The following is a 55727-nucleotide window of genomic DNA, read 5'->3' on the forward strand; positions in this document are numbered from 1 at the left end:
GATGGGCGGCATCGTCGTGAACAACGCCATCCTTGTGGTCTACCACATCGGCGAAGTGCGCAAACGCATGCCGACGGCGGCGGCGATCGTGCAGGGGACACTGGAGCGCGTGCGCCCCATCCTCATGACGACGCTCACGACGGTGTTCGGACTCCTGCCTCTCGTCCTCTTCGCCCCCTCTCAGGATGAGAACATCTGGAACGCGCTCGCGCTGGCGACCATCGGCGGGCTGATTTCGAGCACGTTGTTCGTCCTCGTCGCAATTCCGGTCGCATATCGTTACATCGTGGCACGCCGTATCTGACGGCACGCCCGCCTGCAGGCCGCGGCAACGGTTCCGGCGGGCGCACGGGAACACGAAAGCTGACGGGGGTCGAGAATGGCACGGTCGCGTCTGTCCAGGTCCGGTTTCAGGCCGGGTTGGCTGCTCCTCGGGTGTCTGCTGGCCGGGGTTGCCTGTGAACCGGGCGGAGGACCGAGCGAATTCCTTCGGGACCCGGGTTCGGCAGAGGTGAACATGACGGCTCCGGCGACTTTTCAGGCTCGGTTCGAGACTTCGAAGGGAACGTTCGTGGTGGAGGCGCACCGGGAGTGGGCCCCGAACGGCGTGGACCGCTTCTACAACCTGGTGGAGAACGGGTTCTTCGACGACGTGAGGTTCTTCCGCGTGATCGCCGGGTTCATGGCACAGTTCGGGATCAACGGAGACCCGGAGATCCAGTCCGGGTGGCGGGACGCGAACATCCAGGACGATCCGGTGGTCATGGGGAATACGCGCGGGCGGATAAGCTTCGCTCAGACATCCATGCCGAACAGCCGGAGCACCCAGCTCTTCATCAACTTCGGCGACAACTCGCGGCTCGACGGCATGGGCTTCGCGGCCATCGGCGAAGTCATCGAAGGCATGGACGTCGTGGACGCGCTCTACTCCGGATACGGCGAGGGCGCGCCCGGCGGGAACGGGCCGAGCCAGGGGCGTATCCAGCAGGAGGGGAACGCCTACCTGGAGGCGGAGTTCGTCGAACTGGATTACATCCAGCGCGCGACGATCAGCGGTGGAAACTAGAGGGACGGCCAGCCGGGCAGGGTCGGCGGCGGCGCTCGTCCTCGCGGCGATGGCGGTGTTGCCGCCCGCGGATGCCATGGGCCAGGAGGCTCGGCCGGCCGGCGGGGAGCGGTCGCGCGCGCGGGAAGCGGGCGTCCTCATCGGGCGGCTGCCGACGGGGCCGCTGAATGCGATCACGGACGTGCCCGGCGTGCGGGTCGGCCACCGCACGGTGTGGGAGGGTGACTCGATCCGCACGGGGGTCACGGCGATTCTCCCCCACGGCGACAACGTGTTCGAGCGGCGGGTGCGGGCGGCGATCGCGGTCGGGAACGGCTTCGGGAAGCTGGTGGGACTGAGTCAGGTCAACGAGCTCGGCGAACTCGAGACGCCGATCCTACTCACCGGGACGCTGAGCGTGTTCCGCGCGGCCGACGCGCTCCTCGATACGCTCCTGTCGCTCCCCGCGAACCGCGACGTGCGGTCGATGAACCCGGTCGTCGGCGAGACGAACGACGGGTACCTGAGCGACATCCGCGTCCGCCCGATCCGGCCCGAGCACGTGCGCGAAGCGCTGCGGACCGCGGCGAGCGGCCCGGTGGAGGAGGGGACGGTCGGGGCGGGGACGGGGACGACCGCCTTCGGCTGGAAGGGCGGCATCGGGACCTCGTCCCGGCGGGTCGAGATCGGCGGGCGGATCGTGACCGTCGGCGTGCTCGTGCAGAGCAACTTCGGCGGCTCGCTGCGGATCGACGGCGTGAGGGTTGGAGAGAAGCTCGCCGCGGCCGGCCTGCGTGGGGCGCGCGCCGAGGGGGATGGCGACGGTTCCGTGATGATCGTGATCGCGACGAACCTGCCGCTGGCCCACCGCGAACTCGACCGGGTGGCCGACCGCTCGTTCATGGGGCTCGCCCGCACCGGGTCGTACATGTCGCACGGTTCCGGCGACTACGCGATCGCCTTCTCGACGGGCGAGGGGCCCGCGGTCAGGGACGGGCGTGCCCTGTCGCGCGTCTTCGAGGCGGTGGTCGAAGCGACGGATGAAGCCGTCATCAACTCGCTGTTCAAGGCGATGTCCGTGACGGGCCACGGGGGACGGACGGTCGAATCGCTCCCGCTCGAACCCACGCTGGACTTGCTCCGCGAGGCGGGCGTTCTCGGGACCTCGCGGTGAAATCGCTGATTCCCGCGTCCGCGCAGCTACCGCTGCCCCGGGCGCGCTTCATCATCGAAGAGGATCCCGACCCGGAGGCAGTGCCGCTCGATGTCCTGTTCGTGGGCGGAGGCCCGGCCGGGCTCGCGGGAGCGATCCGGCTGGCGCAACTGGTGGCGCGCGATCGCGCGGAAGGAGGGCCGCTAGCCGACCTCGAGATCGGCGTTCTCGAGAAGTCGGGTGAACTCGGGGAGCACTGCCTCTCCGGGGCGGTCGTGAACCCGGAGGCTTTTCGTACGCTCTTCCCGGACCTCGACGAGGCGGAGCTTCCCCTCCGGGGCCGCGTGGCCGGCGACCGGGTGCGGCTCCTCACGGAGCGCGGAAGCGTCCGGCTCCCGACCCCGCCCTCGATGCGGAACCACGGCTATCACGTGGCCTCGATCTGCGAGATCGTGCGCTGGCTGGGGGCGCAGGCGGAGGGGCTGGGGGTGAACGTGTTCACGGGGTTCCCGGCCGATGCCCTCCTCATGCGCGAAGGGCAGGTCACCGGCGTCCGCACGACCCCCGCCGGTCTCGACCGCGAGGGGAATCCGGAGGGCGGCTACATGCCGGCCACGGACCTCTCCGCGCGGGTCACCGTGCTCGCCGAAGGGACCCGCGGACCCCTGAGCCAGGCCTGGCTCGAGCGGGAGGGCGTCGGTTCGGCGAACCCGCAGATCTTCGCGCTCGGCGTCAAGGAACTGTGGGAGGTCGCGCATCCGCCCGATGCGGTCACGCATACCATGGGCTGGCCGCTTCCGCGGGATGCGTTCGGGGGCAGCTTCATCTATCCCATGGGCGGGAATCTCGTGTCGCTGGGTCTCGTCGTGGGCCTCGACGCGCCCTACGTCGACCTCGACGTGCACGCGCTGCTGCAGCGTTTCAAGCAGCACCCGTTCGTGCGCGGGATCCTGGACGGGGGTGAACTCGTGGAGTGGGGGGCGAAGACGATTCCGGAGGGCGGATACCACGCCATCCCCGACCGACTGAGCGGGGACGGACTGCTCATCGCGGGAGATGCCGCGGGACTCGTCGATGTTGCCTCGCTCAAGGGCATCCACTACGCGATGCGGTCGGGAATCCTCGCGGCCGACGCCATCGGCCGGGCCCTGTCGGACGGACACGACGGCGCGGCCGGGGCGGAGAGCGCGGTCCCGGCGGCTCGACTCGCGTCCTACGACGCGGCGCTACGGGAGAGCCTCATCCAGGATCCGCTGTACCGCAACCGGAACCAGCGGCTCGCCTTCAAGGCCGGCTTCTTCTCGGGAGGCCTCAGGGCGGGGCTCATGCAGGCCACGGGCGGAACGTTTCCCGGCGCCCGGATCGCGAGCGAGCCTGACGCGGCGGGCCCTCGTCACAAGCGTTTGGGGCTCGACTCCGCGTATGACTCCGAGCACGCCGTCGCCAAGGTCGACGCGGTCTTCCGCTCCGGGAACGCGACTCGGGACGATATCCCCTCGCACCTTCTGGCGGGCGGGGAAGCGGGCACGGCAGTATCGCCGGAGATGGCGGAACTGTACGCGAGCCTCTGTCCGGCCGGCGTGTACGAGCGCGACGGCGACCGCCTGGTGGTGAACGCGCCGAACTGCATTGACTGCAAGGCGACGGACGTCCTGGGTCCGCGCTGGACGCCGCGAGAGGGCGGCAGCGGCCCGGCCTATAAGAGGATGTGAGACGGGCCGGCCGACACGGCCGCCCCGGTCAGCGTGCCCCGGTCGCGCGCGCGGCGTTCCATCCGAGGAGCGAGAATGCATCGGCGACCTGCTCGTACCCCGTCCGCATGAGGAAGGCGGAGTTCTTGCCGAAGCTCTTGGCGCCCAGGATGAAGAAATCGGGCTCCGGGTTGCGCAGTGTCTCGGGTCCGAGCGCGTCCGCCCCGATACAGCAGTCCGCCGGCGCGTCGCCCGGCGGGCCCTGAGCGGCGAGGAGCGCGGCCGAGACCCCCATGGGGCCAAGAGACGCATAGCAGGCGTGCACCTGGAGCTGGCGATACACGCGGTCGTCGGGCTCGTAGCCGACGTTCGCCACGATCCGGTCGAAGCGGTCGCGCCGAATCTCCCCGTCAATCTCCAGGTCGACCTCGAGCCCGCGCGCATCGGTCGGCCGGACGGCGAGCAGCCGACTCCGTGAGAGCCACTCGCAATCGGGGGGCGGTTCGGCCGCGATCGCGTTGGCGCGGCGCGTGAGCTTCACGCGCTCGGGGAGCGGATCATCCGCGATCCCGCGCAGCGGGACGCCGTGCGCCTCGCGGCTGGCCCAGGTGAACCGCGTCCCCGGGACGGCCCGGGCCAGCGCCGCGAGGGCGCATGCGGTGGTGGCCGCCGAATGTCCGCTTCCGAGGAGGAGCGTGCGTCGCGCCGCGTAGCGCCCGCGCTGGGCTCCGAATGCATCCGGGATGCGGTATTCGATCGCGCGGCGCGCGGATCGCTCGCCGATGGCGGGAGTGCCGCCCGGGCCCGCCCAGTTGGGGCGGCCGTAGGTCCCCGAGCAGTCGAACACGGCCCGGGCGAACACCTCGGTCTCGGCTCCGCCCTCCTCCACGAGCAGCCGGAAGGGCTCCTCGGCCCGTGCGGCCTCGCCGAGCGCTTCGCCCTTCAGCCGATCCGCCCGGGCGACGTCCCGCACGCGCGCGCTTTCGCGGACCTCCACGCGCGACCGCAGGGCCGCGGCCAGGGGCAGCAGATAGTACGTCCGCAACTCCGCGCCCGTGAGCAGCGTTCCCGCCGCCGGCAGTTCGGCCCCCCGGCCGCGCAGCACCTCCAGCCCGGCGGGTCCCGCGTTCCACACGAATGGGGAGAAGAGCCGCAGCCAGCCCCAGGCGCGGACGTGATCCGCCAACGCCCCGGCCTCGAACAGGACCGTCGCGAGGCCCGTGCGGGCCGCGCGGGCCGCGGCCTCGAGCCCGACCGGCCCTCCTCCGATGATGGCAAGGTCCATCACTCGCACGCGCGCTGGCTCCAGGTCTTCATGGTTCGCCGGCGTTTCGACCGCCCGGCCTTCCCGCCGATTCCGAGGCAACCTACTCTCAGGCGATGATGGATCGCGAGAACCCGAAGCGGGCGAGCGCATCGCCCCCGGATTGGGCCCCGGGCCCCATCACGCGGTGGCTGACGCCGGTCACGCGCTGGATCATCACGAACCTCGTGGCTCCACCCTGCGTTTTCCTCCTCTTCAGTCTCCTCAATCGAACGCGGGTCTACGGGCGGCGACGCGTCCCCCACCTTCCGAACACGCTCGTCCTCTCGAATCATCAATCGATGATCGACTCGTTTCCGATCGCCTACTACCTGTTCTTTCCCGAAAAGACATTCAGGCCCCACCTGGCGCCCTGGAATGCGGCCGCGGCGGAGAACTTCTTCAGAAACCCGTTTTTCGGCTGGGTGTTCCACCAGTTCCAGTGCATTCCGGTGCGGCGCGGCCGCCGCGACCTGAGCGCGATGATTCGCTCGGCAAACGTGCTTCGAGCGGGGATACTCACGCTCTTCCCGGAGGGTACGCGCTCGCGGAACGGGCGGGTCGGACGCGGGCGGGCCGGGGCCGGCATGGTCATTCTCCAGACGCGGCCGAAGGTGGTCCCGATCACGCTGGAAGGACTGGATCGCGTCCTTCCCATAGGCTCCCGCCTGCCGCGGATCGGGCAGCGCGTTTCCATCTACGTGGGCCGGCCCGTGCCGTACGACGATCTGGCTGCCGAGGGCCGTTCGCGGCAGAACGCTCAACAGATCGTCGATCGGGTGATGGAACGGATCGCCTTCCAGCAACGCGTCCTCCGGCGCCTGCACCGACGCCGCACGTAAGCGCCACACATACGCGCTGGACATCCGCGGTCAGATCCGACATTCTTCCCGCATGACTATCACACTGTACTACGTCCTCGTGACGATTCTGCTCGGACTGCTCGTCGGCCTTCTCATGGGAGGTGGTTTCGCGTTCGGATGCCGGCTCCCCGGACCCGATGCGCCCGATGGGGAGGTCCCGCCGGGCTGACCGAATCAGACCGCAATTCGCCGATCCTTCCGACCGCGAACCTCCTTCCCGATTTCGTGATCGTACGCTATCTTTCTTGGCTGCGAAAAGTGCGTATCGAGGCCGGAAACGTCCCGTTGTCCGTTCATGGGCGGAGCGTCCCCGGCCACCAGAGGTGGAAATGACAAAGACCTTCCAGGATGACGACGGGCGCCGGTGGAAAGCATGGCTCGCTTCGCGCGAGGTCTTCTGGCCGGACCCGAACGAAAAGGCTCCGCCCGACGATTTCGAGGCGGTCGTGTTCGTCTGCTTCTCCGACCCGTACCAGACCCAGCGACGGCTTCGGCTTCCGCAGGGTTCGTTCGAACAGCTCAGTCTCGATGATCTCAAAAAGCACTTCAAGCAGGCGAAACTCGATCCCGCCATCCGCTAGCCGTCCGCGCGGAACCTCCCGCGCCATACCGAAAGGCCTCGTGACAGAATGACCGCCGCCGCCGGCAAAGGGCTAGAAGGCGTCGTCGCCTCGCAGACTCACCTCAGCTTCATCGACGGACTAAAGGGCATCCTCGTCTATCGGGGCTACAACATCCACGAACTCGCGCCGAACGTCTCGTTCCCGGAGAGCGTCTTCCTGCTCTGGAACGGGCGGCTGCCGAAGCGGTCGGAACTCGACGAGTTCGAGGCGGCGCTGGCGGCGCAGCGCGCGCTGGATCCGAGAACGATCGAGGGACTGCAGGGTCTTCCGGCGGAGACCGTGCCGATGGCCGCCCTTCGAACCGGGGTCTCGCTGGAGGGCGTGTACGATCCGGAGGCCGAGGACAACTCGATCGAGGCGAACCGGCGCAAGGCGGAGAGGCTCGTGGCGCGGGCCCCCACGATCATTGCGGCGATACACCGCATTCGGCAGGGACTGGAGCCGCTGGACCCCGACCCATCGCTCTCCCTGTCCGCCGACTTCGTGAGGATGGCGAATGGCGAGCCCGGCACGGAGGAAGCCGTCGATGCGCTCGACCGGACGCTGCTCCTCTACCTCGACCACGGGTTCAACGCTTCGACGTTCGCCTGTCGCGTCATCGCCGCCACGCTCGGGGACATGCACTCGGCTGTGACCGGGGGAGTGGGAGCGCTGAAGGGCGAGCTGCACGGCGGGGCGAACGCGAGGGCCATGCACACGCTGCTCGAGATCGGCGACACGGAAAACGTCGGGCCGTGGCTCGACCGGGCCTTCGCCGAGAAGCGGAAGATCATGGGCTTCGGCCACCGCGTCTACAAGACGGAGGATCCCCGGGCGACGCATCTTCGCGAGATGTCCCGCGTCCTCACGCAGCAGGCGGGTCTCGGAAAGTTCTACGAGATGTCCCGGAAGCTGGAGGACCGGATGATCTCCGAGAAGGGGATCAACCCGAACGTCGACTTCTACTGCGCGACGGTCTACTACGCGCTGGGCATCCCGATCGACCTCTACACGCCGCTCTTCGCGATGGGGCGGATGGGTGGCTGGACGGCGCACGTCATGGAGCAGCACGCGGACAACCGGCTCATTCGGCCGCGTGCGGAGTATGTGGGTGAGATGGACCTGCGCTGGGTGCCGATGGACGAGCGCTGAACCGAAGTCGCGGAAGGGGCTGGGGCCCGCCGCGTCCGGCGCCGGCCATCACGCCAACGGAAGCGGGCCGCAGGCCTCCAGGGGGCTGCCGAGCCCGCTTCTTTCGTTGAGACCAGGGTCGAGACAAGGAAGGTGTCGGTGGAGATACGTTCGGGGATACCTGTCGAACGGGAACTGGATGCTCTCGTGGTCCCGTGGTTCGACGACGCGGACGCCACGGGTGAGTGGTGGGAAGGCCCGGCGACGGTGTGGCTGGAGGGCCATGGGCGCTCCGGGGAGGTGTCGGGATGGGCGCGGCTCGGGGCTGTGGACGCCCCGGACGTCTTCATCGTTCGGATCGACGCCGGAGCGAGGCCGATGGCCGAATCGTGCCGGCGGGCGGCGGGCGCCGGGGTCAGGGCGGCTCGCGCGCGCGGCCTCGGTTCCGTCGGGTTCCGCGTGCCGGAGACGGCGGACGGCGCGGCGTGGCAGGCGTCCGCCGAGGGGCTCGCGCTCGGGGACTGGCGTTACGACGGGCTCCGCGACGCGGAGGGCCGCACCGCCGCGCCGGAAGAGCGGGTCCTCATCGCGGGGGGCAAGGCCGGCCCTGAGGCCGAAGCCGCGGTGCGGCGGGGCTGCGTGCTCGCCGAGGCGCAGAACGCGACGCGCGAACTCGTGACGCTGCCGGGCAACGTGGCGACGCCGCGCTACCTCGCCGCGGAGGCGGAGCGTCTGGCGGGCGAACATGGCTTCCGGGTTGAGGTGCGCGACCGTAAGCGGCTGGAGGAGGAAGGGTTCGGGGGCCTCCTCACCGTGGCCCGCGGGTCCGTCGAGGAGCCGCGCTTCATCGAGATGGAGCACGAGGGGTCGGGCGGCGATCCCGTCGTCGTCGTCGGCAAGGGCGTGACCTTCGATGCGGGAGGGATCTCGCTCAAACCCGCCTCGGGCATGGAGGACATGAAGTACGACATGGCGGGCGCCGCCGCCGTGTTCGGGATCATGATCGCGGCCGCGCGCCTCGAGATCCCGCAGCGCGTGGTCGGCCTCGTGCCCGCGACGGAGAATCTCCCGGCGGGGGACGCCGTGAAGCCGGGGGACGTGATCCGCGGACTGTCGGGCAAGTCGATCGAGGTCATCAACACGGACGCGGAGGGCCGCCTCATCCTGTCGGACGCGCTGACCTACGCGCAGCGGCTGGATCCGGTGGCGATCGTCGACATGGCCACGCTGACCGGAGCCTGCGTCATCGCGCTCGGCCATCACGCCGTAGCGGTGCTCGCGAACGACCGCGGGATCGCGGGCGAACTGTCGGAGGCCGGCGAAGCGACGGGGGAGCGGACGTGGCCCTTGCCGCTGTGGAAGGCGTACCGGGCGCAGCTCGACTCGGATATCGCGGACATCAAGAACATCGGCGGCCGGGGCGCGGGCACGATCACCGCGGGCTGGTTCCTGCGCGAGTTCGTATCGGACGACGTGCCCTGGGCCCACCTCGACATCGCGGGCACGGCGTGGGCGAAGGAGGCGCGCGGCTGGCAGCCGAAGGGCGCCACCGGGGTCGGCGTCCGGCTCGTCCATGAATGGCTGCGCGTCCGCGAGCGAGGGTGACGAAGATCTCCGTCCGCGGCGCAGGGATTCGCCACGGGCTGCTCGGCGCGCTGCTGCTCACCGTCGGGGGCGTCTCCGCGGCGCATGCCCAGGACCCGCCCGTCCCGGACAGCCTGCCGCCGATTTCGGACAGCCTGGAGGTCGTGCCCGATTCCGTCCTCGCCGCGTTCGCCGACAGCGTGCGGCAGCGGGCGCAGAGCTTTCCGGCGCGGCTGACGGGCCTGCGCGGCCCGACGCACGAGATCTTCGATTGCGACCGGGAGTGCGTGCACGCGTCGCCCTCGTTCACTCTCCTCGAACTCCTCCTCGAGCACGTGCCGGGAATCACGGGTGTTCGCGGCGAGTTCTATCAGGGGCCGCACCACGTCTTCGACGGCGGCTTCGGGCCGGGCTTCGCGACCCTCTACATCGACGGCCGCGAAGTCCTGTCCCTCTCCCGCGCGCAGGCGGACCTCCGGCGCGTGTCGTTGAACTACGTCGACCGGGTACGGGTGTATCGCGGCGCGGACGGCCTCGTCATCGATGTGGACCTCATCCGCCACGACGGGGTCCAGGCCTACTCGCGCGTGAGCGGATTGACCGGAGACCCGCGCTCCGAGATCCTCGACGCCGTCTTCGCCAACTCGCTGGGGGGCGCGTCCAACGTGGAAGCCTCCTTCGAGCGGTACGATGTCCAGGACCGGCAGAACAACCAGGACCGATTCGCCGTACAGGGCCGCTTCTCGTGGATGCCGCGCTCGAACGATTTCGGGGTTCAGTTCGAGTATCGTTCCGAGAACATCGAACGCACCGGACTCGATACACTGCAGTTCTCGCGCCGGGAATTCGTGGCCCGGACCCGGGCGAACCTCGGGCCGCGGGCCCAGGTCGAAGCCTACGGGCAGGCCACGAGTTTCACGGATGTCGTCGAAAACCTCCCGGACAGCATTTCGCCGCCGCAGCGGGGCGCGGATGGCGTCGGCCTGCGCTTCTCGGCGCGACCCGGGTCGGGAGGCGTCTCGATGGGCCTGCGTTTCGCCGGGCGCGACGTCTACGCATCGCGCATCGCGGATCTCTCCGCTTGGCAACCCATCGGTCCCTTCACGCTCGAGGGAGGGGCGGAACTCGCGAGTTGGAACGAGTTTCCGACGGAGTCGTGGCGGGCGGGGGCGGCGTTCCGGGATACGCTCCTGTTTCCGATCGAACTGAGGGCGTTCACTGCGGAGGGAACCCGGGGCTTCGGCTTCCCGCAGCACCCCATGCTCGACACTCTCGGGACATCGGAGTTCGTGCTCGCGGACACCGTGCGGTTCGACTCCCGCGGCGCTTCGGCGGCCCTGGCGATCGGGCCGTTCAACCTCGCCGGCCGCTACTCGGAGCAGTGGATGGATCGGCAGGTCGGCTTCGGCGCCCCCTTCGACCGGCTCGTTGTGGCGGACTCCGGGGAGGTGGACATCACGTCGCTGGAAGTGCGCTTCGACGGGCCGGTCGTACCCCTCGGCGTACTGCTTCGGAACGTGTCGCCGATCCGCCTGCGCGCTTCGTGGCGAAAGTTCGATTCCCGCGGCGCGGAGACGCTCTTTCTCCCCGACCGTCTGTTCCGCACGGAGCTATACCTGTCCGACACCTTCTTCGATGAGAGCCTCCGGATCTGGGTGTCCGTGTTCATCGATCGACGCGGGGCGCGGCTGGTTCCGGTCCCCGGCTCGCCCGATCCGGTGATGCTGGATGCCGACAGCTGGATGGGGGGACACCTGATGTTCAAGATCGCCGACTTTCGGTTCTTCTGGCGTTTCGGCAACCTGGGCGCGGACCAGATCGGAGATTTTCAAGGGGCGCGGTTCCCCCGGCAGCTCAACGTGTTCGGTCTTCGCTGGGAGTTCTTCAATTGATCGGCCGGGCGCAGCTGATCGGCCGGACGCCACGTCGGGAGATACCGAAGTGATTCGCAGCATGACCGGCTACGGCTCGGCGACCGTGACGCGGGAGAGCGGGACGGTCACGGTTGAAGCGCGCTCGGTGAATTCCCGGGGGCTGAAGGTCGTGGTGAAGGCACCCCCCGGGAGGGAGCGTTGGGAAAGCGAGTTGCGCGCCCTCGCGGAATCCCGGGCCCGCCGCGGCCGCCTGGATCTGTTCGTCCGGGTGGAGGGCACGCCCGACGCGGGAGGCGCGAGCCTGGACGAGGCCCGCGTGCGGGAAGTGCTCGACGCGTGCGCACGGCTGCGGGATGACTTCGGGGTGTCGGGCGAACCCGACGTGGCCTCGCTGCTGCGCGTGGGCGGGATCTTCCGGACAGCGGGTGGAGAGGGCGCGGAGTTCGTGCCGGAGACGGACGATGTGAAGCAGGCGGCGGCGGAGGCGCTCGACCTGCTGGTGGAGATGCGGGAGCGGGAGGGGGACCGGCTCGAGGTCGACCTCAGGGGACGGCTGGCGGGGCTCCGGAACGCCATCGATGGCGCGGAGGCGTTGGCGCCGGAACGACTTGAGCGCGAGCGCCGCCGCCTCCGGGACGCGGTCGAGGACCTGGCCGGGAAGGGCCTGGATGAAGACCGGCTGCTGCGCGAGATCGCCCTCATCGCGGACCGCTGGGAGATCAGCGAGGAACTCGTGCGTGCGCGCTCGCACGTCGAAGCCTTCGAGGAGTTCCTCGAGGCGCCGGCCGACGAGCCGGTGGGACGCCGGCTCGGCTTTCTCGTTCAGGAATTGCAGCGCGAATTCAACACGCTGGGCGCAAAGGCGAACGACTCCCGCATATCGAGACTCGTGGTGGAGGCGAAGAACGAGATCGAGAGGCTCCGGGAGCAGGTGGAGAACGTCGAGTGAGTCCCGCGGCAGCCGGGTCGCGCACCCTCTTTCCCGTCATTCTTTCCGGACCCTCCGGGGCGGGGAAGACGACGATCCGCGATCGGTTGCTCGCCGAAGCCGGCTCCCCCGGATTCCTGTTTTCCGTCTCGATGACGACGCGATCGCCTCGTGCACGAGAACGGGATGGCGTGGACTACCGGTTCGTGTCGCGGCGCCGGTTCGAGGCGCTAGTGAACTCCGGCGCCATGCTCGAATACGCGACCGTGCACGGCGAACGTTACGGGACGCCCCGTGACAACCTGGACCGCGCGCGGAAAGCCGGTGCCCATCTCCTGCTGGACATCGACGTCCAGGGGGCCCGGCAGGTGTGGGAGGCCGTCGCGGATGTCCTCTCCATCTTTATCGTCCCGCCCACCGCGGAACGGATTGCGCGGCAGTTGCGGGGGCGGGGAAGCGAGAGCCCGAAGCAACTCCGGCGCCGGCTCGTGAACGCCCGATCGGAGTTGCAGGCCGCGGCGGAGTTCGATCGTCTCGTCGTCAATGACCGGATCGAGGACGCCGTCGCCGAGGTATCGGCGCTCGTGGCGAAGGGCCTCGCGCCCGCCGGCTGCCTCGGCGCGGCGGAGTGGCGGTACGTGAAACGCATCATCAAGGAGTTGGATGCCGTTTGACGCATGTGGTAGATTCCTGAGCGGGCGCGGTCCGGCGAGGGACCGCGGCCCACGATGTCATGGAACGCGCTGGACCGCGATGGTCGAGGGAGAAATAGAATGAAGGTGTTTACGCCGGACGCCGTCGCGAAGGCGGCGACCAACAAGTATCTGGGCGTGCTCGTCGCCGCGAAGTATGCGCGCGAGCTCAACGCCTTGCCGCTCGAACGCTCGCCGTACGGCGCGGAGAAGCTGACGACGGTCGCCGCGGATGCGCTGACCTCGGAAGAGAAGAAGCTGCAGTACCGGCTGGTCCGGGCGCGCCCCACCCTGATGCCCTAGCAGCTCCGTGCGGCCCTTCGACGGTCGTCGCGTGCTGCTCGTCGTATCCGGCGGGATCGCCGCATACAAGAGCGCGATCCTCACCCGCCGCCTGATCGAGGCCGGGGCCGGGGTCGAGGTCATCCTGACCGCGTCGGCCGAGCGCTTCATCGGCCGCGTCACGTTCGAGGGGATCACGGGCCGCCCGGTCCACGCGTCGCTGTGGGACCGGCCCATGGCGCATCTGGATCTCGGGCTCGAAGCCGATGTCGTCGTCGTCGCGCCCGCGACGGCCAACCTCATCTCCAGGCTGGCGGTCGGCGCCGCGGACGACCTGGCGACGACCGCCGTGCTGGCCTCGCGGGCGCCGGTGATCATCTGTCCCGCGATGAACACGCGGATGTGGGAGCATCCGATCACACAGGCGAACGTGGCGCGGCTGATCGACGTCGGCTACGGGATCGCCGGGCCGGCCGATGGTCCGCTCGCGGAGGGGGAAAGCGGGCCGGGGCGGCTGCTGGAGCCCGAAGAGATCCTGCCGCGCATCGGACGGGCGCTCGAAACGGCGACCGGTCTGCGCGGACGGAAGGTCGTTGCGACGGCGGGGCCCACGAGAACCGCGCTCGATCCCGTCCGCTTCATCTCGAACCGTTCGTCGGGCCGCATGGGGTTCGCGCTTGCCGAGGCCGCCTGGCGGCGTGGGGGCGAAGTCACGCTCATCAGCGGACCCAGTCGCGTGCCGCGCCCCGCGGGGCCCGACGTGGTGGAGGTCGAGACGGCCGGGGAGATGCTGGCCGCGCTGGAGACCGCGTTGACCGATGCGGACATCCTCCTGATGGCTGCGGCCGTCGGCGATTTCGAGCCGGCCCGCGCGGCGGACTCGAAAATCAAGAAGACGAGCGGAGCCGGGAAGGGGTTCGAACTCGCGCTCCGGGCGGGACCGGACCTGCTGCTGGAGACGCGGGCGTTCCGCGAACGGAAGGGAATCTTTACTCTGGGTTTTGCGCTCGAGACGGAGGATCTTCTCACCCGCGGACGGGAGAAGCTCGAGCGGAAGGGCATGCACCTCGTCGCCGTGAACTCGGCCGTGGAGCCCGGCGCGGGATTCGAGTCCGAGACGAACCGCATCACGTTGATCGACCGAAGCGGCAGGGTCGAGGAGTTGCCTTTGGCGAAGAAGACCGAGTTGGCGGACGAGCTGCTCGACCGGATCGAAGCCTCGATCCCGGCGGCGGCGGGGCGGTGAGTCCGCCCGACCTCGGGGCCCGGACGCTCGCCCGCGCCTTTCTCGAGCAGACGCTCTCCGCGGAGGGGAACGCGCTTATGCTCGAGCACGCCACCCGCGAAGAGGTCGTCGGCGGCCTGGCCTCCGCCGGGCGCGCGGTGCGGGAGGACGCCGCCGCCCTCCCGGACGGGGCCCCGAGCCCGGATCCCGCGCCGAAGGAGCCGGAGGTCGTGACGGGGCCGCAGATCGCCGAGGCACCGGACCTGGAGACGCTGGCCGCGCTCGTCGCCTCCTGCGCTCGCTGCACGCTCCACGAATCGCGGAAGAACCCGGTCTTCGGCGAGGGCGCGGCGAACGCCCGCGTCGTGTGCGTGGGGGAGGCGCCCGGGGCGCGCGAGGATGAGACCGGCCGCCCCTTCGTCGGCCGTGCCGGCGGACTGCTCGACCGTCTGCTGCTGTCGATCGGGCTCCCGCGGACGTCCGTCTACATCTGCAACGTCCTGAAGTCCCGGCCGCCCCGGAACCGCGACCCGCTCCCCGAAGAGGTCGCGGCCTGTTCCCCCTATCTTCTGCGGCAGCTCGCGCTCATCGAACCCGAGGTGATCATCGCCTTCGGTGCCTTTGCGGCGCGCACGCTGCTCGAGACGAAATCCGCGCTGGGCCGGCTCCGCGGCACCGTGCACCGCTATTCCGGATATCCCGTCGTTGCCACGTATCACCCGGCGGCGCTGCTCCGCAACCCGGGCTGGATCCGGCCGACGTGGGAGGATCTGCAGATCGTGCGCCGCATGCTCGACGGCGCCGGAGATCGAGAGGCCCGCATTGGTTGACACGGCGATCAGCCTCCCCAGCGACGGGATCGAAGCCCGCCGCACGCCCTGGTCCGAGGAGGCCGAGATCTCCGTCCTCGGGGCGATGCTCATCGACGGCGATGCCGTGGCCGTCACCCTCGAACAGATCGACGATTCCGCCTTCCACCGGGAAGGCAACCGCCGGATCTTCCGCGCGATGGTGCGCCTGTACGGGCGCGGCGACGTCATCGACGCCGTCACGCTGGCGGACGAACTGCAGACGGCCGCGGAACTCGACGCCGTCGGGGGAATGGCGTACCTCGCGAGACTCGTGGACGCGGTGCCCACTGCCGCCAACGTCGGCCACCACTGCCGGATTCTGCGCGACAAGACGGTGCTCCGGCGGCTCATTTCCAGCGCCACGGAGATCATCCAGGACGCCTACGAAACGGGGTCGGGCGACGTCGACGAGACGCTCGACCGCGCGGAGCAGATGATCTTCGAGATCTCGCAGGCGGAGCAGCGCGGGACCTTCGTCCGCATCAAGGAAGTCCTGCGCTCGACGATGGACCGGATCGACGAACTCGTGCGGAACCCGGGCACGATCACCGGCGTCGCGTCCGGGTTCCCCGATCTCGACCGCATGACGGCAGGGTTCCAACCGGCCGACCTGGTCGTCCTCGCCGGGCGTCCCTCGATGGGCAAGACGGCCCTCGCCCTGAACATCGCGCAGCATACGGCGATCGGCGAGGACGTTCCGGTGGCGATCTTTTCGCTCGAAATGTCGAGAGAGTCGCTCGTTCAGCGGATGCTGAGCGCGGAGTCAAAGGTGGATTCGAGCCGTATCCGCACGGGGCGGTTGTCGTCCGACGACTTCACGCGCCTGGCGAGCGGAGCCGGACACCTGAACACGGCCCCGATCTGGATCGACGATACGCCCGCGATCTCGCCCATCGAACTCCGTGCCAAGGTGCGGCGTCTCCACGCCGAAGTCGGCGTCGGGCTCGTCGTGCTCGACTACCTGCAGCTGATGTCCGGCGGAGCGCGGATCGAGAACCGCCAGCAGGAAATCAGCGCGATCTCCCGGTCGCTGAAGGCGATCGCGAAGGAGGTCGGCGTGCCGCTACTCGCGCTCTCCCAGCTCTCGCGGGCGCCCGAACAGCGCGAGGGGAATCGGCCGCGGCTCTCCGATCTGCGCGAGTCCGGAGCGATCGAACAGGATGCGGACGTCGTCCTCTTCATCTTCCGCGAGGAGATGCACCGCAAGCCGGAAGAAGTGGAGGAACGGGGATTGGCGGGGAAGGCCGAACTCATCGTGGGCAAACAGCGCAACGGGCCCACGGGAACCGTCGAACTCTACTTCCACAAGGCCTTCACGGCGTTCGAATCCGTGAGCCGCCGTCCGGAACCCGACTAGTGCGGGCCGGAGAACCGGCGGCCCCCCGCGGCGTCGGCGCCGTCGTCGTCGCGGCCGGGCAGGGGCATCGCTTCGGCGCGTCGCGGCCCAAGCAGTTCGTCGACCTCTGCGGAATTCCGGTGCTCGCCTGGTCGGTACGGACGCTCGTGAACCATCCCGACGTCGACCGGGTCGTCGTCGTGCTGTCGCCGCAGCGGGCGGCCTCGCCCCCGCCGTGGCTTCCGAATGGGGTGCTCGTCGTGTCGGGCGGAGTGTTTCGGGCTGATTCCGTGCGCGCCGGCGCTGCGGCGCTGGGCGGGCAGGTCGAGACGGTGCTCGTGCATGATGGGGCGCGTCCGTTCATGTCGGCCGAACTCATCTCCCGCGTCGTGGCTGGGGCCCGGAATGGCCCGGCGGTGCCGGTGATAGCCGTGGAGGACACGGTGAAGCGGGTGGATGAGGGAGGCTGGATCGAGGCGACCGTGCCGCGTGAGCGACTCCGCCGCGTACAGACGCCACAGGGGTTTCCGGCCGAAGTTCTGAACCGTACGCACGCGCTCGACGATGCCGGCGCATGGGAAGCGCAGGACGCCGCCGCCATGACGGACGACGCGCTGCTGTGCGAGCGGCTCGGCATCGACGTTTCCACCGTGGAGGGCGATCCGGCGAACCTGAAGATCACGACGGCGAGCGACCTGGCGCTCGCGCGCGCCATGGTTGAGAGCGGGTTGATCGCTTTGGGGAGCTAGGGTCATGGACGGGGGCGAGAAGGGGTTCGACGTGGTAAAGTGGCGCGAGTGGGTGGGCGCTGCAGGGGAAGCCGGGCCGGGCCGGGCGCTGGCGACGGACGACGAAGCGCTGGCCCGGGCGGCGGCGCTGCTCGACGCCCGGGGGGTCGTGGCGCACCCGACCTCGACGGTGTATGGCCTGGGCGGCCGGCCATGGCCGGATGTGGACGCGCGGATCGCCGCGATCAAACGCCGTCCGCCCGGGCCGCTGATCCGGCTCGCCGCGAGCCGCGATGCGCTCATGGAGGCGCTGCCCCGGGCGCGGTGGACGGTCGCCGCGTGCCGGCTCGCCGACGCCTTCTGGCCGGGCCCGCTTACCCTGGTGCTGGATGACGGGAGCGAATCCGGCATCGCGGTGCGCGTCGATCCGCATCCGGTCGTGAGAAGGTTGCTCGAGCGGGCCGGAGGGCTGATGACTTCCACGAGTCTGAACGTGACGGAAACACCCCCGGCGAGGACGGGCGCGGAGGTGCGCGCCGCGCTGTCCGCGGTCGGATCCGGGGCGGGCACGGTGGGTTGGCTCGACGCGGGCGATCTCGCCGATTCGATGCCGTCGACCCTCGTGCGCGTGACGGAGGAGGCGGTCCACGTCCTGCGCGAGGGAGCGGTTCCGGCGACGGACCTTACCCGGGTCCTCTCCGCGCATCCCGCCGGAAGATCACCCGGATGAACCTCCTCTTCGTCTGCACCGGCAACATCTGCCGCAGCCCGCTGGCCGAGGTCATCGCGCGGGCCGAGGCCGACGCGCGGGGGTGGGCGGACGTCTCCTGCGCGTCGGCGGGCACCTTCGCGTTCCCCGGCCAGCCGGCCTCGGGTCCCGGGGTCGCGGTCGCCGCCGCACACGGACTCGACCTCGCGGCGCACGCCTCGCGGGAACTCTCGCTGGAACTGCTCGAATGGGCCGACCTGATTATCGGCATGGAGGCGTCGCATGCCCGGGCGGCCGCGCGACTGGTGCCGGACGCGGCCGTACACGTCATGACGGACTTCCTGCCCGCGCACCACGAGCGGAGCAAGGGTGGGGTCCCGGATCCGTATGGCGGAGATGTCGAGACGTATGAGGCGACCCGGAAGTTGCTGGCGCTGGCCATGCGGGGGCTCTTCGACGCGCTCGGCGACGACCCGCGAGGAGGACGCGAAGGGTCCGGCCCGTGACGCTCCGCTTCACGCTGCTCGGGGATCCCGTGCGGCACTCGATTTCACCCGCCATGCACCGCGCGGCCTTCGAAGTCCTCGGACTCGACGCGGAATACGTCGCCCGGCGGATCAGGCCCGACGAGGTCGGACCGGTCATGCGGAGCGCGGAGCTGGCCGGCGGAAACGTGACGCTCCCGCACAAGCTTCGGGCGGCCCGAGCGCTCGTTGAGCCGAGCGCCGCGGTCCGAGCGACCGGGGCCTGCAACTGCTGGTGGCGTCGACCGGATGGCGAACTCGCGGGCGACAACACGGATGTCGGCGGGCTCGACATCGCCCTCTCCCGCTTCGGCTTCCAGCCGCAGGGCGCGCGCGTACTTCTCCTCGGCGCCGGGGGCGCGGCCCGAGCGGCGGTCCATGCGCTGCTCGAAGGCGGAGCGTCGTCCGTCGAAATCCTCAACCGGACGTCGGCACGGGCACACGGGCTGCGCGATGGGGCGATCGCCCACGCAACCGACGCCGACCGCGTGGCGGACGCCGTGCGCGTGGTCGCGGCCCCGTACTCCGGCGCGACGTACGATCTCGTGCTTAACTCGACGAGCCTCGGGCTCTCTTCCGGGGATCCGCTCCCCTTCGACCTGGATCGGGACGCGGTGCGGGGCCGGTTTGGCGCCGCCTTCGACATGGTGTACGCGGCCGGAGAGACGGCGTGGGTCCGACACGCGCGCACCCTCGGAATCCGGGTCACGGGCGGACTCGACATGCTCGTCGGCCAGGCGGTGCTCTCGCTCGAGCGCTGGTTTCCCGGGCGCGCGGCCCCGTTCGAAGCGATGCGGGAGGCGGCCGCGGCAGAACTCGCGTTGCGACGGGGACCGGACCCCGGGGACGGATCGAGCGTCGTGTGAGGGCCGTGGCGCGCGGCGACCGGCTCCGTCTCGTGGGCAGAGCCGCCGCCGCGGCCTTCGATGCCCTCGTGCCCGCGGCATGTGTAGGGTGCCGGCGCGGCGTCGCCCCCGATGGCCCGCCGCTCTGCGCTCTGTGCCGGTCGCGACTCCCTCGGCTGGCGAATCCCCGCTGCTTCCGTTGCGCTCAACCGCTCGGCAACCTCGCCGCGGCGGCCGGCGAGCCTGTGCGGTGCGGCACGTGCGAGGAGTGGCCCGACGTCCTCGTCGCGGCCGACGCGCCCTTCGCCTTCGAGGGCCCGGTGGCCCGCACGGTACGTGCCCTGAAATACGACCACTGGCGCGCCCTCGCGCCCTGGATGGCCGGCTGCATGGCGCCTGGCGCCGAGGCGATTGCGTCCCGTATCGGCGAAGGCGCGCCCTGGCTGGTCCCGGTGCCGCTCACGCCGGCCCGACTGCGGGAACGGAGATTCAACCAGGCCGGGGAACTCGCCCGCGGCTTGGCCGACCGGGGCGTCGGGTCGCTGGGGCCGTTCCTCGACCGCCTCCCGGGCGGCGGCCGCCAGGCGGGCCTCCGCGGGGCTCTGCGCCGAACGAACGTACAGGGTCGTTTCCGGTTACGTGCCGACCCCCCGGACGTATGCCGGAGCGCCATCATCATCGATGATGTGCTCACAACCGGAGCCACCGCCATCGCCTGCGCCGAGACACTGGCCGAGGCTGGATTCCGCAGCGTGGCCACCGTTAGTTTTGCGCGCACCTTGCGTCCCCTGGACGGGGACGAATCGCCGACAGGGGCCTTCGCCCCCAATCCTTCCCGAGAGGAATCCGAATGAGTGTGAGGGTTGCCATCAACGGTTTCGGCCGCATCGGCCGGAATATCCTCCGCGCGGCGCTTCAGAATCCGCGCGGGGACCTTGATTTCGTTGCGATAAACGATCTCACGGATGCGGCGACGCTCGCCCATCTGTTCAAGTACGACTCCGTGCACGGGCGCTTTCCAGGCGACGTCCGCGTGGACGGCGGAGAACTCGTGCTGGGAGAGGAACGCGTGCGCGTCTTCTCCGAGCGAGATCCGGCCGACCTCCCGTGGGCGGAACTCGACGTGGACATCGTGATCGAATCCACGGGGATCTTCCGAAAGCGGGAGGACGCGACCCGGCACCTGCGGGCCGGCGCGAAGAAGGTCCTCATCTCCGCGCCCGGCATCGAGCCGGACATCACGCTGGTTCTCGGCGTGAACGCGGACGAATACGACCCGGCACAGCACGACGTGATCTCGAACGCGAGCTGCACGACCAACTGCATCGCTCCGGTCGTGAAGGTTCTGCTCGACCGGTTCGGTTTCGAGCGCGGCCTCATGACGACGGTCCACGCGTACACGAACGGCCAGCAGCTCCTCGACCTCCCGCACAAGGACCTCCGGCGCGCCCGCGCCGCCGCGCTCTCGATCATTCCCACGACCACGGGCGCGGCGAAGGCCGTGGGCCTCGTTCTCCCGCAGGTCAGGGGGAGGCTCGACGGGATGGCGATGCGGGTCCCGACGCCGGACGTATCGATCGTGGACCTCGTCGCCACCGTGTCGCGGGACACTTCGGCGGACGAGATCAACGCCGCATTTCGGGAGGCGGCGGCAGGGCCGCTCGACGGCGTGCTCGAATACACCGAAGAACCGCTCGTATCCGTCGACTTCACGGGACACCCGGCCAGCGCGATCGTCGACGCAAAGTCGACATCCGTCATGGACGGCACGCTCGTGAAGGTCATCTCGTGGTACGACAACGAGTGGGGGTATTCGAACCGCCTCGTGGACCTGGCGAGTTTCGTCGGAGAGCGTTTGCCCGCCGGCGTCGGCGCCTGAGCGGCCCCGACCCGTTCCGTCGTGACCCGAACTTTGGGCGACCTCCCGGCCGATCTGGCCGGGAAGCGGGGACTCGTGCGGGTGGACTACAACGTGCCGCTCGACGCCGGGCAGGTCGCGGATGCGACGCGCATCGAGGCATCGCTGCCGACGCTACGGTGGTTGCTCCGGCGTGACGCCCGGCCGGTGCTGCTCTCGCACCTGGGCCGGCCGGCCGGCCGGCCGGATCCCGCGCTGTCGCTTGCGCCTGTAGCCTCCGCGCTCGCCGACCGGCTCGGGACCGACGTCCTCTTTTCCGCGCCGTGCGACGGAGAAGACGCGCTCCGCGCAAGCCGCGAACTGCGAACCGGGCAGGTGCTCCTTGTCGAGAACACGCGTTTCCTCCCCGGGGAGACCGCGAACGACGACGTCCTCGCCGGTCGCCTCGCCCAACTGGGCGACTTTTTCGTCAACGACGCGTTCGGCACGCTGCACCGCGCGCACGCCTCGACGACGGGCGTGCCCGCCCTCCTGAACCCTTCCGCGGCGGGGTTGCTGGTCGAGCGCGAACTGGAGGCACTGGGCGCGCTGGACCGCCCGGGTCGTCCGTTCGTCGTCGCCTTCGGGGGAGCCAAGATCGGTGACAAGATCGAACTCATGCGCCGCTTCGCGGAACGCGCCGATCTGATCCTGGTGGGTGGCGCCATGGCGAACACGTTCCTCCGCGCACAGGGCATCGAGACAGGGACCTCGCTCGTCGAGGAGGCGGCGCTGGATCTCGCCCGGTCCATCCTGTCCGCGGGAGGGGAACGGATTCGGCTGCCGACGGACGTGATGGTCCTGGACCGGTCGGGTGGGGAGGGAGAGAGGGTCCACTGCGTCGGGGTCGATGCGATCAAACCGGAGATGGCGGCCCTCGACATCGGGCCCGAGTCTCGTGTCCGCTACGCCGAGGCGCTGCGCTCGTGCGCCGCCTTCTTCTGGAACGGTCCGATGGGCCTGTTCGAGGACCCGAGGTTCGAGGCGGGCACGTTCGCCATCGCGGAAGCCGCCGCGGAGGCCACGGCGGCGGGCGGATTCACCGTCATCGGCGGGGGCGACTCCGCGGCCGCCGTTCGCCGGGCCGGGCTTTTCGACCGCGTGTCGCATGTCTGCACCGGCGGCGGCGCGGCCCTCGAGTACCTGTCGAGCGGGCGTCTGCCCGGACTCGACGTCCTCGCTGAAAGGAGGCGTCCGTGAGCCAGCCGCGCACCCCCGTGTTCGCCGCGAACTGGAAGATGTGCCACGGCCCGGATGAGACCGGGGCGTTCGTGGAACGGTTCGCCGCCAGCTACAGGCCCCGCAGCGACGCGACCGTGGTCGTGTTCCCTCCCGCCATCAGCCTGGCGGCCTTCGCCGCCGCGGTTTCCGGGCGTCCGGACCTCGAGTTCGGCGTGCAGGACGTGCACACCGAGGTCGAGGGCGCGCACACGAGCGCCATTTCGGCCGCCATGGTCCCCGCGACCGGCGCCACCTGGGCGCTCGCGGGCCACTCGGAGCGCCGGCGGGAGTTCGGCGATACCGATCCCGAGGTGGGACGCAAGCTGGTTCGCATCCTCGAGGCCGGACTCCGCTCCGTCCTGTGCGTGGGCGAGACGCTCGAGGAGCGAGAATCGGGGCGGCTCGCGGCGGTGCTCGAGACGCAGATTCGGGAAGCCCTCCACCCTCTCGACCGCGAAGGCCGCACCCGCCTCGTCTACGCCTACGAGCCCGTGTGGGCGATCGGAACCGGACTCACGGCGAGCCCCGCCGACGCCGCGGAGGCCCACGCGATCGTCCGCGAGCGGCTCGCGCAGACGGAAGGATGCGATGCGGAACGGGCGGTGATCCTCTACGGCGGGAGCGTCAAGCCGGCCAACATCGATGCGCTGCTTGCCGCCCCCGGCGTGGACGGCGTGCTCGTGGGCGGCGCGAGCCTCGATCCCGACAGCTGGGCCGCAATCTGCGCGGCGGGCCGGTAACCCGGATCTCGGCCGGTGCCGTCGGTGCCGCCCGCGCGGAAAACTGGCCCCGTGCACCGATCCGCCCTAGCTTAAACGGCTGATCCAACCATGGCAGGTAGATGATGTTCCCGTTCCTGATCGTATTGATTTCGCTCATCGCGCTCGTGCTGTGCGTGATGATTCTCCTCCAGTCCGCGAAGGGCGGCGGGCTCGCCGCCTCCTTTGGCGGAGCCTCGTCCTCCACGGACTCCTTCATGGGAGGTCGCCAGGCGGCCAACGCGCTGACGAAGATGAGCTGGTACGGTGGGGGGAGTTTCCTCTTCCTCGCGCTCGTGCTGACCGTGCTCTCCGCCCGTCCGGATGCGGCGCCGGAATCGATCCTGCGTCAGGGACTTCCCGGCCAGCAGAGTCTCCCGGAAGCGCCGCCTTCGCTGCTGGACGTTTCGCCCGACCTCGGAGAGGGCGCGGCCCCGTCCGACGAAGCCGACACGCCCGGCTCGGAGGAGGGCGCCGCGGAAGAAGACCCCGGCTCCTAGCCGGGGGGGCGAGGGTCCTCGGCGAACGCGTCGCTCGGCAGGTCCAGAAACTCGACGAACCGCTCGCGCTCCTGCTCCTTCGCGAGCCAACTCTCGAATCCCGATGGGATGAGTCCGTCCGTGCCCCGCCGCTCCCGCGCCGCCGTCACGGCAAGGTGGTCCGCGTAGGCGTTCTTCACGTCGTCGGCATGTCCCCGAGTCCAGCGCCACTCCACGCGGTGGCGCGCGGCGGCCCGCACGAGTTCCCGCCAGAGATCGAGGTTCTCGATCGGTCCGCCCTTCCGGCGCCAGCCGCGCCGGGCCCAGCCGTGCACCCATTCCTTCATGCCGCGGACGAGATACTGGCTGTCGCTCGTGAACACGACGCGGCACACCCGCCGCAGGGAGCCCAGCCCGACGATGCCGGAGACGATCGCCATCCGGTTGTTCGTCGTGTCCGGATCGAAGTGGGCGAAGTCCCGCCGATACCAGCCCCCGCGCTCGTCGAACCGTTCGATGAGACCGGCCGCCGCCCCCGGATTCCTGCGATTCTCGAACTGGTTGCCGAGGCAGGACTCGTCGGCGAAGATATGAACGAGCGGAGCATCGGTCCCGCTCTCCCGCCCGGGTCCGGAGTCGGTCGTCAACGCGCCTCCTGCAGCTTGGGTTCGCGTGGCACGCGGGCCGCGAGCCGATGCCCGGGTCCCCGCACCTTCAACCGCCACATTGGACGCGCCACGTGAGCGAGACGCAAGCACGCCCCGGATACCTCCTGCTCGAGGACGGCCGCCGATTCGGCGGCGAGTACGTGGGTCCCGAGACCGAGACCGCCGGCGAAGCGGTCTTCACGACGGTGATGACGGGATACCACGAGGTGCTCACGGACCCTTCCTTCGCCGCGCAGATCGTCGTCATGACCGCGCCCATGCAGGGGGTCTACGGCATCCGCGATCCCGACGTGCAATCGCGGCGGCCTTGGGTCGCGGGCTTCGTCGTGCGGCACCTGTCGCACGAGATCGGGTCCGGGCCGGCCGATTCCACGCTGCCCGAGTACCTCGCTTCGCACGGGATTCCGACCCTCGTCGGCGCGGACACGCGGGCGCTGACCCGCCATATCCGCGATGCGGGCGCGATGCGGGCGGTCGTGGCGCACGACGGGGTGCCGCCGGAGCGCGCCGCGGAGCGCCTGGCCGCCGAGCCGGAGATGTCCGGCCGCGACCTCGCGACCGCCGTCTCGACGCCCGATCCGTACGAACTCGACGCCCTCAACGGGTCGGCCGAGCGCGGCCTCGTGCTCTGCCTCGACTACGGGGTGAAGACGCGCAGCCTCGACCTCTTCCGCCGCGAGGGATACCGGGTTCGCGTCGTCCCCTGCGACACCGACGCCGAGGTGCTGCTGGCCGCCCGCCCGGACGGCGTCTTCGTCTCGAACGGGCCCGGCGACCCGGAGGCGGTGCCGGGCGCCGTCGAGCGCATCCGCACCCTGAGCGACGCGGGAGTCCCGCTGTTCGGGATCTGCCTCGGACATCAGCTCATCGCGCGCGCATTCGGGGGCACGAACTACAAGCTGCCCTACGGGCACCGGGGCGGGAATCATCCCGTGCTCAACCATGCCACGGGCGCGGTGGAGATCACCTCCCAGAACCACGGCTTCTCCGTGCTCGAAAAAGATGGACGGATCGAGGGCGGAGACGACCTCGAGATCACGCACCGAAATCTGAACGATGGCACCGTGGAAGGGCTCGTCCACCTGGAGCGCCCGGTGTTCGCGGTGCAGTACCACCCCGAGTCGGCCCCGGGACCCCACGACAGCCGGTACCTGTTCAACCGCTTCGTCGAGAAAATGGAGCGTTGAACGTTCGCGTTGTGTGGTCTAGGTTGCGGCGGGCCTTCGCCAATGGACCCTCACACACGGACCGCCGCGCGACGTGACCTACGACAAGCGAAACACGGTGATCGCGCTCCTGGCGCTGCTCGGCCTCTTCGGCGTGGGCGCGGTCCTGTCCATCTGGTGGACGGTGGGGAATACGTCGTTTCTCGCGGGAGGACGGGTCGCGGTCGTCCCGCTGCGGGGCGTGATCACGGACGAAGCCGCGTTCACGAAGGCGCTCGACGGTTTCAGGGAAGACCCCGGTGTGCGTGCGTTCGTGATCGAGATCGAGTCCCCGGGAGGGACTGTGGGGGCCTCGCAGAGCATCTTCGAAGCCATCCGCGATCTGCGAGACGACGACGAGCGGCCCGTCCTCGCCTGGATGGGCGATGTGGGAGCCTCCGGGGGATACTACGCCGCGGTCGGGGCTGACAGCGTGTACGCGCTGCCCGGCACGATGACCGGGTCCATCGGCGTCATCATGGAATTTCCCAACGCCGAGGAATTTTTTCGCAAGGTCGGCGTCGGCTGGGAAGTCGTGGCGAGCGGCGAGCACAAGGATCTGGGCGGCTACGCCCGCGCCCTTTCTCCCGAGGGCCGCGAGATCCTCGAGGAAGTCGTGGGCGACGTGCACGAGCAGTTCGTCGAGGTGGTGTCCGAGAACCGGAACCTGGATCGGGAGACCGTGCTCGGGCTGGCGGACGGCCGGGTCTTCTCGGGCCGGCAGGCGAACGAACTCGGACTCGTCGACGGCTTGATGACCCTGCCCGAGACCATCGCGCTCGCCGGTCGGATGGCGGGCCTGGGAACGGACCCGCGGACTGTGCGGCCGCGCGAACCGCGCGTCAGTCTGTTCGACCTGCTCGGCGGGCTGAGCATCGGCGATGCGCGGACGTGGATCGCGTCGCTGGCGCCCCTGCGCCCAAGCGCGCCGAGACTCCTGTTTGAGCTGAGATAGCCGCTCCCGTCCCGGAGCGGAACGCCAATACACAGGATTGCAAACGCTCGGAGGGGAGGGAGAATGACGAAGGCGGATCTCATTGAACAGGTCCACGAGGCCATCGGCCCCGGCGTGACCAAGAGGGACTGTGCCGCGGTGGTCAACGCGTTTCTGAACGCGGTCAAGGGAGCCGTCGTGCAAGGCAACCACATCGAGATTCGCGGCTTCGGCACGTTCAAGGTTCGGGAGCGCCGGACCCGCATGGCGCGCAATCCGCGCACGGGAGATCCGGTCCGCGTGCCGCAGAGGAAGGTGCCCGTCTTCAAGCCCTCTCGTCTGCTGCGCGACGAGGTGGCCGCGAGCCTCGAGAACCGGGGCTGACGGCGCCGCACTGGAGCTGACCGGGCCGCATCCGCGGGTCAGCCGAAGAAGCCGGCGATCCGTTCCAGTCCTTCTTCCAGGACTTCCCGCTCCACCGCGAAGTTGAAGCGCAGGTGTCCCGGTGAACCGAACGGCTCCCCGGGCATGCACGCCACCTGCGCGTCGGCGAGCAGCCGCTCGGCGACGTCGAGCGACGTGGCGACGCGGTCGGTGATCCGCCCGTAGAAATACAGGGCGCCGTCGGGCGGAAACGCCTCGATCCCGTCGATCTCCGCGAACCTCGACAGCCCCAGTTCCCGAAGTTCGGAGAGCCTGGACAGGAGGTCCGCCACGAAAGCCTCGCGCGGCGCGCTCTCGCCGAGCGCGGCCGTGGCGGCGTGCTGGGAGGGGCCGACGGCCCCGGAGGTCGTCTGTCCCTGCAGATCCGCCATCTTCCGGACGACGTCCGTCGGCCCGACCGCATACCCGATGCGGAACCCCGGCATGCAGAACGCCTTCGAGACGCCGTCGAGCAGGATCGTCCTCTCGCCGCGCTCCGCGATGTCGAACACGGACGGCGCCGGGGCTCCGTACGCGAGCCGCCGATAGATTTCGTCGGAGAGCACCCAGATCCCGTGCCGCTCCGCCCACGTCATGATTTCACGCAGAAGGCCGGACGGGATGACCGCGCCCGTCGGGTTGCCCGGGCTGTTGAGCATGAGTCCCCGGGTCCGCGCCGTGCGGGCCGCCTCGAGGTCCTCGACCGTCGGCACGAACCCGCCATCCCACGTCGTCTCCGCGATGACGGGCTCGGCCCCCGCGAGCCGGACGATCGTCGTATAGCTCGGCCAGAAGGGGGAAGGCACCAGCACTTCCTCGCCGGCGCCGAAGAGGGCGTAGCAGCAGTTGAACAGGGACTGCTTCACGCCCGCGCTCACGATCACGGCGTCCGGATCCACCGTCCCGGCGGCCGTCGTCTCGCGCAGATAGCGCGCGATCGCCTCGCGCAGCTCGGGGAGCCCGGACGTGGGAGGATATCCCGTCTTTCCCTCTTCCACGGCCCGAATGCCGGCGCGGGCGGCGAAGGGCGGTGCGGGGTACTGCGGCTCGCCGGCCGAGAGGTCCACAACCGGAACTCCCGCAGCTCTCAGCTTCCGGGCGCGGGCGGCCAGCACCAGGGTGGCCGATGCCTCGAGCCGGGCGACGTTCGGGGAAAACTGCGTAACGGGCACGGTCGCGCACTCTTGTCGAAGGGGGTGGGTCCGATTTGAGAGAGGGCTGCGGCGCCCCTATCTTTCGGCTGCTGGATGGTACGCGGGGAGAGTCCATGACGACAGAGACCGCAAGCGCGCTGGCCCCGGCGGATGTGCTGGCCGCCACGCGAGACTTCTTTCTCGGGGACGACCGGATGGTGGACGCCTGGGTCGACACCGAGAGCGACACGCACATCGCGTTCTGCACCTTCAGGGGCAACCTCTCCGTTGCCGCCTTCCCGGATCCCGCCGGGTCCGACGGGACGCGGGTCCGGGTGACGACGCTGCGCGAAGAGGGGATCGTACCGCGGCTCCTCGCCCACCTCGCGCTCGCGAACGCGCGCCCATGAACAGGCGCCCCTGATGGACCGGATTTCGGTTCGCACCCTCTTCTTCGGCGTGTACGGCGAACTCGCCGCGCGCAGGGAGGGATCGGCGGAACTCGCGGCGGACAGCACGGTGGGGGACCTCGTTGAGGCCCTGCGCGGGTCGGGCGGGCTCGACTGGCTCCCGGAGAGGGTCGTCGTCGCCGTCAACCAGAGCTACGCGGAGGCCGGCACGACCCTGTCCGACGGAGACGAGGTCGCGCTCATCCCCCCCGTAGCGGGGGGCTGAGTCGATGTCAAAGGGGGCAAACGACCGGGTGCGGACCTGGATCACCCGCGAAAGTCTGGACGATTTCGCGCAGTTCGAGGATATTGTACGGGAGATCGGGTCCGTGGAAGACGGCGCGCTGCTCTTTTTTCAGGGGCGCGTTCGCCGCACGAACCGCGGTCGCGCGGTGTCGCGCCTCGCGTACGACGCGTACGGGGAGATGGCGGAGCGGGAGTTGTCCGCCATCTGCGACGAGGCGCTGGAGCGGTTCGATGTCGGCTCCGTCGCCGCGGCCCACCGCGTGGGCGACCTCGGGCTGGGAGAGGTCAGCGTGGCGATCGCGGTCACGTCGGCACACCGCGACGACGGCTATCGGGCTTCGCGGTGGATTATCGAAACGATCAAGGTCAGACTGCCGGTCTGGAAACACGAGCACTATGAGGACGGCGAGTCGCACTGGGTGGGAGCCCCGGCCCTGGAGGCCGAAGCCCCCGCCGGCGGCGCGCGGTTCGAGTAGGGAGGGCTGGTCAAGGGCGGTCCGACGGATTCCGAGGCAGCCGGTCTCGGACGCGGGCGCCCAAATCGAGGAGGACGCCATGTTGAAGATGGTCCGCAACCTGTTGGTCGTCGCGATGATCGCGACGGTCTCGTTTGCCGGGGACTGTGGCGACGATGACGACAACATGATGATGCAGGAGGGCGTCACGGCGATCAGCTAGTGTCGTATCGACACTAGTCGTCCGCAGCGGGGACTCCGCGCGGCTGCGAAAGGCTGCGCGGAGTCCCGCCACTCGCCGCTCCCGGCCCGGGGGAGCGCTGAGCTTCCCGCGAAACCCACACGATCGGTGCCATGAGAGATCAGTTTGGTCGCCGGATCCGGTATCTCCGGATCTCGGTCACGGATCGCTGCAACCTGCGCTGCACGTACTGCATGCCGGAGGAGGGGCTCGCGTGGATCCCCAAGCCCGAGATGCTCGCGTACGAGGAGATCTCCGAGATCGTACGCCAGATGGCCGCGCTCGGGTTGGAGCGGGTCCGGATTACGGGCGGAGAACCGCTCGTCCGCAAGGACCTGCCCGATCTCGTCGACATGATCGCCGCGGTCCCCGGCATCGACGACATCTCGCTCTCTACGAACGCCATCCTCCTGCCGCGTTTCGCGACGGCCCTCCGGGAAGCCGGCGTCGCGCGCGTGAACGTCAGCCTGGATACGCTCGACCGGGATGGGTTCGAGGAGATCGCCCGGCGGCCGGCACGGCGCTTCGATGAGACGATGGAAGGCCTCCGCGCCGCCGAGGAGGCGGGGTTCGCTCCGATCAAGATCAACTGCGTCATCATGCGAGGTTTAAACGACCACGAAGTCGTCGACTTCGCTGAAATCACGCGGGAGCGTCCCTGGCACGTGCGCTTCATCGAACTCATGCCGGTGGGAGAGAACCTGCACCTCAGCGACCGTTTCATCTCGACGGATGAAGTACTCGAGAAGATCCGCGCGATCGAGGACCTCCTGCCGGACCCGGGACCGCGGGGGAACGGGCCCGCCGTGTACTACCGCTTCCCGGGCGGCGCCGGGACGGTGGGCGCGATCACGCCGCTCTCGCACAACTACTGCGAACGCTGCAACCGCATGCGGCTGACCGCCGACGGGAAGCTGCGCACCTGCCTGTTCGGCGACCACGAGGTCGACCTGAAGGGCCCGCTGCGCGACACGGGCCGTATCGAGGAGGCTGTAGCGGAGGCGCTCGCCGGGAAGCCGAAGCGCCACTACCTGGAGTTGGGGACGGCGGCCGGGAGCGGCGGGCTCGCCGCCCTGAGTCAGGTCGGCGGATGACGAGCTACGAGGAACGACTCCGCCACAGGGATCTGCTCGAACGCGCGACCGACCTGCGCAGGCGGCTCGAAGCCGAAGACGGCGATTCCCCCATGCGGCGCGAGGAAGGGGCCGAACTGGCGGCCCTCGTCGAAGCCACGCTGGCCGAGATCAGTCCGGAGCGCTGGGACCGGGTCATGGAGACGATCGCCGGCGAGGCGGCGCGGAGGGCGGGCGCGGGCGCGGCCCCGATGTTCGATTGATCGTCTTCGCTTGACCGGCGCTGATTCGCCGCACCGCAAGCTCCTCGCGGGCGGGTGCCTGCTCGCGGGCCTCGGCGTCGCGGCCGGAGCGTTCGGCGCGCACTCGCTCGAAGGCCGCCTCTCAGCGGAGGCCCTCGCGATCTTCGACACGGCGGCCCGCTACCACATGCTGCACGCCCTGGGGCTCATCCTCCTCGGCCTCGCGGCGGCCCGCTGGCCCGAAGCGGCGTGGCACTGTCCCGGGCTCCTCATGCTGTGTGGCATCGCGGTGTTCAGCGGCACGCTCTACGCCCTCGCCCTGTCCGGAATCGGCTGGCTCGGCGCGATCACGCCCATCGGCGGCGCCGCCCTCATCGCCGCCTGGATCTGGGCCGCCTGGATCGCCCTCACCCGAACCTGACGCGCCCGCGACACACCGACGCGGCTCGGCCCTTGACGCACGCGTAGGTTGACGCGGGAGAAAAACGCCCCACCGAGAGGTCCGATGGCGATCAAGAGCGACGGCTGGATCCGGCGCATGGCGCGCGAGCACGGGATGATCGAACCCTTCGCCGACCGCCAGGTGCGCGACGGCGTCATCTCCTATGGCGTCAGCAGCTACGGCTACGACATGCGGGTCGCCGACGAATTCCGGATCTTCCACAACGCGCTCTTCCCGGTCGTCGACCCCAAGAAGTTCGACGAGCGCTCCTTCCTCGAGTACTCGGGCGACGTCTGCATCATCCCCCCGAACTCCTTCGCCCTCGCGCGCTCCATCGAGTACTTCCGGATTCCGCGCAACATCCTCACAATCTGCGTGGGGAAGAGCACCTACGCCCGCTGCGGCCTCATCGTGAACGTCACGCCCTTCGAACCGGAGTGGGAAGGGCACGTGACGCTTGAGATCTCGAACACGACACCGCTGCCCGCGCGCGTGTACGCGAACGAGGGGATCGCGCAGGTCCTCTTCTTCGAGTCCGACGAGGTCTGCGAGGTCAGCTACGCGGACAAGGCCGGAAAGTACCAGGGCCAGACCGGAGTTACGCCCCCGAAGCTCTAGCAGCTGCCGGGGGCGGGGCCAACCGGCCAGCCATTTCCCCGAGGAGGCGGGCCAGGAGCCGTGGGTGCTGCTCCGTCAGGACGTGGCCGCCGTCGGGGGATAGCGTGAAGTCGCAGTCGAGGCGGGAGGCGAGGCGCCTGGCCGTCTCGACGGGGATCCTCGGGTCGTGGGCGCCGGTCACGACGTGCGCGGCGACGGGGCGGCGGGGCATGCGGGCCTCGAGTTCCGCAGGATGCCAGTCGGCGAGAATGCGCAGGAGCGTGCGGGCGCGCGCCGGGCTCGACCACGGCCGCGCGTAGGCGGCGACCAGCTCCGAGGGGGCGCGGAAGGCGGGGCCGCACGCCCGCCGCAGAACCAGGTGACCCAGTGGCGCGTGAAGCGGCGCCAGGACGCTCCCGACCGCCCGCCGCACCGCGGATGACCGCAGCAGCCTAAGGATGGCCGGACTCCGGATTTCCGGCGTGACCGGGTTCGAGAGCAGGAGGCCGCCGATGTCCGGTTCCGCCTCCGCGAGGGCGAGCGCGATGGCCGCCCCCTGCGAATGTCCCGCGATGAGTCGCGGCCGGGGGCCGTCCGGCGCCAGCGCCCGCACCACCGCGCGAAGCCGGCGCACCTCGTCGTCGAGCGTGTAGGAGAGCTCTGCCCGCGCGTCCGAGTCGCCCCGCCCCGGGAGGTCGGGGAGCCAGCATTCCCACCCCTGGTGCGCTTCGGCGAAGCGTTCGGCGACGGGCCGCCACGCGCGTCCGTGGGCGCTGATCCCGTGCAGGAAGAGGACGGGGCGTCCCCGGCCCAGAACCGTAACGCGTACCGTGCCTTCGCCGATCGCCACATTGCGCACCACAGCCCGCTTTCGACTCACTCGCTCCCTCTGCTTCCGAGGCCAAATACCGCTTGCCGCTCCTACCCCTCCGCGATACCTTCGCGGCGCGGGAAAGTGAAGAAATTCACAAGCTCGCACGAGAGGAGCGAACCCCCTTGCTCGACCCATATCTCGGCATCCTGATCCTCGCGTTGGTCGGCGTGCTGAACGCGGCCGCGATGATGGGCGTATCGCATTTCGTCGGCTCCCGCAGACCGACTCCGGTGAAGGCGAGCCCGTACGAGTCGGGGATTCCCCCGCTCGGGACGACGCGGGAGCGTTTCTCGGTCAATTTCTACATCGTGGCGATGCTCTTCATCGTCCTCGACATCGAGACGCTCTTCCTCATTCCGTGGGCCGCGATCTTCCGGGAGTTGGGGATGGTCGGGTTCATGGAGATCACGGCGTTCCTCACCGTGCTCGGCGTCGGACTCGTGTACGCGTGGAAGAAGGGGGCCCTCGAATGGGACTGAACTCGGGACCGGACGGAGGGGCGCGATGAAGACGCTCGACACGCTCCCCCCCGGCGCGCACCCGGACGCGCACTCCGACGAACTCGACACCGGCATCCCGCACAACTGGATGACGACGAAGCTCGACTACGTCGTCAACTGGGCGCGGCGCAACTCGCTGTGGCCCATGCCGTTCGGGACCGCCTGCTGCGCGATCGAGATGATGGCGTCGGCCGCGAGCAAGTACGACATCGGCCGCTTCGGGATGGAGCGCATGTCCTTCAGCCCCCGCCAGGCGGACCTGATGATCGTCGCCGGCCGGGTGACCTACAAGCTGGCCCCGGTATTGCGCCGGGTCTGGGACCAGATGCCGCAGCCCAAGTGGTGCGTGTCCATGGGCGCGTGCGCGAGTTCCGGCGGGATGTTCGACAACTACACGATCGTCCAGGGGATCGACACGATCGTGCCCGTCGACGTCTACGTCCCGGGCTGCCCGCCGAGGCCGGAAGGTCTCATCTACGGACTCCTCATGATCCAGGAGAAGATCAAGGGAGAGTCGCTGTCCGATCCCCGGGCGCGGGACGAAGCGCCGGAGGCGGTCGGACGCCCGAACCTGCCCCCGGAAACGATCGAACTCGTCGCCCAGCCGTTCGGCAACTCAACGAACCAGAACCGCATGAGCGGGCTCGGCCCGACGTCGGCGCTGGCCCGGTCCCGCGACCGGCGCGAACGCCGCCTGGAACACCGGGATTGACCGGGGCGATCCGCCGTTGACGACCGCGACGACGACCGCGCCCCCGCGCATGGTGCGGGTCGCACCCCCTGAGGGGGACGCGGCGAGCCATCCTTCCGTCCGCGCCCTTCGCGAACGCTTCCGAGAGGGCGTGCGGCGCGTGGAGAGCGACGCGCTCGGTTATCCGGTCGTGTGGATCGATCCCGGCATCAACGCCGAGGCGCTCCGCTTCCTCCTCGAGACGCCCGACCAGGCGTACGACCTGCTCGCGGACGTCATGGGCGCGCACGCCGGCATCGGCGCCCCGATCCAGGTCTGGTACCAGCTCTGGTCCATGGCCCACGGCCGCCAGCTCCGCGTCGCGTGCGAGGTCCCGATGGACGACCTCGAGCTGGACAGCGTCACCGACCTGTGGCTCGCCGCCGACTGGCTCGAGCGCGAGGTGTGGGACATGTACGGCGTGAGCTTCCGCGGCCATCCGGATCTCCGCCGCATCCTCATGCCGGAGAACTACGAAGAGGGGTTCCCGCTCCGGAAGGACTTCCCGCTCCGCGGACGCTTCAGCCGCTCCCGGCAGGTGAGCCGCGCGCTCTCCCGCGACCTCGTCGACATGTACGCGGTCGAGGAACTGGAGATGGCGGGCTACGCCGTCACGGAGGACGGAGAAGTGGAGGCCCCGTCGGAGCGCGCGGAGGGCGGCGCGGCGGCCGGCATCCGCGACCTGAGCCCGGACGAGAAGCCCGAGGACGCGCTCGAGGGCGAGCCCATCCTCATCAACATGGGCCCCCAGCACCCGGCCACCCACGGCGTCCTCCGGCTCGTGCTCCAGCTCGACGGGGAGCGCATCGTGCGCTGCTCCCCCCACATCGGGTACCTGCACACGGGCTTCGAGAAGACGTGCGAGTTCCGCGAGTGGAACCAGTGCGTCCCCTACACGGACCGCATGGACTACCTCGCGCCGATGCTCTACAACATCGGCTTCGCCGGGGCGGTCGAAGCGCTCCTCGACGTCGAGATCACGGAGCGCTGCCGCGTCGTCCGCGTCATCCTCGGCGAGCTGAACCGTATCCTCGGCCACCTCCTGTGGCTGGGGACGACGGCGATCGACATCGGCGCCTTCTCCGTCTTCCTCTACACCTTCCAGGAGCGCGAGCGGATCTACAACCTGCACGAGGCGTACACGGGGGGCCGGATCACGACCTCCGTCACGCGGGTCGGCGGGATGATGGCGGATCTGCCCGTGGGCTGGACGGCGGCGGCGCGCGACTTCACGGCCACCTTCCCGGAGACGCTGGACGAGGTCGAGCGGCTCCTGTCGCGCAACGCCATCTGGCAGGGCCGCACGATGGACATCGGCGTGCTCGACGCGGACAAGGCCGTGAGCTACGGCGTCACCGGCCCCACCCTGCGCGCGAGCGGCGTGGCCTACGACGTGCGCAAGGCGCGCCCCTACCTCGGCTACGAGGAGTACGACTTCGACGTGCCCGTCGGGACGGAGGGGGACGTCTACGACCGCTATCTCGTGCGGGTGGAGGAGATGCGGCAGAGCCTCCGCATCATCGAGCAGGCGCTCGACCGGCTGCCCGGCGGCCCGATCAACATCGACGACTACCGGATCGTCCTCCCCCCGAAGGGCGAGGCGATGGGGTCGATCGACACCATGATCTCGCACTTCAAGCTCGTGATGGAGGGCGTCCGCGTGCCGGCCGGCGAGACGTGGTACTCCATCGAAAGCTCGAAGGGCGAACTGGGATTCGGGATCATCTCCGACGGCGGCACGAAGCCCGTCCGCTGCCGGTTCCGCGGCCCGTCGTTCATCAACATCGCCTCGCTGCCGGAACTCGTGCGGGGCGAACTCGTCGCGGACGTCGTCGCGATCAACGCCTCGCTCGACGTCGTGCTCGGGGAGATCGACCGGTGAGCCGGCGCATCCATCCCGCGGTCGTCGGCGCGCAGCCCTTCCAGCTCACGGCGCGGGAGACGTTCGACGGTCCCATCTTCGAGACGGAGGAAGGGAAGCACCGGCTGGAGGCGGCCCTCTCCCGCTATCCGACGAAGCAGGCGGCGCTCCTCCCCATGCTCGGCTACGTGCAGTCGGTGAAGGGATGGATCGAGCCCGCGGACATGGTCGAGGTCGCCGAAGCGCTCGACCTGACGCCGGCCTACGTCCATTCGATCGCGACCTTCTACACGATGTACAACAAGCACCCGGTCGGGCGTCACTTCGTCCAGGTGTGTACGAACATCTCCTGCCACCTGAACCGGGCCGAAGAGGTGCTGCGCGGCTTCCTCGCCGAGACGGGGACCCGCGAGGGGGAGATCTCGGAGGACGGGGAGTTCACGGTGATCGAGGCGGAATGTCTCGGCGCGTGCGGGTTCGCGACCGTCGTGCAGGTCAACGAGCGCTACCTGGAGGACGTCACCCCGGAGCGCGTGCCCGAGATCGTGGCCGGCCTGCGCGGCGCGCGCGACGGAGCGGAGGCCCCATGAGCTTCCCGCACCGGAGCGATCTCGAGGCCACGACGCGGCTCTCGCGGCACCAGGGCGAGGCCGAGGCGCGCACGCTCGACGGCTGGCGCGCCCGGGGCGGCTACGAGGCGCTGCGGCGCTCCCTCGACATGCAGCCGGCCGACATCACGGAGGTCGTGAAGGCCTCCGGGCTCCGCGGGCGCGGCGGCGCCGGCTTCCCGACCGGCCTCAAGTGGAGCTTCATGCCGAAGGACGACGGCAAGCCGCACTACCTGTGCTGCAACGCGGACGAGTCCGAGCCGGGCGCCTTCAAGGACCGCGAGGTCATCCGCTGGACGCCGCACCTCCTCATCGAGGGCTGCCTCATCGCGTCGCGCGCGATCGGGGCGGAGCACGCCTACATCTACGTGCGGGGCGAGTTCTTCGAGGAGACGGAGGTCCTCAACGCGGCGGTCGTCGAGGCGTACGAGGCCGGGCTCGCGGGGGACGGAATCCTGGGCTCGTCGTGGTCGTGCGACGTGACGATCCACGCCGGGGCCGGGGCCTACATCGCCGGCGAGGAGACCGGCCTCATGAACTCGCTCATGGGCAACCGCGCGGAGCCCTGGGCCAAGCCGCCCTTCCCGGCGCAGGCCGGGGCGTTCGGGATGCCCACGACGGTGAACAACGTCGAGACGCTCGCCGCGGTCCCCATGATCCTCGAGAACGGCGCGGACTGGTACCGGCAGTGGGGGAGCGACGAGTCCCCCGGCACCAAGCTGTGGAGTTGCTCCGGGCACCTCGTGCGCCCCGGCAACTACGAGTTCGCGCTCGGGCTGCCGCTGAGCGACATCATCTTCGACGCCTGCGGCGGCACGCCCTCCGGCAAGCCCGTGAAGGCCGTGATCCCGGGCGGCTCCTCGACGGCGTTCCTGAGCGGCGACGAACTCGACTGCGCGACGACGTACGAGGGGCTCGCGGAGGCGGGCAGCGCCCTCGGCACCGCCTCGCCGATCGTGATGGACGAGGACACCGACATCGTCGCGGCCATGCGCCGGATCGCGCAGTTCTACGCGCACGAGTCGTGCGGCCAGTGCGTGCAGTGCCGCGAGGGCACGTCGTGGGTCGTCCGCATCCTGCAGCGCATCGAGGCGGGCGACGGCCGCCCCAGCGACATCGACACGCTGTACGAGCTGTGCGAGCAGATGACGGGGCGCACGATCTGCGTGCTCGCGGACAGCGTCGTGTTCCCGCTCGAGTCGTCGCTCGACAAGTTCCGCGCCGATTACGAGGCGCTGATGAAGCCTTCTCTGGTCGCGGCGGGCGGCAGGGTGACGCATGGCTGATAACGGCGCGAAGGCGACGGTCACCCTCACGATCGACGGGGTCGAGGTCACGGTCCCGAGCGGCACCCGGGTCATCGAGGCGGCCGAGCACGTGGGCGTCGTGGTGCCGCGCTACTGCTACCATCCGGGCATCCCCACGCGGCCGGCGCAGTGCCGCATGTGCCTCGTGGAGGTCGAGGGACGGCCCAAGCTCGAGCCCTCGTGCACGCTGCAGGCGGCCGACGACATGGTCGTGAACACGGCGAGCGACACGGCGCGCACGGCCCGCCAGTCGGTCATCGAGTTCCTGCTCGTCAACCACCCGCTCGACTGCCCCATCTGCGACGCCGCGGGGCAGTGCATGCTGCAGGACTACGCCTACGTCACGAACCAGCTCGAGAGCCGGGTCGACGAGCCCAAGCGGATCATGGGCCGCGACCGCATCTCCGACGACATCCTCTACTTCGCGGACCGCTGCGTCATCTGCACGCGCTGCGTGAGATTCATGCGGGACGTGGCGGAGGATGACTCGCTCATCGTCGCCCAGCGCGGGGACAAGGCCTACATCGACACCTTCCCGGGCCGCGAACTCGACAACCCCTTCCAGGGGAACATCGTCGACGTGTGCCCCGTCGGCGCGCTCGTGCACGAGGACTTCGTGTTCAAGGCGCGCGCGTGGGACATGGACGCGGCGGCGAGCGTGTGCCCCGGCTGCCCCACCGGCTGCAACGTCACGATCGACACGAAGGAGAACCAGATCGTGCGCGTGAAGCCGCGCCACAACGCGGCGGTGAACTCCTGGTGGATGTGCGACTACGGCCGCAGGCACCTCGTGATGACGAACCGCGGCGTGCGCGCCGAGGTCCCCCTCATCCGCGACGGCGGCGGCGACGGCGAGCGCGGCGAGCTGCGGCCGGTCGACTGGGCCACGGCGCTCGACTGGGTGGCCGAGAAGATCGACGCGCTCGACGCGCCCGGCGGGAGTGCGGTCGTGTCGCCGGACGCCTCGAACGAGAACCTGTTCTACGTCCGGCGGCTCCTCGACCGGCTCGGCGTCGCGGGCGCGGCCTTCCGGGTCGCGCAGGGCGAGACCGCCGCGCTGCCCACCGTGCCCACGCTCAAGCTGCGCGCGGACCGTGCCGCGAACGTCGCGGGGGCCGGACTGTTCGGCGGCCGGCGCACGGATGCGCTCCCCAACGGCGCGGCGGCTGGCGGCGCGGCGGCCGGAGCGCTCGTCGTGCTCGACGACGAACTCGAGGGCGCCCCCGACGACTTCGGCGCCTCGGCCGGCTTCTTCCTCTACGTCGGCACGCGGCTGCCCGGCGCGGCGCGCAACGCGGACGCGGTGCTCCCGATCGCGACCTTCGCGGAGATGGACGGCACGTTCACGAACTTCGAGGGCCGCGTGCAGCGCTTCCACCAGGCGCTGCGGCCGCCGGGCCTGGCCCGCCCGGGTTGGATGGTGCTGAGCCGCGTGCTCGCCCGCCTGGGAGACGGCGAAGCCGTCAACGACGTGCGCAGCGCGTTCGAGCGCATGGCGGCGGAGGCTCCGCCCTTCGCGGGCCTCACGTGGGACGGGATCGGCCTCAAGGGCGCCCCGGCCGCCGGCGCAGCCGCGGAGGCCGACGCGTGAGCCCGGTCACGGGCGGCGCCTTCGCTCTCGCCACCGTGGGGAAGGTCGTGCTCTTCTTCTCGGTGCTGATGCTCGCGGTCATGTTCGCGACGATCTTCGAGCGCAAGGTGTGCGGCTTCATGCAGGACCGGAGCGGCCCCAACCGCGTCGGCCCGTGGGGGCTCCTCCAGGTCATCGCCGACGGACTCAAGAACCTCCTCAAGGAAGAGACGATGCCGGAGCAGGCGATCCGGCCCTTCTTCCTCCTCGCGCCCGTCCTCGCGATCCTCCCGGCCACCATCCTCTTCGCCGTCATCCCCTTCGCCTCGCCGCTGCCCACGCAGTGGGGACTCGTGGAGATGATCGTCGCGGACGTCCCGATCGGCTTCCTCTACGTGCTCGCGATCGGCTCGATCGGCGTGTACGGCGTCGCCATGGGCGGCTGGGCCTCCGGCTCGAAGTACTCGCTGCTCGGCGGCCTGCGCGGCTCCGCGCAGATGGTGAGCTACGAGGTCGCGCTCGCGCTCAGCCTCGTCCCCCTCATCCTCCTCACCGGGGATGTGCGCGCCCCCGAGATCGTCTCCATGCAGCAGACGTTCACGGCGGGCCCGGCGACGTACGCGACGTGGTTCGTGTTCCCGCTCCTCGTCGGCCTCTTCTTCTTCTTCGTGTCGGGACTCGCGGAGACGAACCGCCTCCCCTTCGACATGCCCGAGGCGGAGGCCGAACTCATCACCGGATACCACACCGAGTATTCGGCGATGAAGTTCTCGATGTTCATGATCGGCGAGTTCGCGCACGTGATCACGGTCGCCGCGCTCGTCACCGTTTTCTTCCTCGGCGGGTGGGACATCCCGTTCTGGCAGGGGGACAACATCCGCGTCCTCTCCGACGGGACGGTGATCGGGGAGCCGACGTGGTGGAAGACGCTGCTCACGCTCGGCGCCTTCGGCGTGAAGACGTTCCTGCTCGTGCTCGTCTTCGTCTGGATTCGGTGGACGCTGCCGCGCTTCCGCTACGACCAGCTCATGGACCTGGGCTGGAAGTTCATGCTCGAAGCGGTGACGGTCTACATCCTCGTCATCGCCTTCGTCATCCTCGCCATCGAGGCGGTCGGGATCCCGCTCGGCGGCTGGTATGCGTTCGTTCTGTTCCTCGTGAACCTTGCGCTCGCGGGGGTGCTCTTCTTCGCCATGGACCGGGGGACGCTGATCCGGGGCGGGGCGAAGGGGAAGGGAGGGTAGGATGCCTGGAGATGTGAAGGTCGTGGAGCGGCCGCGGGCCGAGAGTTCGTACGTGCGGGCGGCGGCGAAGGGGATGTCGATCACCATGCGGCACCTCCTGAGCCCCAACAAGAAGACGCAGCAGTACCCGGACGAGAAGTGGGAACTCGCGCCCCGGACGCGCGGCACGCACCGCATGGAGGTGCACGAGGACGGACGGGCCAAGTGCGTCGCGTGCGGCCTGTGTCCGACGGTATGCCCGGTGAACTGCATCAAGCTCGTGCCCGCGGAGGACGAGAGCGGCGAGCGCTACGCGGCGATCTACGAGATCGACGAGTTCCGCTGCATCTTCTGCGGCTACTGCCAGGAGGTGTGCCCGGTCGAGGCGATCCACCTCGGCGTGCACTACGAGAACGCGGAGTACTCGCGCGAGCGCTGGGTGTACGACCTCGAGCGCCTCGTCGAGCAGGAGCACGACGTGACCGCGCTGTGGGATCCCCAGGACCCGGCGTCGCAATGATCCAGGACCCCGCGGCGCGATGATCCAGGACTTCCTCTTCCAGGCCTTCGCGGCGAGCGCGATTCTGGGCGCGGTGATCATGGTCACGCGCCGCAATCCCGTGTCCGCCGTGATCTTCCTGGTCGGCGTGTTCTTCGCCACGTCCGGCATGTTCCTCATGCTGGACGCGCACTACATCGCGGCGATCAACGTGATCCTGTACGGCGGGGCCATCATGGTCCTCTTCCTCTTCGTCCTCATGCTCCTGAACCTGGGGCACGCGGACTGGCGCGACCTGCGGGGGCCCGTGGGCGGGCTCATCGGCGGCTCGATCTCCATCGCCTTCCTCGGCGTCCTCACGCGCCTCTTCGTCGGGGGGACGGACGCGCGGCCGGTCGTGGAGATCGCGGGCAGCGCGCTGCGCGAGGCGGCCGCCGAACAGGGCGTCGTCGGCGTCGTGGCCCGGCCGCTCTTCACGGAGTACACGATCGTGCTCGAGGTCACCGGCGTCCTCCTGCTCGTGTCCATCGTGGGCACGATCCTGCTCGCGCGCAGGGAGCGGACGTGAGCGAGGCGGGCATGGCGGCCGCGCTCGGCCTCAACGGGCTCATCGCCCTCTTCGTGAGCGCGATCCTGTTCTCGATCGGCGTCATCGGGGTCCTGCTGCGGCGCAACGCGATCATCGTGTTCATGTGCATAGAACTCATGCTGAACGCCGCGAACCTGTCGCTCGTCGCCTTCGCGCGCATGCACGGGATCGAGGGCCAGATCTTCGTCTTCTTCGTCATGGCCGTGGCCGCGGCGGAGGCCGCCGTGGGGCTCGCGATCATCATCGCGATCTTCCGGCACTATGAAGTCGTGGACCTCGACCGCTTCCGGCTCCTGAAGTGGTGAGCTTCCAGCCCGTGCTCCCGTGGCTCATCCTCGCCCTCCCGCTGCTCGGGGCGGCGGTGAACGGCGCCGGCGCCTTCCTGTGGCACGACGACAAGCGCATCCCGACGATCGTCGGGCCCGCCGCGCTCCTCGGGAGCTTCGCCGTCGTCCTCGTGAACTTCATCGCGATGATCGGGGCCGACCTGAGCGGCGCGGACCTGCACGGCGCGGAAGTCGTCAGCCTGTGGACCTGGATCGTGTCCGGGGACCTCCGCATCGGGGTCGACCTCCAGTTCGACCAGCTCTCGATGCTGATGTGCATGATCGTCACCGGGGTCGGGAGCCTGATCCACATCTATTCCGTCGGCTACATGCGCGACGATCCCGGCTATTCGCGCTACTTCTCCTATCTCAACCTGTTCGTCTTCTTCATGCTCGTCCTCGTTCTCGGGGCCAGCTTCCCGCTCATGTTCGTGGGCTGGGAGGGCGTCGGGCTGTGCTCGTACCTGCTCATCGGCTTCTGGTACGAGAACCGGGACTACGCGAACGCGGGCAAGAAGGCGTTCATCATGAACCGGATCGGCGACGCGGGGTTCCTCGTCGCCATGTTCCTCATTTTCGTCGCCTTCGGGACGCTGGACTTCGTGCCCGTCCTCGGGGCGGCGGAGGGGACGCTCGCGTACGGCGGCGCGCTCGTCACCGGCATCACGCTCCTCCTCTTCCTCGGCTGCACGGGGAAGTCGGCCCAGATCCCGCTCCACACCTGGCTGCCCGACGCGATGGCGGGTCCGACGCCGGTCTCGGCGCTCATTCACGCGGCGACGATGGTGACGGCGGGGGTCTACCTCATCGCGCGCACGAGCGTCCTGTTCGCGCTCTCGCCCGTGTCCCAGGGCGTGGTGGCGGCGGTCGGGGCGGGGACGGCGCTGTTCGCGGCCTCGATCGCGATCCGGCAGTACGACATCAAGAAGGTGCTCGCGTACTCCACGATCTCGCAGCTCGGCTACATGTTCCTCGCCGTCGGGATCGGCGCCTTCACGGCCGGCGTCTTCCACCTCATGACGCACGCCTTCTTCAAGGCGCTCCTCTTCCTCGGGGCCGGGGCCGTGATCCACGCGGTGCACCACGCGTGGGCGCACGGGGACGACGCCCACGGCGACGCGCACCACGGCGACCCGAACGACATGCGGAACCACGGCGGGCTGCGAAAATTCATGCCCCGCACCTTCGTCTTCATGTGGGTCGCGACGCTCGCCATCGCGGGCGTGCCGCCGCTGGCCGGGTTCTTCTCGAAGGACGAGATCATCTGGTATTCCGGGGCGTACGGATACCCGATCCTGTGGGGCGTGGCGCTGGCCACGGCGCTGCTCACGGCCGTGTACATGGCCCGGCTCATGGTGATGACCTTCCACGGCGGGAACCGCACCTTCGGCCACGAGGGCGCCGCGGAGGCCGGGCGGAAGCTGCACGAGGTGCCCGTCGTCATGTGGGCGCCGCTCGCGGTGCTCGCGGTCCTCTCCGTCGTGGGCGGATGGGCGAACATCCCCGAGGCGCTGCCGCTGCTCCCGACCGTCGAATGGCTGCACCACTGGCTGGAGCCCGTGTTCGCGCCCGCGATCGCCGTCAAGGAGGCGCACGGCTTCGCCCCCGAATACCGGTCGCCCGTCGGGGGCGGCGAGGCGCTGTGGGCGGTGATCTCCGCCGCGATCGCGATCGCGGCCGTCGTCGGGACCGTCCGGGTCCTGTCGCCGAAGCCGGTGCCGAGGGAGGCGGAGGCCGTGGCGCCGACCGGGTTCGCCCGCGTGCTCCACGACAAGTGGTACGTGGATGAACTGTACGACCGCGCGATCGTCCGCCCCTCGCTCGCCCTGTGGCGCGCCTGCTGGCGGATCGTGGACGCGGGGATCATCGACGGCGCCGTGAACGGCGCGGGGCGCGCCGCCCGCCTCCTCGGCTGGGCCGGGGGACAGCTCCAGACGGGCCGCGTGACGACCTACCTCGTCGCCTTCATGCTCGGGGCCCTCCTCGTCCTCGGGGTGCTCTCGTGACGGCCTTCTACGACGGGCACTGGATCCTGACCGCCCTCGTGGTCCTCCCCCTCATCGGGGGCGCGGCCTGCCTCGTGGCGCCGGAGGCGCGCGCGAAGACCGTCGCCCTGGTGACGACGCTCGTCCTGTTCGCGCTCTCGCTGCCGCTCTTCTGGACCTTCGACACGGCGGAGCCCGGGTTCCAGAATCTCGTCTCCATCCCGTGGATCGAGGCGTGGGGGATCTCCTACGCGGTGGGCCTGGACGGGATCTCGATCCTCATGATCCTGCTCACGACCTTCACGATGCCGCTGGCCGTGGCGGGTTCCTTCTCCTACATCCGGACCCGCGAGCGCGCCTTCTACGCGATGCTCCTCTTCCTCACGGCGGGGATGATCGGCGTGTTCGTCGCGCTCGATCTCTTCCTGTTCTACGTGTTCTGGGAGATCATGCTGATCCCGATGTACTTCCTCATCGGGGTCTGGGGCGGGGAGAGGCGGATCTATTCCGCCGTGAAGTTCTTCCTCTACACGGCGGTGGGCTCGCTCCTCATGCTGGTCGCGATCGTGACCATGGCCTGGATCTTCCAGGACGGCTCGGGGGCGTGGAGCTTCGCCTACGAAGACCTCGTGTCGCTCGAACTCGCGCGGCGCGCGCAACTCTGGCTGTTCGGGGGGTTCGCGCTCGCGTTCGCGATCAAGGTGCCGCTCTTCCCGTTCCACACTTGGCTGCCGGACGCGCACGTGGAGGCGCCGACGGCGGGCTCCGTGATCCTGGCGGGGGTGCTGCTCAAGATGGGCGTGTACGGGTTCCTGCGCTTCGGGCTGCCGTTCTTCCCGGCCGCGGCGACGGATCCCATGGTCGTGAACGCGATGCTCGTGCTGGGGCTGATCGGCATCCTGTACGCGGCCTGGGTGGCGGCGGTGCAGCCGGACGCAAAGAAACTCATCGCCTACACCTCGGTCGCCCACCTCGGCTTCGTCGTGCTCGGCGTGTTCGGGCTCACGACGCAGGGGATCGAGGGCGGCATCCTCCAGATGGTGAACCACGGGATTTCCACGGGGGCGCTCTTCCTCCTCATCGGGATGCTGTACGAGCGGCGGCACTCGCGGCAGATCGCGGACTTCGGCGGCATCGCGAAGGTGATGCCGGTGTTCGCCTTCGCGCTCGTCGTCGTCGCGCTGTCCTCCGTCGGGCTGCCGGGGACGAACGGCTTCGTGGGCGAGTTCCTCATCCTCGTGGGGACGTTCCGGACCCACCCGTGGATCGCCGCGATCGCGACGACGGGCGTGATCTTCGCGGCCTGCTACATGCTGCCCATGGTGCAGCGGGTCCTCTTCAACCGCCTCGACCGCGAGGAGAACCGCGCGCTCACCGACGTGAACCGCCGCGAGCGCCTGATCCTTGCGCCGCTGCTCGCGCTCATCCTGCTCATCGGCGTGTGGCCGGGCCCGTTTCTGAACCGGACGCGGGCGTCCGTGGAGGCGCTGATCGAGCACGTGGAGACGCGGTCGGCGAGCGTCGAAGCCATGCCGGTCGAACCCATGCCGGTCGAGGCCGGGGGAGGGGAGTGACGTGAACCACTGGGTCGCGCTCCTGCCCGAGGTCATCCTGTCGCTGGCGGCGATGTTCATCCTCATGCGCGACGCCTTCGTGCGCGCGGGGGAGACCGACGACGGGCGGATGTCCGTCGACTGCCTCGTCACGCTGTACTCGATCGCGGGCGCCTTCATCGCGAGCCTGTGGCTCATGGACGCCTCCGCCCCGCCGGACGCGATGATCGCGCTCGACGGCTTCCGCGTGGCGGCGGACGTGATCCTGTGCGGCGGCGCCCTGCTCGTCGTGTCGCTGTCGCGCGACTACCTGAGCCGGGAGGGGCTGCGGTCGCCCGAATTCCACGCGCTCGTCCTCCTGGCCCTCGTCGGGATGATGGTGCTCGTCGCGGCGCGCGACCTCATCCTCCTCTTCGTCGGCCTCGAGCTGATGTCGATCTCCGTCTACGTCCTCACGGGCTTCGTGCGCAAGAACCCGCGTTCCTCCGAGGCGAGCCTCAAGTACTTCATCGTCGGCGCCTTCGCGAGCGCCTTCGTCGTGTACGGGATCGCGCTCCTCTACGGGGCCACGGGGACGACGCGCCTCGCCACGGCCGCCGAGCGCATCGCGGCCGCGCCCGGGGGCGACCTCCTCCTCGTCGCCGGCATCGGCCTCCTGCTCATCGGCTTCGCGTTCAAGATCGCCGCCGTCCCCTTCCACATGTGGGCTCCGGACGCCTACGACGGCGCGCCGACGCCGGTGACGTCGTTCATGGCGACGGGGGTCAAGGCGGCCGCCTTCATCGCCCTCCTGCGTGTGCTGACCGTGGATCTCGGCGGCGCGGCGGAGGTGTGGAGGGGCGCCGTGTGGTGGCTCGCGATCCTGACCATGATCGTGCCCAACCTCGTCGCGCTCTCGCAGCGGGACGTGAAGCGCATGCTCGCCTACTCCTCGGTGGCGCACGCCGGATACCTCCTCGTCGGCGTCGTGGCGGCCTCCGAACTCGGCCGCTCCGCGTCGCTCTTCTACCTCGCGGCGTACACCGTGGTCACGGCGGGGAGCTTCGCCATCGTCTTCCACGTGGCGGGGCGGGGCGACCGCAACCAGCGCGTGGATGACTATCGGGGCCTGGGCTGGCGGCGTCCGGTGCTCGGCGCCGCGCTCCTCGTCTTCCTTCTCTCGCTGGCGGGCTTCCCGCCCACGGCGGGCTTCGTCGGCAAGCTGTACCTGCTTCGCGCCGCGGTGGACGCGGGGGAGACCTCGCTGGCGGTCACGCTCGTTCTGACCAGCCTCGTCGCCTACTACTACTACCTCCGCGTGGTGTGGAAGATGTACTTCGAGGCGACGCCCGAGGACGCGCACACGCCGCCGTCGCCGAAGCCGGGGTTCAACCTCGCAATCGGGACGTGCGTGGCGCTCATCCTGCTCGGCGGCCTCTTCCCGGGACGCATCATCGACCGGGCCCGGGAGGCCCTCGCCGATGTGCCCGCCGCCGCGCCCACCGCGGCGCCCGCGCCGGGCATGGTCGTCCAGGCCGAGGACCCGCCGTCGCCGTAATGCAGATCCCATCCGGAATCTTCCGCGAATACGACATTCGCGGGATCGTCGGGGACGACCTGACGGAGACGGCGGCCGAACTCGTGGGGCGCGCCTTCGGGACCGAACTCGCGGAGCGCCCCGCGCCGCGCGTCGTCGTCGGGCACGACAACCGGCCCTCGTCTCCGGCCCTCACGGCCGCGCTGTGCCGCGGCCTGTACGCGGCCGGGGTCGACGTGACGACGATCGGCACGGTGCCCACGCCGACCCTCTATTTCGCGGCCATCGAGTTCGGGACGGACGGGGCCATCCAGATCACCGGATCGCACAACCCGCCCGAATACAACGGCATCAAGATGGTGCGGGACGGCCAGGCGCTGTACGGCCCGGCGATCCGGGCGCTGCGGGACCGGATCGAGGCGGAGGCCTTCGCGTCGGGCCGCGGGGAGGTCCGGGAGGCGGAGATCCTGGACCGCTACGTGGAGGAGATCGCGGCGCGCGGCCGCGTCGAGGGCGACGTGCGCATGGTGCTCGATTGCGGGAACGGGGTGGGGAGCGTCGTCGCGGTGCGCGCGCTGACCGCCGCGGGCATCGACGTGGACGGCCTCTACTGCGAGTCGGACGGGACCTTCCCGAACCACCACCCGGACCCGACGGTGGACGAGTACATCCAGGACCTTATCGCGCGCGTGCCCGCGACCGGCGCGGATCTCGGCGTGGGACTCGACGGGGACGCGGACCGGATAGGCGCCGTGACCGAGGAGGGGAGGATCATCCGGGGAGACCACCTGCTGCTTCTCTTCGCGAAGGAAGTGCTCGCGGAACGGCCGGGGGCCGAGGTCGTGTTCGACGTGAAATGCTCCCAGGCGCTGCCCCGAGTCATCCGGGCGCATGGAGGCGTTCCCGTCATGTGGAAGACGGGACACTCGCTCATCAAGGAGCGCATGCAGGCCGGAGGGTCTCCCATATCAGGTGAGATGAGCGGCCATATCTGCTTTGCGGACAGATTCTTCGGCACGGATGACGCGATCTACGCGGCGGCCCGCCTCGCGGGTCTCGTGTCCCGTTCCGGGCGCCCGCTGTCCGAGTTGGCGGCGGAGATTCCGAGCTATCCGGCGACGCCGGAACTGCGCCTCGATTGTCCGGAAGAGCGGAAGTTCGGCCTCGTGGCGGAGGCCGTGCGCTTCTTCCGCGAGCGGTACGAGGTCATCGACATCGACGGCGTGCGCGTCCTGTTCGATGGCGGGTGGCTGCTGATCCGCGCGAGCAACACGCAGCCCGTCGTCGTAGCGCGCATCGAGGCGGACACGGACGAGCGCCTGCGGGAAATCGCAGGCGTGGCGCGGACCTTCCTCGCCGATCAAGGGGTCGACCTGCCGGCGGTTTGACGCGAGATTCGAAGCTTCCCGCCCCGACTCACGCGGGATCCAGAATGGGAGTGTGACCACGACTCAATGAACATTCACGAATACCAGGCGCGGGCGATCTTCGCGCGACACGGCATCCCCGTGCCGGAGGCCGAGGTCGCCGCGACGGCGGAGGAAGCCGCGGCGGCGGCCGAGCGCTTCGGCGGATCGGTCGTGGTCAAGGCGCAGGTCCACGCCGGGGGGCGCGGCAAGGCGGGCGGCGTCAAGCTCGCCGCGACGCCGGACGAGGCGCGTGAGAGCGCCGAAGCCATCCTCGGGATGGAGATCAAGGGGATCGAGGTGCGGCGGGTCCTCGTCGCGCCGGCGGAGGACATCGCATCCGAGGCCTACGTCGGCATCGTGCTCGACCGGGCGCGCCAGGCGGATACGATCATGGTCTCCTCGGAGGGCGGCGTCGACATCGAGGAAGTCGCCGCGACGATGCCCGAGGCGATCCGGAAGGTTGCCGTGGACCCGCGCTACGGGCTCCTCGCCCACCAGGCGGCCCTCCTCGGCCACCACCTCTACGACGACCCGCGCGCGGCGCGGCAGGCCTCATCCATCATTGCGAAGCTCTACGAGGCGTACCGCGCGAGCGGCGCCACGCTGGCGGAAATCAACCCGATGATCGTGAACCCCGCCGGAGAGGTGAAGGCGATCGACGCGAAGATGAACATCGACGACAACGCCCTCTTCCGGCTTCCCGACATCGCCGCGCTTCGCGACACGGAGGCGGAGAATCCGGCCGAGGTCCGGGCGCGCGAGGCCGAACTCTCCTACATCCCGCTCGACGGCAACGTCGGGTGCTGCGTGAACGGGGCCGGCCTCGCGATGGCCACGATGGACCTGGTCAAGTACTACGGCGGCGAGCCGGCGAACTTCCTCGACATCGGCGGTTCCTCGAATCCCGACAAGGTCGTGGCGGCGCTCGAACTCATCACCGCGGACCCGAACGTGAAGTCGATTCTGTTCAACATCTTCGGCGGCATCACGCGCTGCGACGACGTCGCGAACGGGATCGTGGAGGCGACGAGCCGCATGGAACTCGGGGTGCCGATCACGATCCGCCTGACGGGAACGAACGAGGAGGAGGGGGTCGCGATCCTCGCTGCGCGAGGGTTCGAAGCGATGGTGGACATGGACCGAGCGGTGGAGACCGCCGTTCGCCGCGCGGGCGGCGCCACGGAGGGCGGCCGCTGATGGGGATCTTCATCGGAGACGACACGAGGCTCGTCGTCCAGGGGATCACCGGGCGCGACGGCTCGTTCCACACCCGGCAGATGATGGAGTACGGCACGCGCGTCGTGGCAGGCGTGACCCCGGGGAAGGGCGGCCGGACGTTCGACGACGCCGTGCCCGTGTTCGACACTGTCGAGGAGTCGGTGGCCGAGGCGGGGGCGAACACGAGCGTCATCTACGTGCCGGCGCGCTTCGCGGCGGACGCGGTGTTCGAGGCGGCGGACGCGGGGATCGCGCTCATCGTGTGCATCACCGAGGGGGTGCCCGTGGGGGACATGCTGCGCGTGCTGCCGTACGTGCGGGAGAAGGGCGCGCGCCTCATCGGCCCCAACTGCCCGGGACTCATCGTCCCCGGCCGCTGCAAGGTCGGGATTCTCCCCGGCCAGATCGTGCGGGAGGGGCCGGTCGGCATCGTGAGCCGTTCCGGCACGCTCACCTACGAGGTCATCTTCCAGCTCACGCGGGCCGGGATCGGTCAGTCCGCCTGCGTCGGGATCGGGGGCGACCCGCTCATCGGCACGGACTTCGTCGATTGTCTCGCGGCGTTCGAGGCGGATCCGGAGACGGAGGCCGTCGCAGTGATCGGGGAAATCGGCGGGACGGACGAGCAGGTGGCGGCGGAATACGTATCGCGCGAGATGAGCAAGCCCGTCGTCGGGTTCATCGCGGGCCAGACGGCGCCTCCCGGACGGCGCATGGGGCACGCCGGCGCGATCATCTCGGGCTCCGAGGGGACGGCGGAGGAGAAGATCCGCGCCTTCGAGAGCCACGGGATCGGGGTCGCGCGGCGGCCCGCCGACCTGGTGGGTCTCATACGCGACCGCTAGGTCGGGTCGGAGGCGGGACGCTGCGACGCAGAACCGGCAGGAGGCGGCAATGAAGGTTCGGGAGATCATGACCCGCGACGTGACCACGGTCGCTCCCGGGATGTCGCTGGCGGAGGCGGCGGACATGCTCGCGCGCAGGCGGCTCCGCGCGATGCCGGTCATCGACGACGAGGGCCACGTGCTCGGGATGCTCACGGACCGCCTGTTGATCAGCCGCCTCCTCCCCGGGCTCGAGCGGGCGGATGCGGGCGCGCCGCTGGCGGGAAGCGCTCACGCCGGGGAGGTGCGCGACATCATGGAACGCGCCGTGATGTGCGTGAAGGATGACGAACCGCTGGCGAACGTGGTCCGTCTGATGCTGGACAAGGAAATCGAACGTTTTCCCGTCGTCCGCGAGGGCCAGCTCGTCGGGTTTTTGACGCGCGGCGACATCATCCGAAGGCTTCTTCTTCGGGACGCGGCGGGCGAGGCGGAAGAAACGAAAGGGGAGTGAAGACGTGCAGACGATGACGCTCGCGATCATCAAACCCGATGCGTTCGGGTCCGGGAAGGCCGGCAGGGTGCTCGCCGCGCTCGAGGACGCGGGCTTTCGCATACGGGGGTCACGGGTCCTGCGGCTCGGACGCGCCGGAGCCGAGGCGTTCTACGCCGTGCACCGGGAGCGGCCCTTTTTCGGGGCGCTCGTGGAGTTCATGACATCGGGGCCCTGCATGGCGCTCGCGCTCGAGCACGAGCGCGCGGTGCCGTACCTGCGCGAGGTCATCGGTGCCACGGACCCGGCGGAGGCCGCGCCGGGCACCGTGCGCGCGCTCTACGCGGAGAGCAAGGAGCGCAACGCGATCCACGGCTCCGATTCCGACGAGAACGCGAGGGTGGAACTCGGCTTTTTCTTCGGACAGGTCGACCTCATCGCCAGCGCGTGAGTCCGCGACGCGCAACGCCATCGCCGGACCCGGCGGAACCCGCCCGCATTGGACTCGCGGGCCTCGACGCCGGCCCCATCGAGCGGGCGTTTCGCGTGGAGAGCCCGGGCGAATCGCTCGGCGCCCTGCCGCTCCCCTTTGAATACGTCGACGTCGAGGTCGAAGTGCGGAGCGCGGACGGGGCCGCGGTTCGCGCCCGGGGCACGCTCGGCGCGCGGGCCGTCGTCGAGTGCCGCCGCTGCCTGGAGCCGACGAGGATCGGCGTGCGCGCGAAGTGGGCCGCGCTGTACCGCCCGCCCGGCCGGGTCACGTCCGGGGAAGAGGGGGTCTGGGCACTCGACGAGGGATCGGGCGAACTGGACCTGGCGGGGCCGATCCGCGAGGAGTTGTGGGTCAACGCGCCCACTTGGGTGGAGTGCTCGCGCGACTGCGCGGGGCTCTGTCCGACGTGCGGCGTCCGGCTCGCGGAACAGGCCTGTCGCTGCCCGCCGCCGGAACCCGACGCGCGCTGGGCCGCGCTGGAGGGATTGGGAGGCGATTCGGAGGGCACCTCGACGGGCGCTTCGGAGGGCGAGATTCCTTGACATTCCGGGGCAAAAAGCACCAGTTACCACGCTCCGTTCGAACGTCACGGAGTTCCATTCGATGGCTGCCAGGAGTGAGTTGACGATATGGCTGTTCCCAAGAGACGGACGTCGAAGCAGCGCAAGCGCAAGCGGCGTACGCACTACAAGGCGGCGGACAACGCGCGCCAGGCATGCCCCAAGTGCGGGGATCCGAAGCGACCGCATCGCGTCTGCCCGACCTGCGGCCACTACGCGGACCGCGAGGTCGTTCAGATCGACGACTTTTGAAGCCCCCGAGCGCGGCCGCCGCCCTCCGGCGGCCGGGCCGGGTAGATGAGTCGGGCGAGCAGCCCGTGATGCGGGTTGCACTCGATCTGTTGGGCGGAGACGCCGCGCCGGAAGCCGTTCTGGAGGCCGCCGCGGGAGCGCTCGACGCGTGGCCGGACGACCTCTCACTCCTGCTCGTGGGGCCCAGCGACCTCCTGCGTGAAGAACGGACCCGATTCCCGCGCGACCGGGTGGCGTGGCTCGCGGCGGAGGAGTTCATCGGCCCGGCCGAACCGCCCGCCCTCGCCGTCCGGCGGAAGGCGGACAGCACCGTGGTCCGCGGCCTCGAGGCCGTGCGTGACGGGAGGGCCGACGGCTTCGTGTCCGCCGGGCCGACGGGGGCCACGGTCGTGGCCTCGGTGCTCACGCTCGGCTTGCTCCCCGGCGTGGACCGGCCGCCCGTTGGCGCCCTCTTCCCGACCGCGACCGGACGCGTCCTCGTCATGGACGTGGGCGCGAACGTGGATGTCCGCCCGAGGCAACTGCACCAGTTCGCGCACCTGGGCTCGAGCTACCTGCGCCGCACGCTCTCGATCGGGCGCCCGCGGGTCGGCCTGCTCAACATCGGGGCGGAGGGAGAGAAGGGAGGGGGCCCGGTCGCGACGGCCCACGGCCTCCTCGCCGCCGACCCCGCGCTCCATTTCGTCGGAAACGTGGAGGGACACCAGATCGTGACCGGGGCGTGCGACGTGCTCGTGTGCGGCGGCTTCGTCGGCAACGTGCTGCTCAAGTTCTACGAATCGATCGCCGAGTTCGTGCTCGAGATCTTCCGCAACGCCGGCGTCGGCGAAGGGGGCGAACTGGGCGAGGCGCTGCGGTTTCTCGACTATGCGGAGTACGGCGGCGCGCCCCTGTTCGGCGTGGACGGGGTCTCGATCATCTGTCACGGCACCTCCCCCGCGCGCGCGATCATGAACGGGATTCGCACGGCGGCGGACTGCGCCGCCTCGGGCTTCACCTCCCTCACTCGCACCTCCCTCGCCCGGATGCCGCAGGAGAGCCGCGCGTGAGCGGGGTCGCGCTCCTCTTCCCGGGACAGGGCGCCCAGTACGTGGGCATGGGCCGGGACCTGGCGGAAGACGATGCATCGGTGCGGGAACTCTACGAGCGGGCCGACGATACGCTCGACATGCCGCTCAGCCGGATCTGCTGGGAGGGGCCCGAGGAGGAACTTCGGGCGACGGAGAACGCGCAACCCGCGATCATGCTGCACTCCTTCGCCGTCTGGCATCTCATCGCCGCGCGCGCCGGGAAGGCCGGCATCGGAGCGGGACATTCGCTCGGTGAGCTGTCGGCGTACCTCGTGTCCGACGCCTTCGGCTTCGAGGACGGTCTCCGGATCGTGCGCGAGCGCGGACGGCTCATGGGGGCCTCGGGCGCGGACCGGCCGGGCACGATGACCGCCATACTCGGGTTGGACGCCGCGTCCGTCGCCGACGCGTGCGCGCGTGCGGCGGAGGCCGGAGGGGTGGCCGTGCCCGCGAATCTCAACGCCCCGGGCCAGGTCGTCATCAGCGGCGATCTCGAAACCGTGGCCGAGGCCGGGCGGCTCGCTGCGGAGGCCGGCGCGCGCCGCGTCGTCCCGCTCAACGTGAGCGGCGCGTTTCATTCGCCCCTCATGGCGACGGCGGCCGACGGGCTGGAGGCGGCGCTCGAGGGGGCGAACTGGCGCGATCCGTCGTTCCCCATCGTCTCCAACGCCACGGCGACGCCCGTGACGGACTCGGGGGAGGCGCGGCGAACCCTCATCCTGCAGCTCACCTCGCCCGTTCGGTGGATGGAGGGGATCGACCGCATCCGCGAGGCGGGAACCGCCCGCTGGCTCGAGGTCGGACCCGGAAACGTGCTCTCGGGCCTCGCCCGCCGCATCGATCGAAGCCTGCGCGTGACCGCCGTCGGCGACTCGCCGTCCGTGGACGCCTACCTGGGATCTTCGGACTAGTGCTCGAATGGCCGCCGGATTCCTGCGACGCTAGACAGGGTGCCTGAAATGAGTGAACTGACGGGAGAGATCGCGATCGTCACGGGAGCGACGCGCGGGATCGGGACCGCGATCGCGGCGGAACTGGCCAGAGCGGGCGCCCGCGTGGCCGTGGTCGGCACCGGAACGGACCGGGCGCGGGTCGTGGCCGAGGGTCTGCCCGGAGACGGACATGCGGGTTTCGGCTGCGACATCTCCGACCCGGAGGCGTGCAAGAGACTCGTCGCGGACGTCTCCGAGACGCTCGGCGCCGCGACGATCCTCGTGAACAACGCGGGCATCACGCGCGACAACATCCTCCTCCGCCTCAAGGACGAGGACTGGCGGTCCGTGCTCGATACCAATCTGTCCGGGGCCTTCTATCTCATGCGGGCCGTCGCCCGCGGCATGATGAAGCGGCGCGCCGGAAACATCGTGAACATCTCCAGCGTTGTGGGCTTGACGGGAAACCGCGGCCAGTCCAACTATGCGGCGGCCAAAGCCGCCCTGATCTCGCTCACCCGAAGCGTCGCTCAGGAGCTTGCGAGTCGCGGTGTGCGGGCCAACGCCGTCGCGCCGGGGTTCATCGCCACCGACATGACCTCCGGACTGCCCGAAAGCGTTCAAAAAGCCATGTCGGAGAGGATTCCCCTCGGCCGGCCGGGATCCCCGGAAGATGTCGCCACGGTGGTGCGATTTCTCGTCGGTCCCGGGGCTTCGTACGTTACCGGGCAGGTGATCGTCGTCGACGGCGGGATGGTCATGCAGTCGTAGCGCCGACGCCGCATATTCGGTCGCCTGAAAGGGTCGGGAAACGGCGGGGCCGCGGGTCGGTCCCCTTCATTCAAGGAGAACACGCAATCATGGACAACGCGGCACGCGTGCGGGAGATCATCGCGCAGGAACTCGGCGTGGAGCAGGAGAAGGTGGTGGACGACGCGAACTTCGTCGATGATCTGGGCGCCGACTCGCTCGATACCGTCGAACTCGTGATGGCTTTCGAGGAGGAGTTCGGGATCGAGATCCCGGATGAGGACGCGGAGAGGATGCAGACGGTCGAGGAGGCCATCGCGTACCTGAACGAGAAGGTCTAGGGACCAGGGCTTCCGTACGGGCCGCCGCCGGCGCCCGCGGGCCTTTCGTTTCATGAGAAGACGTGTAGCGATCACGGGGATCGGCCTCGTCACCCCGATCGGACTCGACCCCGACTCGACCTGGGACGCGCTCCTCGGCGGCGTGAGCGGCGCCGGGCCCATCACCCAGTTCGATGCATCCGACCAGTCGGTTCGCTTCGCCTGCGAGGTGAAGGACTTCGACCCGTCGAAATACATGGACCGGAAGGATGCGCGGCGGGCGGACCGTTTCCTCCACTTCGCGATGGCAGCGGCGGAGCAGGCCGTGACCGAGGCGGGTTTCGCGGAAGGGTTCGGCGAACTTCCCCCGGATCGGGTCGGCGTGCTCATCGGTGTCGGGATCGGCGGGCTGCCGCTCCTCGAGGCCCAGCACGAA

General features: G+C 69.8%; 65 protein-coding genes and 1 pseudogene (2 of these 66 running past the window's edge). 62 read left to right on the forward strand and 4 right to left on the reverse strand.

Annotated elements, in window-relative coordinates; translation table 11 throughout:
* The 4 genes from RN901_RS14130 to RN901_RS14145 all read left to right on the forward strand — a co-directional run.
* Positions 1-304 carry the 3' portion of an efflux RND transporter permease subunit gene (locus RN901_RS14130; RefSeq protein ID WP_310758942.1) on the forward strand. Its footprint begins 2801 nt before the window's first position, so the window shows 304 of its 3105 coding nt (coding positions 2802-3105); its start codon lies off the left edge, out of view; its stop codon occupies positions 302-304.
* Between the two features lie 213 nt (positions 305-517).
* Positions 518-1066, forward strand: coding sequence for a peptidylprolyl isomerase (locus tag RN901_RS14135; RefSeq protein ID WP_310758943.1), 549 nt, complete (start codon positions 518-520; stop codon positions 1064-1066).
* Positions 1056-2219: a P1 family peptidase gene (locus RN901_RS14140; RefSeq protein WP_310758944.1), complete on the forward strand. Its 1164-nt coding sequence runs from the start codon at positions 1056-1058 to the stop codon at positions 2217-2219. Before RN901_RS14135 ends, RN901_RS14140 begins: the two co-directional genes overlap by 11 nt.
* Entirely contained in the window at positions 2216-3910 is a 1695-nt protein-coding gene (locus RN901_RS14145; protein ID WP_310758945.1) for an electron-transfer flavoprotein:ubiquinone oxidoreductase, read from the forward strand. Before RN901_RS14140 ends, RN901_RS14145 begins: the two co-directional genes overlap by 4 nt.
* A 28-nt stretch (positions 3911-3938) precedes the next feature.
* Here the strand turns inward: RN901_RS14145 and RN901_RS14150 are convergent, their stop codons facing one another.
* A complete protein-coding gene (locus RN901_RS14150) occupies positions 3939-5183 on the reverse strand; it encodes a hypothetical protein (RefSeq protein WP_310758946.1) in 1245 nt (414 codons plus the stop codon).
* 86 nt (positions 5184-5269) lie between these two features.
* Between RN901_RS14150 and RN901_RS14155 the strand changes: the two genes are divergently transcribed.
* The 21 genes from RN901_RS14155 (at position 5270) to secG (ending at position 23742) form a co-directional block, all read left to right on the forward strand.
* Positions 5270-6034 carry a lysophospholipid acyltransferase family protein gene (locus RN901_RS14155; RefSeq protein WP_310758947.1) on the forward strand — a complete coding sequence of 255 codons (765 nt, stop codon included), beginning with the start codon at positions 5270-5272 and terminating at the stop codon, positions 6032-6034.
* 52 nt (positions 6035-6086) lie between these two features.
* Positions 6087-6224 (forward strand): hypothetical protein, encoded by a 138-nt coding sequence (locus RN901_RS14160; protein ID WP_310758948.1) that lies wholly within the window; start codon positions 6087-6089, stop codon positions 6222-6224.
* A gap of 160 nt (positions 6225-6384) precedes the next feature.
* Positions 6385-6636, forward strand: a complete 252-nt coding sequence (locus RN901_RS14165) for a hypothetical protein (protein WP_310758949.1) — start codon at positions 6385-6387, stop codon at positions 6634-6636.
* A gap of 48 nt (positions 6637-6684) precedes the next feature.
* Complete coding sequence (locus RN901_RS14170) at positions 6685-7809, forward strand: citrate/2-methylcitrate synthase (protein ID WP_310758950.1); 1125 nt, start codon at positions 6685-6687, stop codon at positions 7807-7809.
* Positions 7810-7947: 138 nt separating this feature from the next.
* The gene (locus RN901_RS14175) at positions 7948-9393 is read left to right on the forward strand and encodes a leucyl aminopeptidase (RefSeq protein WP_310758951.1); all 1446 of its coding nucleotides are present in this window, start codon (positions 7948-7950) and stop codon (positions 9391-9393) included.
* Positions 9390-11264 carry a TonB-dependent receptor plug domain-containing protein gene (locus RN901_RS14180; protein ID WP_310758952.1) on the forward strand — a complete coding sequence of 625 codons (1875 nt, stop codon included), beginning with the start codon at positions 9390-9392 and terminating at the stop codon, positions 11262-11264. The genes RN901_RS14175 and RN901_RS14180 overlap by 4 nt, the downstream gene beginning before the upstream one ends.
* A gap of 49 nt (positions 11265-11313) precedes the next feature.
* Complete coding sequence (locus RN901_RS14185) at positions 11314-12195, forward strand: YicC/YloC family endoribonuclease (protein WP_310758953.1); 882 nt, start codon at positions 11314-11316, stop codon at positions 12193-12195.
* A complete protein-coding gene (gene gmk, locus RN901_RS14190) occupies positions 12192-12848 on the forward strand; it encodes a guanylate kinase (RefSeq protein ID WP_310758954.1) in 657 nt (218 codons plus the stop codon). Before RN901_RS14185 ends, gmk begins: the two co-directional genes overlap by 4 nt.
* A gap of 99 nt (positions 12849-12947) precedes the next feature.
* Positions 12948-13169 (forward strand): hypothetical protein, encoded by a 222-nt coding sequence (locus RN901_RS14195; protein ID WP_310758955.1) that lies wholly within the window; start codon positions 12948-12950, stop codon positions 13167-13169.
* A 7-nt stretch (positions 13170-13176) separates the two neighbouring features.
* Positions 13177-14394, forward strand: a complete 1218-nt coding sequence (gene coaBC, locus RN901_RS14200; RefSeq protein ID WP_310758956.1) for a bifunctional phosphopantothenoylcysteine decarboxylase/phosphopantothenate--cysteine ligase CoaBC — start codon at positions 13177-13179, stop codon at positions 14392-14394.
* Positions 14391-15203 (forward strand): uracil-DNA glycosylase, encoded by an 813-nt coding sequence (locus RN901_RS14205; protein ID WP_310758957.1) that lies wholly within the window; start codon positions 14391-14393, stop codon positions 15201-15203. Before coaBC ends, RN901_RS14205 begins: the two co-directional genes overlap by 4 nt.
* A complete protein-coding gene (dnaB, locus tag RN901_RS14210) occupies positions 15196-16581 on the forward strand; it encodes a replicative DNA helicase (protein ID WP_310758958.1) in 1386 nt (461 codons plus the stop codon). The genes RN901_RS14205 and dnaB overlap by 8 nt, the downstream gene beginning before the upstream one ends.
* Positions 16581-17309, forward strand: coding sequence for a 2-C-methyl-D-erythritol 4-phosphate cytidylyltransferase (gene ispD, locus RN901_RS14215; RefSeq protein WP_310758959.1), 729 nt, complete (start codon positions 16581-16583; stop codon positions 17307-17309). The genes dnaB and ispD overlap by 1 nt, the downstream gene beginning before the upstream one ends.
* 4 nt (positions 17310-17313) lie before the next feature.
* Positions 17314-18018, forward strand: a complete 705-nt coding sequence (locus RN901_RS14220; RefSeq protein WP_310758960.1) for an L-threonylcarbamoyladenylate synthase — start codon at positions 17314-17316, stop codon at positions 18016-18018.
* The gene (locus tag RN901_RS14225) at positions 18015-18503 is read left to right on the forward strand and encodes a hypothetical protein (RefSeq protein WP_310758961.1); all 489 of its coding nucleotides are present in this window, start codon (positions 18015-18017) and stop codon (positions 18501-18503) included. Before RN901_RS14220 ends, RN901_RS14225 begins: the two co-directional genes overlap by 4 nt.
* Positions 18500-19387 carry a hypothetical protein gene (locus tag RN901_RS14230; RefSeq protein WP_310758962.1) on the forward strand — a complete coding sequence of 296 codons (888 nt, stop codon included), beginning with the start codon at positions 18500-18502 and terminating at the stop codon, positions 19385-19387. The genes RN901_RS14225 and RN901_RS14230 overlap by 4 nt, the downstream gene beginning before the upstream one ends.
* On the forward strand, positions 19384-20220 hold the full coding sequence (locus RN901_RS14235; RefSeq protein WP_310758963.1) for a ComF family protein: 837 nt from the start codon (positions 19384-19386) through the stop codon (positions 20218-20220). The genes RN901_RS14230 and RN901_RS14235 overlap by 4 nt, the downstream gene beginning before the upstream one ends.
* Positions 20217-21245 (forward strand): type I glyceraldehyde-3-phosphate dehydrogenase, encoded by a 1029-nt coding sequence (gap, locus tag RN901_RS14240; RefSeq protein WP_310758964.1) that lies wholly within the window; start codon positions 20217-20219, stop codon positions 21243-21245. The genes RN901_RS14235 and gap overlap by 4 nt, the downstream gene beginning before the upstream one ends.
* A gap of 21 nt (positions 21246-21266) precedes the next feature.
* Positions 21267-22463, forward strand: coding sequence for a phosphoglycerate kinase (locus tag RN901_RS14245; protein ID WP_310758965.1), 1197 nt, complete (start codon positions 21267-21269; stop codon positions 22461-22463).
* Positions 22460-23224 (forward strand): triose-phosphate isomerase, encoded by a 765-nt coding sequence (tpiA, locus tag RN901_RS14250; RefSeq protein ID WP_310758966.1) that lies wholly within the window; start codon positions 22460-22462, stop codon positions 23222-23224. Before RN901_RS14245 ends, tpiA begins: the two co-directional genes overlap by 4 nt.
* Positions 23225-23325: 101 nt before the next feature.
* A complete protein-coding gene (secG, locus tag RN901_RS14255) occupies positions 23326-23742 on the forward strand; it encodes a preprotein translocase subunit SecG (RefSeq protein ID WP_310758967.1) in 417 nt (138 codons plus the stop codon).
* Here secG and RN901_RS14260 read toward each other — a convergent pair.
* Complete coding sequence (locus tag RN901_RS14260; protein ID WP_310758968.1) at positions 23739-24368, reverse strand: ribonuclease H; 630 nt, start codon at positions 24366-24368, stop codon at positions 23739-23741. The two genes, secG and RN901_RS14260, sit on opposite strands and share 4 nt — an antisense overlap.
* Before the next feature lie 92 nt (positions 24369-24460).
* Here RN901_RS14260 and carA point away from each other — a divergent pair, with 92 nt between their 5' ends.
* From carA to RN901_RS14275, 3 genes are all read left to right on the forward strand, one after another.
* Positions 24461-25576: a glutamine-hydrolyzing carbamoyl-phosphate synthase small subunit gene (gene carA / locus RN901_RS14265; RefSeq protein WP_310758969.1), complete on the forward strand. Its 1116-nt coding sequence runs from the start codon at positions 24461-24463 to the stop codon at positions 25574-25576.
* Between the two features lie 73 nt (positions 25577-25649).
* Complete coding sequence (gene sppA, locus RN901_RS14270) at positions 25650-26549, forward strand: signal peptide peptidase SppA (RefSeq protein ID WP_310758970.1); 900 nt, start codon at positions 25650-25652, stop codon at positions 26547-26549.
* Positions 26550-26585: 36 nt separating this feature from the next.
* Complete coding sequence (locus tag RN901_RS14275; RefSeq protein WP_310759067.1) at positions 26586-26912, forward strand: HU family DNA-binding protein; 327 nt, start codon at positions 26586-26588, stop codon at positions 26910-26912.
* Between the two features lie 38 nt (positions 26913-26950).
* On the opposite strand, the gene RN901_RS14280 is transcribed toward RN901_RS14275, so the two are convergent.
* Positions 26951-28123: a pyridoxal phosphate-dependent aminotransferase gene (locus RN901_RS14280; protein WP_310758971.1), complete on the reverse strand. Its 1173-nt coding sequence runs from the start codon at positions 28121-28123 to the stop codon at positions 26951-26953.
* A gap of 95 nt (positions 28124-28218) precedes the next feature.
* Here RN901_RS14280 and RN901_RS14285 point away from each other — a divergent pair, with 95 nt between their 5' ends.
* The 8 genes from RN901_RS14285 (at position 28219) to dcd (ending at position 31850) form a co-directional block, all read left to right on the forward strand.
* On the forward strand, positions 28219-28494 hold the full coding sequence (locus RN901_RS14285; protein ID WP_310758972.1) for a hypothetical protein: 276 nt from the start codon (positions 28219-28221) through the stop codon (positions 28492-28494).
* 13 nt (positions 28495-28507) lie between these two features.
* A complete protein-coding gene (locus tag RN901_RS14290; protein ID WP_310758973.1) occupies positions 28508-28759 on the forward strand; it encodes a MoaD/ThiS family protein in 252 nt (83 codons plus the stop codon).
* 4 nt (positions 28760-28763) lie between these two features.
* Entirely contained in the window at positions 28764-29255 is a 492-nt protein-coding gene (locus tag RN901_RS14295; protein WP_310758974.1) for a molybdenum cofactor biosynthesis protein MoaE, read from the forward strand.
* Between the two features lie 79 nt (positions 29256-29334).
* Positions 29335-29457, forward strand: a complete 123-nt coding sequence (locus RN901_RS14300; RefSeq protein WP_310758975.1) for a hypothetical protein — start codon at positions 29335-29337, stop codon at positions 29455-29457.
* Between the two features lie 131 nt (positions 29458-29588).
* Positions 29589-30569: a GTP 3',8-cyclase MoaA gene (gene moaA / locus RN901_RS14305; RefSeq protein ID WP_310758976.1), complete on the forward strand. Its 981-nt coding sequence runs from the start codon at positions 29589-29591 to the stop codon at positions 30567-30569.
* Positions 30566-30811 carry a hypothetical protein gene (locus RN901_RS14310; RefSeq protein ID WP_310758977.1) on the forward strand — a complete coding sequence of 82 codons (246 nt, stop codon included), beginning with the start codon at positions 30566-30568 and terminating at the stop codon, positions 30809-30811. The genes moaA and RN901_RS14310 overlap by 4 nt, the downstream gene beginning before the upstream one ends.
* Before the next feature lie 10 nt (positions 30812-30821).
* Positions 30822-31211, forward strand: a complete 390-nt coding sequence (locus RN901_RS14315) for a DUF423 domain-containing protein (protein ID WP_310758978.1) — start codon at positions 30822-30824, stop codon at positions 31209-31211.
* Positions 31212-31295: 84 nt separating this feature from the next.
* Entirely contained in the window at positions 31296-31850 is a 555-nt protein-coding gene (gene dcd / locus RN901_RS14320; protein ID WP_310758979.1) for a dCTP deaminase, read from the forward strand.
* Here the strand turns inward: dcd and RN901_RS14325 are convergent.
* Positions 31831-32709, reverse strand: a complete 879-nt coding sequence (locus RN901_RS14325; protein ID WP_310758980.1) for an alpha/beta hydrolase — start codon at positions 32707-32709, stop codon at positions 31831-31833. The two genes, dcd and RN901_RS14325, sit on opposite strands and share 20 nt — an antisense overlap.
* Positions 32710-32825: 116 nt before the next feature.
* Between RN901_RS14325 and ndhC the strand changes: the two genes are divergently transcribed.
* The 26 genes and pseudogenes from ndhC to fabF form a co-directional block, all read left to right on the forward strand.
* Complete coding sequence (gene ndhC, locus RN901_RS14330) at positions 32826-33182, forward strand: NADH-quinone oxidoreductase subunit A (RefSeq protein WP_310758981.1); 357 nt, start codon at positions 32826-32828, stop codon at positions 33180-33182.
* 25 nt (positions 33183-33207) lie between these two features.
* Positions 33208-33915, forward strand: coding sequence for an NADH-quinone oxidoreductase subunit NuoB (nuoB, locus tag RN901_RS14335; RefSeq protein WP_345782403.1), 708 nt, complete (start codon positions 33208-33210; stop codon positions 33913-33915).
* Positions 33916-33964: 49 nt separating this feature from the next.
* Positions 33965-34441: pseudogene (locus tag RN901_RS15005) on the forward strand (NADH-quinone oxidoreductase subunit C); the annotation flags it as partial.
* A gap of 231 nt (positions 34442-34672) precedes the next feature.
* Positions 34673-35815: an NADH dehydrogenase (quinone) subunit D gene (nuoD, locus tag RN901_RS15010; RefSeq protein ID WP_345782405.1), complete on the forward strand. Its 1143-nt coding sequence runs from the start codon at positions 34673-34675 to the stop codon at positions 35813-35815.
* Positions 35812-36384, forward strand: coding sequence for an NAD(P)H-dependent oxidoreductase subunit E (locus RN901_RS14345; RefSeq protein ID WP_310758983.1), 573 nt, complete (start codon positions 35812-35814; stop codon positions 36382-36384). The genes nuoD and RN901_RS14345 overlap by 4 nt, the downstream gene beginning before the upstream one ends.
* Positions 36381-37688, forward strand: a complete 1308-nt coding sequence (gene nuoF, locus RN901_RS14350) for an NADH-quinone oxidoreductase subunit NuoF (RefSeq protein ID WP_310758984.1) — start codon at positions 36381-36383, stop codon at positions 37686-37688. The genes RN901_RS14345 and nuoF overlap by 4 nt, the downstream gene beginning before the upstream one ends.
* A complete protein-coding gene (locus RN901_RS14355; RefSeq protein WP_310758985.1) occupies positions 37681-39300 on the forward strand; it encodes a molybdopterin-dependent oxidoreductase in 1620 nt (539 codons plus the stop codon). The genes nuoF and RN901_RS14355 overlap by 8 nt, the downstream gene beginning before the upstream one ends.
* Entirely contained in the window at positions 39297-40523 is a 1227-nt protein-coding gene (locus RN901_RS14360) for a complex I subunit 1 family protein (protein WP_310758986.1), read from the forward strand. The genes RN901_RS14355 and RN901_RS14360 overlap by 4 nt, the downstream gene beginning before the upstream one ends.
* A gap of 1 nt (position 40524) precedes the next feature.
* Positions 40525-41022: an NADH-quinone oxidoreductase subunit I gene (locus tag RN901_RS14365; RefSeq protein ID WP_310758987.1), complete on the forward strand. Its 498-nt coding sequence runs from the start codon at positions 40525-40527 to the stop codon at positions 41020-41022.
* A 19-nt stretch (positions 41023-41041) separates the two neighbouring features.
* Positions 41042-41569 (forward strand): NADH-quinone oxidoreductase subunit J, encoded by a 528-nt coding sequence (locus RN901_RS14370; protein ID WP_310758988.1) that lies wholly within the window; start codon positions 41042-41044, stop codon positions 41567-41569.
* Between the two features lie 11 nt (positions 41570-41580).
* Positions 41581-41895 carry an NADH-quinone oxidoreductase subunit NuoK gene (nuoK, locus tag RN901_RS14375; protein WP_310759068.1) on the forward strand — a complete coding sequence of 105 codons (315 nt, stop codon included), beginning with the start codon at positions 41581-41583 and terminating at the stop codon, positions 41893-41895.
* Positions 41892-43922 (forward strand): NADH-quinone oxidoreductase subunit L, encoded by a 2031-nt coding sequence (gene nuoL, locus RN901_RS14380; RefSeq protein WP_310758989.1) that lies wholly within the window; start codon positions 41892-41894, stop codon positions 43920-43922. Before nuoK ends, nuoL begins: the two co-directional genes overlap by 4 nt.
* Positions 43919-45475, forward strand: coding sequence for an NADH-quinone oxidoreductase subunit M (locus tag RN901_RS14385; protein WP_310758990.1), 1557 nt, complete (start codon positions 43919-43921; stop codon positions 45473-45475). The genes nuoL and RN901_RS14385 overlap by 4 nt, the downstream gene beginning before the upstream one ends.
* Position 45476: 1 nt before the next feature.
* The gene (locus tag RN901_RS14390) at positions 45477-46991 is read left to right on the forward strand and encodes an NADH-quinone oxidoreductase subunit N (protein WP_310758991.1); all 1515 of its coding nucleotides are present in this window, start codon (positions 45477-45479) and stop codon (positions 46989-46991) included.
* A complete protein-coding gene (locus tag RN901_RS14395; protein ID WP_310758992.1) occupies positions 46991-48358 on the forward strand; it encodes a phosphomannomutase/phosphoglucomutase in 1368 nt (455 codons plus the stop codon). The genes RN901_RS14390 and RN901_RS14395 overlap by 1 nt, the downstream gene beginning before the upstream one ends.
* Positions 48359-48424: 66 nt before the next feature.
* The gene (gene sucC, locus RN901_RS14400) at positions 48425-49576 is read left to right on the forward strand and encodes an ADP-forming succinate--CoA ligase subunit beta (RefSeq protein WP_310758993.1); all 1152 of its coding nucleotides are present in this window, start codon (positions 48425-48427) and stop codon (positions 49574-49576) included.
* Positions 49576-50442, forward strand: coding sequence for a succinate--CoA ligase subunit alpha (gene sucD / locus RN901_RS14405; protein WP_310758994.1), 867 nt, complete (start codon positions 49576-49578; stop codon positions 50440-50442). The genes sucC and sucD overlap by 1 nt, the downstream gene beginning before the upstream one ends.
* A gap of 49 nt (positions 50443-50491) precedes the next feature.
* On the forward strand, positions 50492-50935 hold the full coding sequence (locus tag RN901_RS14410; protein WP_310758995.1) for a CBS domain-containing protein: 444 nt from the start codon (positions 50492-50494) through the stop codon (positions 50933-50935).
* 13 nt (positions 50936-50948) lie between these two features.
* Positions 50949-51365: a nucleoside-diphosphate kinase gene (gene ndk, locus RN901_RS14415; RefSeq protein WP_310759069.1), complete on the forward strand. Its 417-nt coding sequence runs from the start codon at positions 50949-50951 to the stop codon at positions 51363-51365.
* Positions 51362-51949 carry a DUF177 domain-containing protein gene (locus RN901_RS14420; RefSeq protein WP_310758996.1) on the forward strand — a complete coding sequence of 196 codons (588 nt, stop codon included), beginning with the start codon at positions 51362-51364 and terminating at the stop codon, positions 51947-51949. Before ndk ends, RN901_RS14420 begins: the two co-directional genes overlap by 4 nt.
* Before the next feature lie 87 nt (positions 51950-52036).
* Positions 52037-52219, forward strand: coding sequence for a 50S ribosomal protein L32 (gene rpmF, locus RN901_RS14425; RefSeq protein WP_310758997.1), 183 nt, complete (start codon positions 52037-52039; stop codon positions 52217-52219).
* A 68-nt stretch (positions 52220-52287) separates the two neighbouring features.
* Positions 52288-53268: a phosphate acyltransferase PlsX gene (plsX, locus tag RN901_RS14430; protein WP_310758998.1), complete on the forward strand. Its 981-nt coding sequence runs from the start codon at positions 52288-52290 to the stop codon at positions 53266-53268.
* Complete coding sequence (gene fabD, locus RN901_RS14435; protein WP_310758999.1) at positions 53265-54200, forward strand: ACP S-malonyltransferase; 936 nt, start codon at positions 53265-53267, stop codon at positions 54198-54200. The genes plsX and fabD overlap by 4 nt, the downstream gene beginning before the upstream one ends.
* Before the next feature lie 48 nt (positions 54201-54248).
* Positions 54249-54992, forward strand: a complete 744-nt coding sequence (gene fabG / locus RN901_RS14440) for a 3-oxoacyl-[acyl-carrier-protein] reductase (protein WP_310759000.1) — start codon at positions 54249-54251, stop codon at positions 54990-54992.
* Positions 54993-55081: 89 nt separating this feature from the next.
* Complete coding sequence (locus RN901_RS14445; RefSeq protein ID WP_310759001.1) at positions 55082-55312, forward strand: acyl carrier protein; 231 nt, start codon at positions 55082-55084, stop codon at positions 55310-55312.
* 52 nt (positions 55313-55364) lie between these two features.
* Positions 55365-55727, forward strand: the 5' portion of a protein-coding gene (gene fabF, locus RN901_RS14450) for a beta-ketoacyl-ACP synthase II (RefSeq protein ID WP_310759002.1). The gene runs 888 nt beyond the window's last position; the window shows 363 of its 1251 coding nt (coding positions 1-363); the start codon lies at positions 55365-55367; its stop codon lies off the right edge, out of view.

Source organism: Candidatus Palauibacter soopunensis, assembly GCF_947581735.1.
Classification (GTDB): Bacteria; Gemmatimonadota; Gemmatimonadetes; order Palauibacterales; family Palauibacteraceae; genus Palauibacter; species Palauibacter soopunensis.

Excerpts from the sequence above, each read along its gene's own strand:
- secG (WP_310758967.1), top strand. The coding sequence starts at position 23,326 with ATGATGTTCCCGTTCCTGATCGTATTGATTTCGCTCATCGCGCTCGTG.
- RN901_RS14410 (WP_310758995.1), top strand. The coding sequence starts at position 50,492 with ATGAAGGTTCGGGAGATCATGACCCGCGACGTGACCACGGTCGCTCCC.
- RN901_RS14155 (WP_310758947.1), top strand. The coding sequence starts at position 5,270 with ATGATGGATCGCGAGAACCCGAAGCGGGCGAGCGCATCGCCCCCGGAT.
- RN901_RS14310 (WP_310758977.1), top strand. The coding sequence starts at position 30,566 with ATGACGAGCTACGAGGAACGACTCCGCCACAGGGATCTGCTCGAACGC.
- RN901_RS14295 (WP_310758974.1), top strand. The coding sequence starts at position 28,764 with ATGTCAAAGGGGGCAAACGACCGGGTGCGGACCTGGATCACCCGCGAA.
- ndk (WP_310759069.1), top strand. The coding sequence starts at position 50,949 with ATGACGCTCGCGATCATCAAACCCGATGCGTTCGGGTCCGGGAAGGCC.
- plsX (WP_310758998.1), top strand. The coding sequence starts at position 52,288 with ATGCGGGTTGCACTCGATCTGTTGGGCGGAGACGCCGCGCCGGAAGCC.
- RN901_RS14290 (WP_310758973.1), top strand. The coding sequence starts at position 28,508 with ATGGACCGGATTTCGGTTCGCACCCTCTTCTTCGGCGTGTACGGCGAA.
- RN901_RS14365 (WP_310758987.1), top strand. The coding sequence starts at position 40,525 with ATGCCTGGAGATGTGAAGGTCGTGGAGCGGCCGCGGGCCGAGAGTTCG.
- RN901_RS14445 (WP_310759001.1), top strand. The coding sequence starts at position 55,082 with ATGGACAACGCGGCACGCGTGCGGGAGATCATCGCGCAGGAACTCGGC.
- RN901_RS14395 (WP_310758992.1), top strand. The coding sequence starts at position 46,991 with ATGCAGATCCCATCCGGAATCTTCCGCGAATACGACATTCGCGGGATC.
- sucC (WP_310758993.1), top strand. The coding sequence starts at position 48,425 with ATGAACATTCACGAATACCAGGCGCGGGCGATCTTCGCGCGACACGGC.
- rpmF (WP_310758997.1), top strand. The coding sequence starts at position 52,037 with ATGGCTGTTCCCAAGAGACGGACGTCGAAGCAGCGCAAGCGCAAGCGG.
- dcd (WP_310758979.1), top strand. The coding sequence starts at position 31,296 with ATGGCGATCAAGAGCGACGGCTGGATCCGGCGCATGGCGCGCGAGCAC.
- nuoD (WP_345782405.1), top strand. The coding sequence starts at position 34,673 with ATGGGCCCCCAGCACCCGGCCACCCACGGCGTCCTCCGGCTCGTGCTC.
- RN901_RS14220 (WP_310758960.1), top strand. The coding sequence starts at position 17,314 with ATGGACGGGGGCGAGAAGGGGTTCGACGTGGTAAAGTGGCGCGAGTGG.
- RN901_RS14170 (WP_310758950.1), top strand. The coding sequence starts at position 6,685 with ATGACCGCCGCCGCCGGCAAAGGGCTAGAAGGCGTCGTCGCCTCGCAG.
- RN901_RS14285 (WP_310758972.1), top strand. The coding sequence starts at position 28,219 with ATGACGACAGAGACCGCAAGCGCGCTGGCCCCGGCGGATGTGCTGGCC.
- nuoB (WP_345782403.1), top strand. The coding sequence starts at position 33,208 with ATGAAGACGCTCGACACGCTCCCCCCCGGCGCGCACCCGGACGCGCAC.
- fabG (WP_310759000.1), top strand. The coding sequence starts at position 54,249 with ATGAGTGAACTGACGGGAGAGATCGCGATCGTCACGGGAGCGACGCGC.
- RN901_RS14135 (WP_310758943.1), top strand. The coding sequence starts at position 518 with ATGACGGCTCCGGCGACTTTTCAGGCTCGGTTCGAGACTTCGAAGGGA.
- nuoK (WP_310759068.1), top strand. The coding sequence starts at position 41,581 with ATGGCGGCCGCGCTCGGCCTCAACGGGCTCATCGCCCTCTTCGTGAGC.
- nuoF (WP_310758984.1), top strand. The coding sequence starts at position 36,381 with ATGAGCTTCCCGCACCGGAGCGATCTCGAGGCCACGACGCGGCTCTCG.
- RN901_RS14300 (WP_310758975.1), top strand. The coding sequence starts at position 29,335 with ATGTTGAAGATGGTCCGCAACCTGTTGGTCGTCGCGATGATCGCGACG.
- sucD (WP_310758994.1), top strand. The coding sequence starts at position 49,576 with ATGGGGATCTTCATCGGAGACGACACGAGGCTCGTCGTCCAGGGGATC.
- RN901_RS14225 (WP_310758961.1), top strand. The coding sequence starts at position 18,015 with ATGAACCTCCTCTTCGTCTGCACCGGCAACATCTGCCGCAGCCCGCTG.
- RN901_RS14165 (WP_310758949.1), top strand. The coding sequence starts at position 6,385 with ATGACAAAGACCTTCCAGGATGACGACGGGCGCCGGTGGAAAGCATGG.
- RN901_RS14370 (WP_310758988.1), top strand. The coding sequence starts at position 41,042 with ATGATCCAGGACTTCCTCTTCCAGGCCTTCGCGGCGAGCGCGATTCTG.
- RN901_RS14355 (WP_310758985.1), top strand. The coding sequence starts at position 37,681 with ATGGCTGATAACGGCGCGAAGGCGACGGTCACCCTCACGATCGACGGG.
- gap (WP_310758964.1), top strand. The coding sequence starts at position 20,217 with ATGAGTGTGAGGGTTGCCATCAACGGTTTCGGCCGCATCGGCCGGAAT.
- RN901_RS14195 (WP_310758955.1), top strand. The coding sequence starts at position 12,948 with ATGAAGGTGTTTACGCCGGACGCCGTCGCGAAGGCGGCGACCAACAAG.
- moaA (WP_310758976.1), top strand. The coding sequence starts at position 29,589 with ATGAGAGATCAGTTTGGTCGCCGGATCCGGTATCTCCGGATCTCGGTC.
- RN901_RS14160 (WP_310758948.1), top strand. The coding sequence starts at position 6,087 with ATGACTATCACACTGTACTACGTCCTCGTGACGATTCTGCTCGGACTG.